General features: G+C 42.7%; 36 protein-coding genes and 1 tRNA gene (2 of these 37 only partly in view). 34 read left to right on the forward strand and 3 right to left on the reverse strand.

Annotated elements, in window-relative coordinates; translation table 11 throughout:
* The 18 genes from OQX62_RS12840 to OQX62_RS12925 all read left to right on the forward strand — a co-directional run.
* Positions 1-366, forward strand: partial view of a SusC/RagA family TonB-linked outer membrane protein gene (locus OQX62_RS12840; RefSeq protein ID WP_265831935.1) — the 3' end only. 2,886 nt of this gene lie to the left of the window's left edge; the window shows 366 of its 3,252 coding nt (coding positions 2,887-3,252); the start codon falls outside the window, past its left edge; the stop codon is at positions 364-366.
* Between the two features lie 12 nt (positions 367-378).
* Positions 379-2,208 (forward strand): RagB/SusD family nutrient uptake outer membrane protein, encoded by a 1,830-nt coding sequence (locus OQX62_RS12845; protein ID WP_265831936.1) that lies wholly within the window; start codon positions 379-381, stop codon positions 2,206-2,208.
* Positions 2,209-2,586: 378 nt separating this feature from the next.
* The gene (locus tag OQX62_RS12850; protein WP_265831937.1) at positions 2,587-4,242 is read left to right on the forward strand and encodes a pectate lyase family protein; all 1,656 of its coding nucleotides are present in this window, start codon (positions 2,587-2,589) and stop codon (positions 4,240-4,242) included.
* 1 nt (position 4,243) lies between these two features.
* Positions 4,244-5,875, forward strand: coding sequence for a polysaccharide lyase (locus OQX62_RS12855; RefSeq protein WP_265831938.1), 1,632 nt, complete (start codon positions 4,244-4,246; stop codon positions 5,873-5,875).
* A 68-nt stretch (positions 5,876-5,943) separates the two neighbouring features.
* Positions 5,944-9,108, forward strand: coding sequence for a DUF6298 domain-containing protein (locus tag OQX62_RS12860; protein WP_265831939.1), 3,165 nt, complete (start codon positions 5,944-5,946; stop codon positions 9,106-9,108).
* Positions 9,109-9,110: 2 nt separating this feature from the next.
* Positions 9,111-10,562 (forward strand): glycoside hydrolase family 140 protein, encoded by a 1,452-nt coding sequence (locus OQX62_RS12865; protein ID WP_265831940.1) that lies wholly within the window; start codon positions 9,111-9,113, stop codon positions 10,560-10,562.
* On the forward strand, positions 10,559-11,527 hold the full coding sequence (locus tag OQX62_RS12870) for a glycoside hydrolase family 43 protein (RefSeq protein ID WP_265831941.1): 969 nt from the start codon (positions 10,559-10,561) through the stop codon (positions 11,525-11,527). The genes OQX62_RS12865 and OQX62_RS12870 overlap by 4 nt, the downstream gene beginning before the upstream one ends.
* 48 nt (positions 11,528-11,575) lie before the next feature.
* Entirely contained in the window at positions 11,576-13,402 is a 1,827-nt protein-coding gene (locus OQX62_RS12875; RefSeq protein WP_265831942.1) for a six-hairpin glycosidase, read from the forward strand.
* A complete protein-coding gene (locus OQX62_RS12880; RefSeq protein WP_265831943.1) occupies positions 13,403-14,833 on the forward strand; it encodes a sialate O-acetylesterase in 1,431 nt (476 codons plus the stop codon).
* A complete protein-coding gene (locus OQX62_RS12885) occupies positions 14,833-17,664 on the forward strand; it encodes a glycoside hydrolase family 2 protein (RefSeq protein ID WP_265831944.1) in 2,832 nt (943 codons plus the stop codon). Before OQX62_RS12880 ends, OQX62_RS12885 begins: the two co-directional genes overlap by 1 nt.
* Positions 17,665-17,736: 72 nt before the next feature.
* Positions 17,737-20,436, forward strand: coding sequence for an alpha-L-rhamnosidase (locus tag OQX62_RS12890; protein ID WP_265831945.1), 2,700 nt, complete (start codon positions 17,737-17,739; stop codon positions 20,434-20,436).
* A 62-nt stretch (positions 20,437-20,498) separates the two neighbouring features.
* Positions 20,499-21,707 (forward strand): sialidase family protein, encoded by a 1,209-nt coding sequence (locus tag OQX62_RS12895; RefSeq protein ID WP_265831946.1) that lies wholly within the window; start codon positions 20,499-20,501, stop codon positions 21,705-21,707.
* Positions 21,691-23,172 carry an acetylxylan esterase gene (locus tag OQX62_RS12900; RefSeq protein ID WP_265831947.1) on the forward strand — a complete coding sequence of 494 codons (1,482 nt, stop codon included), beginning with the start codon at positions 21,691-21,693 and terminating at the stop codon, positions 23,170-23,172. The genes OQX62_RS12895 and OQX62_RS12900 overlap by 17 nt, the downstream gene beginning before the upstream one ends.
* A 1-nt stretch (position 23,173) precedes the next feature.
* Entirely contained in the window at positions 23,174-24,082 is a 909-nt protein-coding gene (locus OQX62_RS12905; protein WP_265831948.1) for a sugar phosphate isomerase/epimerase family protein, read from the forward strand.
* A 3-nt stretch (positions 24,083-24,085) separates the two neighbouring features.
* On the forward strand, positions 24,086-26,647 hold the full coding sequence (locus tag OQX62_RS12910; protein ID WP_265831949.1) for an L-rhamnose mutarotase: 2,562 nt from the start codon (positions 24,086-24,088) through the stop codon (positions 26,645-26,647).
* Between the two features lie 37 nt (positions 26,648-26,684).
* Positions 26,685-27,770, forward strand: a complete 1,086-nt coding sequence (locus tag OQX62_RS12915) for a Gfo/Idh/MocA family protein (RefSeq protein ID WP_265831950.1) — start codon at positions 26,685-26,687, stop codon at positions 27,768-27,770.
* Positions 27,771-27,772: 2 nt separating this feature from the next.
* Positions 27,773-29,362 carry a sodium:solute symporter family transporter gene (locus OQX62_RS12920; RefSeq protein ID WP_265831951.1) on the forward strand — a complete coding sequence of 530 codons (1,590 nt, stop codon included), beginning with the start codon at positions 27,773-27,775 and terminating at the stop codon, positions 29,360-29,362.
* 2 nt (positions 29,363-29,364) lie between these two features.
* On the forward strand, positions 29,365-31,545 hold the full coding sequence (locus OQX62_RS12925) for an alpha-L-rhamnosidase C-terminal domain-containing protein (RefSeq protein ID WP_265831952.1): 2,181 nt from the start codon (positions 29,365-29,367) through the stop codon (positions 31,543-31,545).
* Positions 31,546-31,602: 57 nt separating this feature from the next.
* Here OQX62_RS12925 and OQX62_RS12930 read toward each other — a convergent pair whose 3' ends face one another.
* Positions 31,603-32,385: an IclR family transcriptional regulator gene (locus OQX62_RS12930; protein WP_265831953.1), complete on the reverse strand. Its 783-nt coding sequence runs from the start codon at positions 32,383-32,385 to the stop codon at positions 31,603-31,605.
* Positions 32,386-32,671: 286 nt separating this feature from the next.
* Between OQX62_RS12930 and OQX62_RS12935 the strand changes: the two genes are divergently transcribed.
* The 16 genes from OQX62_RS12935 (at position 32,672) to OQX62_RS25170 (ending at position 56,697) form a co-directional block, all read left to right on the forward strand.
* A complete protein-coding gene (locus OQX62_RS12935) occupies positions 32,672-35,419 on the forward strand; it encodes a family 78 glycoside hydrolase catalytic domain (RefSeq protein ID WP_265831954.1) in 2,748 nt (915 codons plus the stop codon).
* A gap of 2 nt (positions 35,420-35,421) precedes the next feature.
* On the forward strand, positions 35,422-36,534 hold the full coding sequence (locus OQX62_RS12940) for a glycosylase (RefSeq protein ID WP_265831955.1): 1,113 nt from the start codon (positions 35,422-35,424) through the stop codon (positions 36,532-36,534).
* On the forward strand, positions 36,531-38,975 hold the full coding sequence (locus OQX62_RS12945; protein WP_265831956.1) for a sugar-binding domain-containing protein: 2,445 nt from the start codon (positions 36,531-36,533) through the stop codon (positions 38,973-38,975). The genes OQX62_RS12940 and OQX62_RS12945 overlap by 4 nt, the downstream gene beginning before the upstream one ends.
* Positions 38,976-38,987: 12 nt before the next feature.
* Positions 38,988-40,148, forward strand: a complete 1,161-nt coding sequence (locus tag OQX62_RS12950; protein ID WP_265831957.1) for an ABC transporter substrate-binding protein — start codon at positions 38,988-38,990, stop codon at positions 40,146-40,148.
* A complete protein-coding gene (locus OQX62_RS12955; protein WP_265831958.1) occupies positions 40,145-41,296 on the forward strand; it encodes a CaiB/BaiF CoA transferase family protein in 1,152 nt (383 codons plus the stop codon). Before OQX62_RS12950 ends, OQX62_RS12955 begins: the two co-directional genes overlap by 4 nt.
* A 3-nt stretch (positions 41,297-41,299) precedes the next feature.
* The gene (locus OQX62_RS12960; RefSeq protein ID WP_265831959.1) at positions 41,300-42,460 is read left to right on the forward strand and encodes a CaiB/BaiF CoA transferase family protein; all 1,161 of its coding nucleotides are present in this window, start codon (positions 41,300-41,302) and stop codon (positions 42,458-42,460) included.
* Positions 42,453-43,727 (forward strand): extracellular solute-binding protein, encoded by a 1,275-nt coding sequence (locus OQX62_RS12965; RefSeq protein ID WP_265831960.1) that lies wholly within the window; start codon positions 42,453-42,455, stop codon positions 43,725-43,727. Before OQX62_RS12960 ends, OQX62_RS12965 begins: the two co-directional genes overlap by 8 nt.
* Before the next feature lie 41 nt (positions 43,728-43,768).
* On the forward strand, positions 43,769-44,854 hold the full coding sequence (locus OQX62_RS12970) for a Gfo/Idh/MocA family protein (protein ID WP_265831961.1): 1,086 nt from the start codon (positions 43,769-43,771) through the stop codon (positions 44,852-44,854).
* Between the two features lie 13 nt (positions 44,855-44,867).
* Entirely contained in the window at positions 44,868-45,317 is a 450-nt protein-coding gene (locus OQX62_RS12975; RefSeq protein ID WP_265831962.1) for a MaoC family dehydratase, read from the forward strand.
* A gap of 75 nt (positions 45,318-45,392) precedes the next feature.
* Positions 45,393-46,754, forward strand: coding sequence for an L-fucose:H+ symporter permease (gene fucP, locus OQX62_RS12980; RefSeq protein ID WP_265831963.1), 1,362 nt, complete (start codon positions 45,393-45,395; stop codon positions 46,752-46,754).
* Between the two features lie 2 nt (positions 46,755-46,756).
* Complete coding sequence (locus tag OQX62_RS12985; protein WP_265831964.1) at positions 46,757-50,176, forward strand: glycosyl hydrolase; 3,420 nt, start codon at positions 46,757-46,759, stop codon at positions 50,174-50,176.
* A gap of 78 nt (positions 50,177-50,254) precedes the next feature.
* A complete protein-coding gene (locus tag OQX62_RS12990; RefSeq protein ID WP_265831965.1) occupies positions 50,255-52,279 on the forward strand; it encodes a glycoside hydrolase family 127 protein in 2,025 nt (674 codons plus the stop codon).
* Positions 52,280-52,282: 3 nt separating this feature from the next.
* The gene (locus OQX62_RS12995; protein ID WP_265831966.1) at positions 52,283-54,661 is read left to right on the forward strand and encodes a DUF5703 domain-containing protein; all 2,379 of its coding nucleotides are present in this window, start codon (positions 52,283-52,285) and stop codon (positions 54,659-54,661) included.
* 20 nt (positions 54,662-54,681) lie between these two features.
* Positions 54,682-55,470 (forward strand): SDR family oxidoreductase, encoded by a 789-nt coding sequence (locus tag OQX62_RS13000; RefSeq protein ID WP_265831967.1) that lies wholly within the window; start codon positions 54,682-54,684, stop codon positions 55,468-55,470.
* A gap of 36 nt (positions 55,471-55,506) precedes the next feature.
* A complete protein-coding gene (locus OQX62_RS13005; RefSeq protein WP_265831968.1) occupies positions 55,507-56,523 on the forward strand; it encodes a zinc-binding alcohol dehydrogenase family protein in 1,017 nt (338 codons plus the stop codon).
* A gap of 9 nt (positions 56,524-56,532) precedes the next feature.
* Positions 56,533-56,697, forward strand: a complete 165-nt coding sequence (locus tag OQX62_RS25170) for a DUF4143 domain-containing protein (protein WP_265831969.1) — start codon at positions 56,533-56,535, stop codon at positions 56,695-56,697.
* Between the two features lie 353 nt (positions 56,698-57,050).
* Here the strand turns inward: OQX62_RS25170 and OQX62_RS13015 are convergent.
* Positions 57,051-57,124 (reverse strand) — tRNA-Pro (locus OQX62_RS13015).
* A gap of 199 nt (positions 57,125-57,323) precedes the next feature.
* Positions 57,324-57,671, reverse strand: partial view of a GntR family transcriptional regulator gene (locus OQX62_RS13020; protein WP_265831970.1) — the end only. Its footprint extends 678 nt past the window's final position; the window shows 348 of its 1,026 coding nt (coding positions 679-1,026); its start codon lies off the right edge, out of view — the gene reads right to left on this strand; its stop codon occupies positions 57,324-57,326.

A 57,671-nucleotide genomic window follows, 5' to 3' on the forward strand; every position in this document is an offset into this window, starting at 1 on the left:
TTGAAACCAGCAGGTAATAGTCCGGGTACCTATAGTAACAGGGCAGCCTATTGGTCAGATCACTGGACACCGGCAAATACCGGCGCAGCTTATCCAAACCCTTATTTCTCCAGCATTTATGAAACAAGCGATTTCTGGCTGGTATCAGCAACCACATTCAACATCAGCAATGCCAACTTAAGTTATACAGTACCGGTTAAATGGACCGAGAAAGTGGGAATTGCAAGTTTAAGGTTATTTGCACAGGCAACAAACCCTGTTCAGTTTATCAATCCTTTCCCTGGGAAATACAGAGATTTTGGAACTCAGATCGGAAGTTATCCAACACTCAAAACATATTCTTTTGGTTTAAATGTTGGACTATAATAATTGGCTATCATGAAAAAATTAAATATACTATCCATAACAGCCTGCCTGATACCATTGATGTTCAGCAGCTGTAAAAAAGTTTTAGAAAAACAGGATCTGGGAAGCTTTACCGCAGATCAGGTTTATAATGATTCTACCACCACAAAATTAAGCGTAGACTATATATACAGTCAGAACCAGCCTGCCTGGTTTGGAAATACCGGTGGTTTGAGTGGCTCGGTGAATAGCTTAGCTGAAGAAGTTTATGGCGACAATGTCTTTGTAAAAGGAACTGCTACTATTGAATCTGTGACTGATATCGGTGCTACAAATACCAGTGGAAACTATTTTAAAATCCGTACTATTAACATGTTTATCCGCGATGTAAATGCGGGTACAATGGATCCGGCAGTCAAAAAAAGGTTTATTGCGCAGGCTTACTTTTGGAGAGCTTTCCGATATTTTGAACTGGCTAAATTGTATGGTGGAGTGCCTCTTGTACTTGTTCCGCTTGATGCCGTGGGAGAGGAAGCTAAACTAGCTGCTTTGCTGCCAAGAAGCAGCACATCAGAAACTTTTGCACAGATTGCAAGGGATCTGGATTCCTGCATCAAATATATACCAACTAAGTGGCCATCAAACAATGATTATGGTCGTATCACTAAGGGAGCTGCACAAGCCTACAAAGGCAGGATACTGCTTTATTTTGCCTCACCAGAATTCAATCCTACCAATATTATATCGAGGTGGCAAGATGCATATAAGGCGAACACAGAAGCTATAGCTACTTTATCTGCAAATGGTTTTGGCTTGTATGCAAAGTTTGATGCAAGTATGTGGACTACAGAAGGAAGTAATGGCGGTAGTACACCCAGAAATCCGGAAGCCGTTTTTGCAACACTTTACAATACCGGAACAACAGATATCGGTCAGAATAATAACAGCTACCCGAATTCAACTGTTCCTAAATATATCGGAAGTACCGGCGGTTCTAACCTGCCAACTTGGAATATGGCTTTAGCTTTTCCGATGAAGGATGGTAAAGATATTGGCACCTCTGGAAAATATACCTATAACCAGGCGACTTTCTATAAGGACCGTGATCCAAGGTTTGATCAGACCATCGCATATAATGGTGCCAGCTGGCCTTTGGCGGGTAATCCTAATTACCGGTTATGGACCTATTATTTTACAAGAAATAATGTACTGGCATCCACTGAAAGCGCAGTAACTTCCAGTGGATTGTACCTGCGCAAAGGGATTGATCCTTCATTAACCCTGGCAAACTTTCAAAATGCTGGTACAGACTGGATAGAGATCCGTTATGCAGAAGTATTGCTGAACCAGGCAGAATGTGCCGCAGAAATCGGAAATACTGGTCAGGGACAAGAAGCTTATGCAAATATCATCGCCATTAGAAAACGGGCCGGTATTGAAGCAGGTGCCGATGGATTGTATGGATTGCCTGTCGGACTTAATTCAACGCAGCTGGTTAGTGCCGTGCTGCGTGAGAGAAATATTGAGCTGGCTTATGAAGGTAAACGCTTCTGGGACCTTCGCCGTAGAAAATTACTAGAGTCTACACTGAATGGCAAAAGAAGATTGGGTGTAACCATTGCGTTGAAAAACACAGGTACAAATACAGATTACCTGCTGGCTACACGTGACGCTTCTGCGAATACAAACTTAGATGCTTTGTATACCACAAGCTTTACAGTAACCACCAAAGAGCTGGATACCTACAATATCACGTACCAGCCAGAAGTTTACTTTTTTGGAATACCAACAAACTCTTTAATAAACAACATCAATCTGCAGCAAAATAATACGTGGGGAGGTCCGTTTGATCCAACAAAATAGTTGGGCATGATCGCCATTCCCAGCAGCTTTTAATGTAATATTTTTGGTTTAAAAGAGGGGGCAAAATTTGCCTCCTTTTTTATTAAAGAAAGTATTATTTATATATGAATTATTTGGTAATTTGTAACACTGCTGTGATAATGCGTTTAGATTGTTACTGATATTTGGATTCATTGATAAGATCGTACAATACCTTGTCAAAATTATGCAGTAAAATGTGGCTTTTTGATTGCAAATTTGAAATATAGTATAATTCTAACCAAGAAATATAAACCAGGGAATACAAAAGAAATGAACAAAAATCTTGATAATTAAAGAGATTTGTTTTGAGCTTATTTGAGCGAAACCTTATTTTGTCTTCCTACCAAGAACATACACATGAACAGGAACATTTTCAATCTGCTCTTTTCTGCAGTATTAACACTCTCCACTACTTATTCGTTTGCGCAGTATCCTAAAATTCCGGAGGATGTTAAAAAAGCTTCTGATGAGATGATGAAAGAAACTGAACGTCAGTCAGAAATTGCCTGGGAAAAAGCCAAGGTGATTATTGCACAGGAATCAAGACAAGGGAAACCCTATATTCCATGGGCAGGCAGACCAACCGATTTGCCGCAGGCAGAGATTGCTGCTTTCCCTGGTGCAGAAGGTGGTGGTGCTTTCAGCTTTGGTGGTCGTGGTGGCAGGGTCATCGTAGTTAAGAATTTAAATGACAGCGGACCTGGTTCATTACGTGATGCCTGCGAACAGGGCGGGGCAAGAATCGTAGTTTTTAATGTGTCAGGAGTAATTCGCATAAAAACCCCATTGATCATCCGCGCGCCTTATATCACTATTGCGGGGCAAACTGCACCAGGTGATGGAGTTTGTGTAGCCGGCGAATCCGTTTGGCTGAATACCCACGATGTTGTAGTTCGTTTTATGCGTTTTCGTCGCGGTGAAACTTTTGTAGGCAGAAGAGATGATGCTATTGGCGGCAATCCTGTAGGAAATATCATGATTGACCACGTTTCTGCCAGCTGGGGATTAGATGAAAACATGTCGATGTACCGCCATATGTATAATGACAGTACCGGTAAAACTGAAGAGAAGCTGGCTACAGTAAATATTACTATACAAAACTCTATTTTTTCTGAGGCCTTAGATACCTGGAATCATGCGTTCGGAAGTACGCTTGGCGGGGAGAACTGTACGTTTATGAGAAATCTGTGGGCTGATAACGGGGCAAGAAACCCATCAATCGGCTGGAACGGTATCTTCAATTTTGCGAACAATGTAGTTTTTAACTGGAACAACAGATCTACAGATGGTGGAGATTATACCGCGTTATACAATATTGTCAATAATTATTACAAACCAGGTCCTGTAACCGACCTGAAAGAACCAATCAGTTACAGGATATTAAAACCCGAGTCTGGTCGCAGTAAACTTCCCTATGTGGTGTTTGGACGTGCCTATGTGGAAGGGAATATTATTGAAGGAAATGAAAGGGTGACTAAAAATAACTGGGACGGCGGTGTGCAGGTAGAAAATAAAAAAGGCGAGCTATTGACCTTTGAGCAGGCCTCCCCGTATTTTGCGGCGATGCGGGTGAATAAACCTTTCCCGATGGCTAAGATTACTATTTTACCAACATTAAAGGCGAAAGATTATGTGTTAGCCAATGCAGGGGCCACACTTCCTAAAAGGGATCCGGTAGATACAAGAATTGTGAAACAGGTGAAAACAGGTAAAATTGAATACATTGAAGGTGTGAAATTGCCTGAGAAAGATTTTGAACACCGCCGTTTACCTAAAGATTCTTACAAACTGGGTATCATTACAGATATCAGTCAGGTTGGTGGTTATCCTGAATATAAGGGAACGCCTTACAAAGATACTGATGACGACGGTATGCCCGATGCTTACGAATTAAAAAACGGATTGAATCCTAAGGATGCCAGTGATGCCGCAAAAATTGGCAAAAGTGGTTATTCAAACATAGAAGTTTACCTAAATAGTGTAGTTTCAACGGCTACTGTAAAGCCTGATTAATATGATAAAGTTCAGCTCGCTTTTAACGATAAGCACCGTTCTTGCACTAGTTAATGTGGCCCGTGCCCAGTATCCGGTTATTCCGCCAGAGATGGAAAAGAAAGCAGATGCTATCATGGAAAATATTACGGCGCTTTCAGAACAGCAGTTCTTAAAAGTAAAACCTGTGGTAGATGCGGAAGCTAAAAACGGGAAACCCTATATTCCATGGGCAGCAAAACCTTCTGATTTACCGCAGGCTAAACTTGCGGCTTTCCCTGGTGCAGAAGGTGGAGGTGCCTTCTCATTTGGTGGCAGAGGTGGTAAAGTCTTCGTGGTGAGTAGTTTGGCAGATGCTGGCAAGGGTACCTTACGTGAAGCTTGTGAACAGGGAGGTGCCAGAATCATTGTATTTAATGTTTCCGGGATTATCAGGTTAAAATCTCCGCTGATTATCCTTGCACCTTATGTCACTATCGCAGGACAAAGTGCGCCCGGTGATGGGGTTTGTGTCGCCGGAGAATCGGTATGGATCAATACACATGATGTGGTGATCAGGTACATGCGCTTCCGCAGAGGCGAAACTGATGTTACACGCCGCGATGATGCCATTGGTGGTAACCCGGTCGGAAATATCATCATTGATCACGTTTCTGCAAGCTGGGGACTGGATGAAAATATGTCTATTTACCGCCATGTTTATGATCCAAAAGATGGCTCTAAACCGGTTAAGCTGCCAACGGTTAATGTGACTATACAAAATTCAATCTTCTCTGAAGCTTTAGATACCTATAACCATGCGTTTGGCAGTACCATCGGGGGCTTAAACAGTACATTTATGCGCAATCTCTGGGCATCGAATATTAGCAGAAACCCTTCTGTAGGGATGTACGGCGATTTTGGTTTTGCTAATAATGTGATTTTTAACTGGTGGAACCGCAGTGCCGACGGAGGGGATAATGCTTCATTTTACAGCTTCATCAATAACTATTATAAACCTGGCCCGATCACCCCGTTGGATGCACCGATCTCTTACCGCATCCTGAAACCGGAATCGGGCAGGGATAAAAGATTTACCAGTGAATTTGGAAAGGCCTATGTGACGGGAAATATCGTTGAAGGGAATGAAAAGGTTACTAAAAACAACTGGGATGGTGGTGTGCAACCTGAAAGTAAAAGGGATTTGCAAAAACTGCTGGATTCTATACGGACAGATCGGCCGCTGCCAATGGCTAAAATATCGATCATTGATACGAAAAAAGCTTATGCGTATGTATTGGCAAATGCTGGTGCAAGTCTGCCAATCCGCGATGCGGTAGATACAAGAATTGTAAAACAGGTGCGTACCGGTAAGATTGAGCATGTGGCTGACGGCGTGTTGCCGGCGAAGCAGAGTTATGTGAAACGCCGCTTACCAGCAGATTCGTATAAGCAGGGGATCATTTCTGATATCGCACAGGTTGGTGGTTATCCGGAGTATAATGGAAAACCATATGTGGATACTGATAACGACGGTATTCCAGATGCCTGGGAATTAAAAAAAGGATTAAACCCTAGAGATGCCGCTGATGCTGCTAAAATTACAAAGAGCGGTTATGCGAATATCGAAGTGTATTTAAATAGTTTGGTGGATATTGGTCAAGTCAGGCCCTAATAAATTCCTATTATAATCACTGGAGTAAAAAGATAAATGTTGGATAAAATTTTAAATATTGATTGCGAATGTCAAAGCTGCTAGTGGTTTTACTCTTTATGACGGGTTCATTATCAGTATTTGCTCAAAAATCAAAAACTGTGGAGCCTCCTAAGCCTGTTTTTAAGGATAAAAACGGAAGGATGGCCTATACGCCAGATGCACAGGGTAATAGGGTGCCTGATTTTTCATTTGCTGGTTATATGGCAGGTGAAAGGGCTATTCCGATGGCAGCCGTTAAAGTATTGGTTCCGGTTAAGGCTGGTGATGCGACAGTAAGAATCCAGTCGGCAATAAACTATGTCAGTAGATTACCAATCGGAAAAGATGGATTACGAGGAGCTGTTTTGCTGTCAGCAGGTGTTCATGAAGTATCGGGAACCTTAACGATCCGGGCTTCGGGGGTGGTGCTTCGCGGGGCAGGAATGACTGATCAGGGCACGGTAATCCATGCCACCGGCTTAGACCGTATCGGTGTAATCAGGATACTTGGGAAAGCCAATCGCCTGGATGAAGCTCCCGTTACGATTACTGATCAATATGTTCCGGTAAATGCTACTCAAATTACGCTGTCCAATATAACGGGTTTTAAAACTGGAGACCCTATAAATATCCACCGGCCGTCTACAATGGAGTGGATTGAAGACATCCATACCGGACATTTTGGCGGTGGCATTACTTCTCTAGGCTGGAAAGCCGGACAGCGGGATGTGTACTGGGATAGAAAAATTACTGCAATCAATGGCCATGTAATTACACTGGATGCGCCCTTAACTACAGCGTTGGACGCCAAATACGGTGGCGCCACAGTAGCTAAATATAGTTGGGAAGGCAGAATTTCACAGTCGGGCGTAGAGCACATAAAATTAGTATCTGACTATCACAAAGAGAATACGAAAGATGAATACCACCGCTGGACGGCAATCTGTATGGAAAATGTGCAGGATGCCTGGGTTCGTCAGGTGGTATTTGAACATTTTGCAGGTTCAGCAGTGAATGTACTGGAAACAGCAAAAAGGATAACCGTTGAGGATTGCAAATCACTATCACCCGTATCTGAAATTGGCGGGGAAAGACGTCATACTTTCCTGACTACTGGTCAGCAGACTTTATTTCAACGATTGTATGCAGAATATGGCTATCATGATTTTGCAGTAGGCTTCTGTGCATCCGGACCGAATGTTTTTGTGCAGTGCCAGTCTTATTTGCCATTTAGTTTTAGTGGCACGATAGACAGTTGGGCCTCAGGAGTATTATTTGATATTGTCAACGTAGAGGGGCAGGCACTCAGTTTTATGAACAGGGGTCAGGATGGTCAGGGTGCAGGCTGGACGGCCGCCAATAGTATGTTTTGGCAATGTTCGGCGGCGAGAATTGATTGTTATCAGCCGCCAACGGCACAGAATTGGGCATTTGGAAACTGGGCACAATTTGCAGGAGATGGTTTCTGGGATCAGTCTAACGAACAAATTCAACCCAGGAGTTTGTATTATGCACAATTAAAAGACAGAATGGGTGAAAACGTTGACGCCAGAACATTCTTACTGCCGGTAGAAACTGAAGCCTCAAGCAGTCCCCCGGTAGCAGTGGCGCAAAAACTGACTAAACTGGCAATTGCTCCTGCCTTCACGCTGGCGGAATACATTGATCAGGCATCTGCAAGAAATCCTATACCCGGAACAATTGTAGCAGGTAATGCTACAACAAATATTAAATCAGCACTTGCTGGTGTGAAAAGCATTGATGAAATCGGTGCAGATCGAATTAAACAACCTCAATTAGCCGGAGCGATGTCTGTACAGAAGGGTATGCTTGTTCGTGGAACGGAACTCGTGCTGGGCGATCGTCAGGAGGTTCCCTGGTGGAATGGCAGTGCCCGTCCGTACGGGTTAAAAAACACTAAATTCCATATCACCCGTTTTGTGCCCGGTCGTGCCGGAAATGGGCTGACAGACGACCTGGATCAGATAACCACGATGATGCAGGAGGGCAAGCTGAATATTATAGACCATAACTACGGTCTTTGGTATGACAGGAGAAGAGACGATCATGAACGGATCCGCAGAATGGACGGGGAAGTGTGGGCACCTTTTTATGAGCTTCCTTTTGCGCGGAGCGGTCAGGATCAGGCATGGGACGGATTAAGTAAATATGATCTCACAAAATATAACCTTTGGTATTGGGACCGTTTAAAGCAATTTGCGGATCTGGCGGACCAAAAAGGGCTGGTGTTGATTCATCAGAATTATTTTCAGCATAATATCATTGAAGCGGGGGCGCATTATGCAGATTTTCCGTGGCGTACGGCAAATAATATCAATAACAGTGGATTTCCGGAACCTGTTCCTTACGCCGGTGATAAAAGGATTTTTATGGCTGAGCAGTTCTACGATATCAGCAATGCAGAGCGCAGGGCCATTCATCGTGCCTACATTAGGAAATGCCTGGAGAACTTTAACGGGAATACCGGCGTTATCCAGTTAATCGGTGCAGAATTTACTGGTCCGCTTCATTTTGTACAATTCTGGATTGATACCATTAAAGAATGGGAGAAGGAAACTGGCAAACATCCGATCATAGGTTTAAGTGTGACCAAAGATGTTCAGGATGCGATTTTAGCTGACCCTGAGCGGGCAGCTGTAATTGATATGATCGACATCAGGTATTGGCACTACCAGGCGAATGGCAGTGCTTATGCTCCGGAAGGTGGACAGAACCTGGCTCCAAGGCAGCACGCGAGGTTGCTTAAACCTAAGAAAACTTCTTTTGAAGAAGTGTATCGTGCAGTAGCTGAATACAGAACTCAGTATCCAGCTAAGGCGGTGATTTATTCAGGTGATAACTTTGATAGTTTCGGCTGGGCAATTTTTATGGCGGGTGGATCACTATCCAATATAGAAGGATTTAGTCCTGCAATATTAAGCCTGGCAGCGACCATGACTCCATTTTTACCAGAAGGAAAAGCTGCAGGACAGTACGGTCTTTCAGCAGAAGGAAAAGCTTATATCTTGTACAATGCTTCCGCTGAAGAGATAAAACTTGATCTGTCTGCAAAGCCCGGGAAATATCATCTAACCGTACTGGATCCCAAAAACGGAAAGGTCCTTCGGCAGGAAAAGATGACTGTCAAAGGAACAGTAGCGATGCAGAAAACAGGATCTGGTGACGAGGTAATATTAATCCAAAAACTTTAACTATGCGCTTGAATACATTTTATAGCTATTTATTGATCACTATTGCCAGCATCGCTTCTGGCTGCAATGCAGATAAGCCTGCTGACGATCAACATTCCGGTAAGCATGCCGTGGATGACAGCAAATCTGCTGCGCATCAAACGCTGGCTGTATCACCAGATAAAAGATTTTTAACAACCGCAGACGGTAAACCTTTCTTTTGGTTAGGTGATACCGCATGGCTGCTTTTTAGCAAACTTGGGAGGGAAGAAGCCGACAAATACCTGGAGGACCGCAAACAAAAAGGGTTCAATGTAATCCAGGTCATGTTACTGCACAGTGTTTCTTCAACCAATGTATACCAGGATTTATCTTTGGTCGGTGCCAATGTGGCTAAACCAGCATTGACTGCCGGAAATGACTTTAAAAACGACGAAGCATATGATTATTGGGACCATGTGGATTATATCATTGATAAAGCAGCGGAGAAAGGGCTATATATGGCATTGGTCCCGGTTTGGGGCTCCAACGTTAAAGACAAAAAAGTAAAGGCTCCTGATGCGAAACTGTATGCTGAGTTTTTAGCTAAAAGATACAGGGAACGCTGGAATATCATTTGGCTGGATGGTGGTGATATTAAAGGCTGTGACGGGATGGAGGTATGGACGACAATTGGTGAAACTTTACGGAAGAACGATCCGAACCATTTAATTACCTTTCATCCAAGGGGGAGAACGGCTTCTTCACAATGGTTTCATCAGGCTGCATGGAGCGATTTTAATATGATCCAGTCTGGTCACCGCCGCTATGATCAGGATACTTCTAAAAATGAAAAGCTGCATTATGGCGAAGATAACTGGCGTTATATTGAAGCTGATTACCAATTAAAACCTGTTAAACCCACAATTGATGGGGAACCTTCCTATGAGGGGATTCCTCAGGGATTGCATGATACCCTGCAGCCGAGATGGACAGCTGCCGATGTAAGAAGATATGGTTACTGGTCAGTTTTTGCCGGCGCATTTGGTTATACCTATGGTCATAACTCGGTGATGCAGTTCTATAAAAAAACAGATAAAAAGTTTTCTTATGGTCCGAAAGAGGAATGGACGACTGCCATCAACGCTTCGGGGGCTACCCAAATGAAATATCTTAAAGATTTAATGCTTTCACGATCATATTTTGACCGGGTGCCGGATCAGACCCTGATCGCGGGTAAAAATGGTCTTAAATATGAAAGATTAGTGGCGACAAGAGGGAAGGATTATGTGATGGTTTATACGTATACGGGGAGAACGATCAGCCTTAATATGGGTAAAATTGCTGGTGATCAGGTGAAAGCGTCCTGGTTTAATCCAAGAGACGGAAAAACAACCCTCATTGGTGAAGTGGACAATGCCGGGACACATCAATTTGATCCACCGGGTAAAGCTGCAAACGGAAATGACTGGGTTTTGCTATTGGATAAAATATGATGATGGTGGCATTTGGGAAAATATCGTTTATTCGTTTAGCCTTATTTGGGCTATTGATCGCTGTTTTTTGTTCCTGCAGCAAACAGGCCTATATTTTCACTTCATTTCATGAGCCGGCAACAGAAGGGTTGAGGTTGTTATACAGCGACGATGCCTATCACTGGAAGGATTTTAACAAAACCTTTTTAAAACCAGAAATGGGGACGCATAAAGTATTGCGTGACCCATCAATGGTGCAGGGACCAGATGGTTTATTTCATCTGGTATGGACCTGCAGCTGGAAGGGGGACAAAGGCTTTGGCTACGCCAGTTCTGCAGATTTGATTCATTGGTCGCCCCAAAAGTTCATCCCTGTGATGGAAAATGAACCATCTGCTGTTAATGTATGGGCGCCTGAGATTTTCTATGAAGATGAGACAAAGGAGTATATCATCATTTGGGCTTCTACCATTCCGTTCCGGTTTGCAAAAGGGATAGAGGAGGAAGATAATAACCATAGGATGTATTATGTGACAACGAAAGATTTTAACAGTTTCTCTGCAGCTAAGCTGTTCCTTGATCCTGGTTTTAGTGTGATTGATGCCGTGATCGTTAAGCGCAAAAGCAAAGATTATGTATTGGTTTTAAAAGATAACACCCGGCCTAACAGGAATTTGAAAGTCGCTTTTAGTGAAAGTGCTGTTGGTCCGTATGGTAAGGCTTCCGGAACTTTTAGTCCGAATTTAACCGAAGGGCCAACTGTGGTTAAAACGGGGAAAGATTGGCTGATCTATTTTGATGCCTATGGGCAAAAGACTTATTCAGCAATGAAAACCAGGGATTTTAAATCTTTTGCAGAGGTGACCAGTGAGGTTGCTATACCTGAAGGACATAAACACGGAACAATCATTAAAGTAAAGAAAAGTGTGGTTACGCAGCTGAAAAAGGAGAACAACATTGCAAATGCACAGCAAGACCGATTATAAGAAGAGCAAGATTGAAAAGGAATCACATGCCGTTCCAATAAAGAGAATATGAAATTGAAAATACTGAACATACTTTTATTTACTGCATTTGCTTCTTCATCAGTAAAAGCGCAGGATACAGTGCGTTATATTGGTAAAACGTTGGTTAATGCAGATTATCACCATGGTCAGCTTCAACCAGTGATGGGTGTGCACAGCATCCAGACTTTCAGAGCGAACAGGGAGCATCCGGAACTGGCAGAAAACTTTGGCTGGACTTACAACCATGCGCCCATGCTGGCTTACTGGAACAATAAATTTTATGTGGAATACCTGAGTGATAAAGTGGGCGAAAGTATCCCTCCGGGGCAAACCTTATTGCAATCTTCTCCCGATGGGTACAGCTGGACAAAACCAGATGTCATTTTTCCGGTTTACAGGATTCCGGATGGTACGACTAAAAAAGGAAGAAATGATGTAGCTAAAGATCTTGATGCCGTCATGCACCAGAGAATGGGCTTTTATGTTTCTGCTAAAAATGTATTCCTGGTACTGGGTTTCTATGCGATCAGTTTTGACGCAAAGGATGATCCCAACGATGGGAATGGAATTGGCAGGGCAGTCAGAGAGATTAAAGCAGATGGGAGTTATGGACCGATCTATTTTATCCATTACAACCCCGGCTATTCGGAGAAAAACACGAAATATCCACTGTATACAAATAGCAAAAACAAGGCTTTTGTAGCAGCCTGTAAAGAGTTGTTAGCCAATAAGCTGATGACCCAGCAATGGAATGAGGAAGCAGATCGTAAAGATCCACTCATCACGCTCCAAAAGCAGTATAAAGCATTTAGTTATTATCACTTACCCGATGGCAGAGTGGTTGGTTTATGGAAAAATGCACTGACAGCAATCAGCAATGACAACGGTAAAAGCTGGCCTGAAAACGCCAGTCGGGCACCCGGTTTTGTAAACAGCAATGCCAAGATTTGGGGACAACAAACCAGTGACGGAAATTATGCTACGGTCTACAATCCATCAGAATACCGCTGGCCATTGGCGATTTCATCCAGCAAAAATGGATTGGATTACACGAATCTCCTGCTGGTTAACGGAGAGGTGGCTCCAATGCGTTATGGCGGGAATTACAAGTCTTATGGTCCCCAGTACGTTCGTGGAATTGAAGAAGGCAATGGAAAACCTGCGGATAAAAAGTTATGGGTGACCTATAGCATGAATAAAGAAGATATCTGGGTTTCTTCGGTCCCTGTACCGTTAAACGCTATGACTTCAGCACCGGTGAATGATGATTTTAGTACAAGTCCGGCAAATAAAGCACTCGAATTTTGGAATATATACAGTCCGCTTTGGGCGACTGTAAAAGTAGAAGAAGGCAGTTTAGTATTGAAAGATAAAGATCCTTTTGATTATGCCAAGGCAGAACGGTTGTTTCCATCTTCCAAAAAAGTAATTGCTTCTTTTTCGGTTACACCAAAACAAAATGATTTCGGATTACTGGAGATAGAGCTTCAGGATGCAAAAGGGCTGGCTACAGTAAGGTTGACTTTTGATACTGCAGGCATGCTTAGTGCAAAAGCCGGGGCACGTTATAAGAACTTCATGAAGTATACTGCTGGTGAAACTTACGCGATCAAGTTGAAGCTGGATGCATTTACCCGGTTCTACACGGTTACGGTAAACGGAAAAGAGGTGTTAACCAGCCTGGCTTTCCAGCCCGTTGCGGAAGTGTCAAAAATTGTTTTTCGCACTGGCGATGTACGTACATTTCCGAATATTGATACCCCGGCAGATCAGACCTATGATTTGCAAAATGCCGGTGAATCAAAAAAAGAAGCAGTGTACTCCATAAAATATTTAAAAACAGAGGGATTTTAGATGAAAAGGCTAATCAGTTATTCGTGTTTCATTTTGTTGTTTTGCATGGCGATCTCTGCCAATGGCAAAGTCCTGCTGCCGCAGATTTTATCCAGTAATATGGTTTTGCAAAGAGATCAAACCGTCACTATCTGGGGTTTTGCCAATGCCGGCGAGCGGATTACCGTCAAATTTGCCGGTCAGACCCGCAAAGTTACCACCGGTGAGTCAGGAAACTGGAGCGTTGAATTAAAGCCCTTGAAAACCAGCTGGAAACCGCAAACGTTGACAGTCTCCGGAACAAATAAGATTGTCCTTACAAATATATTGGTAGGTGAAGTCTGGTTATGCTCCGGTCAGTCGAATATGGAGTACGCGATGCGCAAGCTGGTTAAAATTCCGAAGCCTAAGAATGAAAAGCTGGGTTTTCCATCTGATGAAGTGGCAAAGGCCAATAATGACCAGATCCGAATCTTTTTGGTGAATCGTAAAACACTGAATAAACCGGACTCTATACACAAAAGCTGGAGCGTAGCCCGCGATTCGGCCTTACGTGCATTTTCTGCCCCGGGTTATTTCTTTGCGAAAGAACTGCAGGAAAAGTTAGGCGTGCCGGTGGGAATGATCTCATCTGCAGTATCCGGAAGTGCTATCGAGCCATGGATTGCTGAAGGTGCTTTCCAGGCTGCGGATGAGTTCAGGAATCAAAAGGTGAGTAATGATCCCGGTAAGTTTTATCACACGATGATTGAGCCGCTGACAAAGTTCAAAATCCGTGGTTTTTTATGGTATCAGGGCGAGACCAACTGCTTTTTGAATGAAAGTCTCAGTTATGCGAATAAAATGAAAACCCTGATCGACAGCTGGCGCAAGGCCTGGAATAGTGGTGATCTACCTTTTTACTATGTGCAGATTGCCCCGTTCAATTATGCTAAAACAACTGGTAAAGTGATTTTAACGTCAGATACCGAACCTCAGTTCTGGGAAGCGCAGACACAGCTTTTGCGTTTGGCTAATACCGGCATGATATCCACTAACGACTTAACCGATACGAACGAGGATCTCCATCCAACTTATAAATGGGAGGTGGGCCGTCGACTGGCACTTGTGGCATTGGCTAAAACCTATCATCAAAAAATTGCCTGGTCGGGACCTCTTTACAAATCTGCCACTTTTTCATCTGGTCAGGCGATCCTGAATTTTGACCATTTAAATACCCAATCAGGATCAGTTTCCGGATTTACTATAGCTGGTAGGGATGGCAAATTTATACCCGCCGGTGCACACATTGATGGTGGCCATGTGATCGTATCGGCCTCCGCAATCAGCGATCCGGTAGCTGTGCGCTATAACTGGACAGAAAACCCGTCAGGTACTTTATTTAGTGAAGGTTTGCCCGCATTGCCATTCAGAACAGATAATCCATTAACGAATCAATTTAGGCCCAATTAATGAAACGTAGTTTTATACTTTTCTTGTGTCTGTTCCCGATATTTTTTGCTGCAACAGCGCAGCAAACAGAGAAACTGTACCTGAGTGGAACCGGCAATGACCATACGGTGAACTGGGACTTTTTTTGTACCGCAGGTGCAAATTCCGGTAAATGGACCACCATTCCTGTCCCCTCCAACTGGGAGTTGCAGGGCTTTGGAAAGTATGATTATGGTTTTGTTAAAGAAGTAAATAAAGGCAAGGAACAAGGCTTATACAAATACAGTTTTAAGGTGCCTGCGGATTGGAACAACCGTAAAATTAACCTGGTTTTTGAAGGGTCAATGACCGACACGGAGGTTAAAATTAATGGGCAGTCGGCCGGAGCAATCCATCAGGGATCGTTTTACGTCTTCAGATATGATATCTCTAAACTAGTAAAAACCGGATCTGATAACCTGCTTGAAGTAACTGTATCCAAACATTCAGCTAATCAAACTGTAAATGAAGCAGAACGCAAGGCAGATTTCTGGATATTTGGCGGTATTTTCAGACCTGTTTATTTAGAAGCCTTGCCCCTGATACACATAGACAGAGTGCAGATTGATGCCAAAGCAGATGGTGTTTTCTCTGCCAACCTTCAATTTGCGGGTGATGCCGACAAGGTCGAAGTTGAACTGCTAGCAAAAGATGGCAAACGATTAGGAAAAAAGTTCGGTACTGATCTGGTGAAAACAACAAGTAAAGCAACCGCCGGCAATCAATCCACGCTGAACACGCAGAGTTCCCTTAATCACCACGTTATATTAAATCATCAATTTGAAAATCCAGCATTATGGTCTTCAGAGTTTCCTAATCTGTATCAGGCCGTTTTCAGTTTATTCAAAAATGGGAAGGTTATACATCAGCTCTCAAAAAATATTGGCTTTCGAACAATCCTGGTAAAGGAGCGTGATGGAGTATATGTAAATGGCGTAAAGATCAAGTTTAAAGGGGTGAACCGTCATTCTTTTTATCCATCATCCGGCAGAACGACAAGTAAGAAAATAAGCATCGCTGACGTGGAGCTGATGAAGGAGATGAATATGAACGCCGTGAGGATGTCGCATTACCCTCCGGATGGCCACTTTCTTGATGTATGTGATTCACTCGGACTTTTCGTAATGGACGAACTGGCGGGTTGGCATGGTCATTACGATACACCCACAGGAACTAAGCTATTGAAAGAGATGATGCTGAATGATGAAAATCACCCTTCAATCGTTTTCTGGGCAAATGGCAATGAAGGTGGACATAACCGGGAACTGGATCATTTATTTGCGGAAGAAGATATTCAAAAACGCCCGTTAATACATCCCTGGGAGATTTTCGGCGGATTTGAAACTACGCATTACCGTGAGTTTAACTACGGTATTGGTAATTACGATCACGGACATCAGATTTTAATGCCGACAGAATTTTTACATGGTTTGTTCGATGGGGGACATGGTGCTGGTCTTGAAGACTATTGGAATGCAATGTGGAACAACCCGCTTTCTGCTGGCGGTTTCCTGTGGGATTTTGCTGATCAGGCGGTGGTACGTACCGATAAAAATGGCGAGCTGGACACGGATGGGAACCACGGTCCGGATGGTATTGTTGGTCCTTACCATGAGAAAGAAGGCAGTTTCTATACGATTAAAGAAGTATGGAGCCCTATTTTTGTGGAACGCACAGAAATGACGGCCGGTTTTGACGGATCATTTAAACTGGAAAACAGGTATGCATTTACCAATCTGAACCAATGCAGTTTTGAATGGAAGCTTAAAAACTTGAAATCCGCTACGGAAGAGCACACGTTTAAAGCTGGCAAAATTGAATCTCCTGATATCAAACCTTTCGAAAAGGGCAGGCTGAAGGTCAACTTACCATCGGACTGGAGAAGTTTTGATGCCTTGTATTTAACCGCTAAAGCTCCTGATGGAAAAGAATTGTTCACCTGGAGTTTTCCAATTACCCTGCCTAAAGATGATGCGGATCGGATTGTGGTTAAACAAGGTCCTTCAGCTGCTAAGATAAAAGAAACAGCCACGAACTATGAGGTTACCGCCAACGGGATTTCAATATCATTTAATAAAAATACGGGCTTACTCACTGAGGTCAAAAACGCTAAGGGAATTATACCTTTTGCAAATGGTCCGGTTTTACAGGAAGGTGAAAATAACTTTAAGGGCTTCAGTTATAAGCTGGAAGGACAAAATTTAGTGATCTCTTCTACATTCGATAAAAAGGAGAGTTTTAACACATTGGAATGGACTATCTACCCTTCCGGATGGATCAAAATGCAAGTTAAATACTTTCCGTCTGCCTACTTCACAACCTTCGTAGGATTGAACTTTTCATACCCGGAATCGGAAATCAAAAGTGTAAACTACAAGGGTAAAGGCCCATACCGGGTTTGGAAAAACAGGATGAAAGGGAACCAGTTCGGGATCTGGAATAAAGACTATAATAATTCAGCAACAGGAGAAGCACCCTGGGAATATCCGGAATTTAAGGGGTATTATGCTAACCTGTACTGGTGTGAGTTTATAGGTGCAGCGCAACGTTTTAAAGTGGTGACGGATCAGGAGGATATATTCTTAAGGTTATTCACTCCTAAGAAGTCTAAGGATACGGAGTATGACAATATCAGTCCGACTTTCCCCAATGGTGATATTTCTTTTATGAACGGTATTTCTGCGATTGGGACCAAAACCCAGAAACCAGAAACCACCGGGCCAATGGGAATGAAGCATGTGTATTACGATTATGATAAGACGCCAATGAGAGCTTTGGATATGACTTTGTATTTTGATTTTAGCGGACAATAAGGAATCTGATCCTCATTTCAGAAGATGATAGCAATGAATATAAAAATATACATATCAATTATAAGTATTTGTTTGCTGCCATTTGCAAAACTGGCAGCACAGGTGGCGTTACAAAATACCACCTGCGAAATGCTGTTTAATCCGCGGGGAATTGATGTTGTTCAACCCAGATTAAGCTGGGAAATAGTTTCCAAAGGGCATAACGTTAAACAACAGTCTTACCAGCTGCTTGTCGCTTCAACGCTGGATAAGTTAAATGCTAATGAAGGTGATTTATGGAACCCCGGCAAAGTAAACCTGCCACAATCTATTCATGTAAAATATGCCGGTGCAAAATTGAAAAGCCGCATGGCTACTTTTTGGAAAGTTAAAGTATGGACTACTGCTGGTGAAAGTGAATGGTCGGCACCAAATACGTTTACGATGGGCTTGCTGTATTATAAGGACTGGCCAAAAGGTTGGATAGGATTCGACCGTGCTTTTCCCTGGGATAATATGCTTACCGACTCAAGATTGTCGGCCCGATATTTCAGAAAAGAATTTCAAAGTACAAAAAAGATAAAGTCTGCAACGGCCTCCATTATTGGTTTGGGCTTGTATGAATTATATATCAATGGTAAAAAGGTTGGAGAAGATGTATTATCGCCGACTGCTACGGACTATACCAAAAATGTAAAATACAATACGCTGGATGTGACCAGTTATCTTCAGGAAGGCAGAAATACCGTAGGTGCAATTTTAGGTAATGGTCGTTTCTTCGCCATGCGACAGCACAATAAGCCTTATAAAGTTAAAACCTTTGGTTTCCCTAAAATGCTGTTGAATATTAATATTGTGTATACTGATGGCAGTACGGCTAATATCGATACAGATAACAGCTGGAAAGGAACTGCAGATGGCCCAATCCGTACCAACAATGAATATGACGGAGAGGAATACAATGCAGTCAAAGAAATGCCAGGCTGGAACAGGAATGGTTTTGATGATGCCAAATGGCTGAAGGCAGAGTTTGTACAGGAGCCTGGCGGTAATTATGAGGCGCAGATGAACGAAAATATCAGGGTGATGAACACCCTAAAACCCAATGCTGTCCTAAAGCGCTCTGGCGGAAGGTACATCATTGATATGGGCCAGAACATGGTGGGTTGGTTACAGATCAGGGTAAAGGGGCAAAAAGGGCAGCAGATCAAATTAAGGTTTGCAGAATCATTGCAGGATAACGGAGAGCTTTTTACGGCGAATCTGCGTGATGCAAAAGGCACTGATCTATATACATTAAAGGGTATAGGAACAGAAAGCTGGGAGCCCACCTTTGTTTATCGCGGCTTTAGATATGTAGAAATCAGCGGCTACAGTTACGCCCCGACGGTAAATGATTTTACAGGTAAAATGATTTACGACAATATGAAAACGGTTGGGACTTTTGAAAGTTCTAACCCTTTACTCAACCAAATCTTTAAAAATGCCTGGTGGGGAATAGCAGGCAATTACAAGGGTATTCCCCTAGATTGCCCGCAACGAAACGAACGCCAGCCCTGGTTGGGTGACCGGGGTACGGTCGCGCATGGAGAGAACTTTGTGTTCGACAATGGGAGGTTTTATGCGAAATGGCTGCAGGATATTCGTTATGCACAAAAGGAAGATGGAGCTATCCCTGATGTCGCCCCTGCATTCTGGCGTTACTACAGTGATAATATGACCTGGCCGGGCACGCTGTTATTGGTTTCAGAAATGCTTTACAATCAAACAGGTGACTCTTCTGCGATACGCGACAACTATCCGGCAATGAAAAAATGGCTTGCGTATATGCGGGACAGGTACATGAAAGATTACATCCTGACGAAAGACAGTTATGGCGACTGGTGTATGCCGCCAATAACTATTGAAGCAGGAAGAGGTAAAAGCGCTGATCAAAAATATCCTTCAGCACTGATATCTACAGCGTATTATTATCATTTTATGGAATTGATGATGGCATTTAGTAAAGTAAGCGGTCACGATAGTGATTATAAAGAATTTGAGACAATGTCCGGGCATATTAAAGATGCTTTCCACAAGAAGTTTTACAATGAGAAAGGCTATTATGCTTCCAATGCATTAACCGATAATATTATTCCGCTTTATTTCGGGATGGTGCCTGAAGCGCATGTCGAAGAGGTTTTCAGGAATATTGTTTACACCGTGGAGGTGACAAACAAAGGGCACCTAAGCAATGGCCTGGTGGGCGTACAATGGCTGATGCGCTGTTTAAATGATTATGGGCGACCCGATCTGGCTTATACCATTGCTACTCAGAAATCTTATCCCGGCTGGGGATATATGATCGATAACGGCGCAACAACTATTTGGGAATTATGGAATGGCAATACGGCCGATCCTAAAATGAATTCACAGAACCATGTAATGATGCTGGGCGATTTATTGATCTGGTATTATGAGAACCTTGCAGGTATTAAAGCTGCCAGTCCAGCTTTTGAGCAGATTAAAATGAAACCTGAGCTGATCGATGGATTGAACAGTATTCATGCAAGTTATCATTCGGTATACGGAGATATCAGAAGCAGTTATACCAGAACAGCAAAGCAGTTTAAATGGAATATCACTATCCCGGCAAATACAACGGCTGTGGTGTATGTGCCAGCGGAAAAAAAGGAAGAGGTGAAGGAATTGCTGGTTGGGCAGAAAGCGTTGAAATTTATAAAAATGGAAGAAAACCGGGCGGTCTATGAATTGGGCTCCGGGGATTATTCTTTTGAAGTGAGCCCTAAATAAGTGATCAATTTCATTGCAGTGGGCAATGATGAAAAATATTTTAATAACCGATATAAATCTATATGATGATGAACTTTTTAAAGCCAGTTTTATTGGGTATGCTGATGATGCACGCGGCAAGCTCTTTTAGCCAGAAGAATGGAGCCGCTGACAAGCTGACCTCTGCTCAGGCCTTAGCTTCTGCAGAGGTGAGTTCGTCGCTCGATAAATGGCAATCAGGAGTGGTGAAACAAGAATTTCTTTATGATAAAGCACCATTTCCATCTTGCCACTCGGCCACTCTTGCGGAAACTCCATTTGGATTAGTGGCTTCCTTTTTTGGAGGTACCAAAGAGCGTAATCCTGACGTAGAAATTTACATCAGCAGATATCTGAATGGAAAATGGCTGGCACCAGTTTCAGTGGCTAATGGTATTCAGCCTGATGGCAAAAGATTGCCCACCTGGAACCCTGTACTGTATCAGGTACCCGGAGGTGATTTGTTGTTGTTTTATAAGATTGGTCCTAAACCATCGGAATGGTGGGGTTTGATGAAGAGCTCTAAGGATGGCGGGTTGACCTGGTCTGAGGCCAAAAAACTGCCTGATGGTCATATCGGGCCAGTAAAAAATAAACCTGTTTTGCTCAGCAACGGGAACCTTTTTGCACCCTCCAGTAGAGAGGGTGATGGTTGGAAGATCCATTTTGAGGTGACTAAGGACAATGGTAAAACATGGAGGACTGTTGGTCCGCTTCCCGAAAATGGAATTAAAGCTATTCAGCCCAGTATTTTACAATACGGCAACGGTAAGCTACAGTTGCTTGCCAGAACAGCTAACAGGGCAATTGTTGAGTCCTGGTCGACCGATAATGGGGAAAGCTGGTCGCCCTTAACTAAAACATCCTTACCGAATAACAATTCCGGAACCGACGCGGTAAGCACGAAGAGCGGCTTACAAGTGTTGGTCTATAACCATGTATTACCTCCGGGCGACTTAGCTAAGGGGCCTCGTACGCCACTAAATGTTGCTGTTTCCAAAGACGGAAAAAGCTGGTCGGCCGCCCTGATTTTAGAAGATTCCCCGATTAGCCAGTATTCTTATCCGGCAGTAATCGAAACTGCTGATGGGATGCTGCATTTTATTTACACCTGGAGAAGGCAAAAGATCAGACACGTAGTCGTAGATCCTTCCAAACTGAAACTGAAAAAGATAAAAGATGGCCTTTGGCCAGCCTTAAAAGGTTATACAGCTCCCGTAATTAAAGAAAGCAAAAATGAAGAACCGAACTAGAATCACGCCTGTAAAATATTGGCTTCGGCTCGTTCGCAACCTGCATTTTAAGAGCAGAACTGTGCTGTTAGTCGCAGGACTGTGTGCTGCTTTAAACCTCCGCGCCCAAAGCCAAAATGCTAACAGTCAATATAACGCTGACAATCAATATAAAAAGCCTCTTGTGGAAGTGCTTAACGCTGTAGAAAGCCGCTTTCAGTTGAAGATTAAATTTACGGATGCGCAGGTAAAAGATAAGTGGGTGAATTATGCAGACTGGAGGTTTCGCGCTGATGCAGATGAAACCCTGGCTAATATTCTAAGCCCTTTAGACCTAAAAGTAAATAAAGAGAAACCCGGTCTGTACAAACTGAAAGCATACGAATACTATCGCTGGGAGGTAAAAGATGGATGGGCCTATCTGGATAGTTTAGCATTAAAGTATCACGATCAGGCCAGTTGGGAACAGCGGAAAGCGCAGATCAGACCTGAATTATACACAGCTTTATTTCTTGATCCATTACCTGCAATGCCTGCGTCAAAACCGATCATCACACCGAAAAGGGTAATGGATGGTTATACCGTTGAAAACATTGCTCTTGAGATTTTACCCGGCGTGTGGATTAATGGTTCGATCTATAAGCCCTTGAAGATTAAAGGGAAGTTGCCGGTAGTATTAAGTCCGGATGGCCATTGGGACAAACAACGTTACCGGGCAGATTGCCAGATCAGGTGTGCGATGATTGCGAAGATGGGTGCGATGGCTATCAGTTATGATTTGTTTGGCTGGGGGGAATCTCAGCTGCAGTTTAAATACGAAGATCACCGCAGAAGTTTGGCGCAAACCATTCAGACATTAGGTGGAATACGTATACTCGACTATGTTTCTTCTTTAAAAGAAACCGATACAAACCGCATTGGCATCAGCGGCGGTTCGGGAGGCGGAAGCCATACGATATTAATGGCAGCGATGGATGACCGCATTAAATTAAGCGCACCGGTGGTGGCCATGTCATCCTATTTTTATGGGGGCTGTCCCTGTGAGAGTGGCATGCCGATCCATCAGTGTGCGGGCGGAACAAATAATGTAGAGTTAGCTGCAATGGCTGCCCCAAATCCGCAATTAATTGTATCAGATGGCAGCGACTGGACTGCGCATACTCCGCAGCATGATTTTCCTTATCTACAAAAGCTGTATAGCTATTATGGAGAGAAAAGCAAGGTAGAGAATGTTCACCTGCCCAATGAAAAGCATGATTTTGGAATTAATAAACGTATTGCGCTGTATGATTTTCTGGTAAAATATTTCCATCTGAACGCAGCAGGCTTAAAAGATAAAACAGTTAAATACGACGAGCGTAAAGTAACCATTGAAAAAGAAAATGCACTCTATGTTTTTGGCGATAAGGGAGAGCGATTGCCGAAAAATGCAGTAATGGGATTTGGACAATTGGAAAGTTTATTCTATTCTAAAACGGGTAATTAATATGACTGAGGTAAATCAAAACAGAAGACGTTTTATCGGGCAATTTTCATTGCTGACAGGTGGTTTATTTCTTCCTGGTTCGTTGCTGCTGGCGGCAGGGAAGCAGCAACGTTATAAAGTAGCTGTGATCGATCTGATGATCCTGAAGCGCCAAAAACTCAGCGCTATTCCCCTGGCAAGAGAAATTGGTGCAGACGGTTTAGAATTGGATATGGGCGGTCTGGGCAACAGGGAAACTTTCGAGAGTAAACTGGCCGATCCGGCAATCAGAACACAGTTTTTGCACCAGGCAAAAGCATTAAACATTGAAATCTGTTCCCTGGCTATGACCGGTTTTTATGCGCAGTCTTTTGCCACCCGGCCAACTTATCAAAAGATGATACAGGATTGTTTGGATACGGCGAAAGCGATGAAAGTTAAGGTGGTTTTTCTTCCTTTGGGCATACAGGGAGATCTGGTTAAATATCCCGAATTAAGGGGCGCAATTGTAGAGCGGTTAAAGATAGCCGGTAAAATGGCTGCTCAAGCTGGTGTTGTCATTGGAATTGAAACCGCTTTAGACGCTACAGCTGAACTGCTTTTGCTTAATGATATAGGTTCTAAAGCGGTGAAAAGCTATTTCAATTTCTCGAACGCAATCAAGAATGGAAGGGACCTGCTTCAGGAACTCACTATATTAGGAAAGAAAAACATCATCCAGATTCACTGTACCAATGAAGATGGTGTTTGGCTGCAGAACGATCCTAAAATCAATTTAAAAGAGGTTAAGCGTACATTAGATGATATGGGCTGGAAAGGATGGCTGGTCGTGGAGCGATCCAGAGATGCAAAAATGCCGACAGCTGTAAAACAAAACTTTAGTGCAAATACGGCTTACCTGAAATCAGTTTTTCAAGTTTTTAATCCCTAGATCATGAACAGAATCAGCTATGCTTTTTTTATCATGCTGCTACTGTGGCTGGATACCGCTGCGATAACGCTACGCGTTTCCAAAGCTGGGACTGAAAGTATGCTTAAGAACAAACCAGTGGTCGATCTGTACGTTTCCACAACTGGCAATGACAGCAACAGCGGGGCAAAGGATAGACCAATGGCTTCTTTACACGCAGCTTTACGTAAAGCCAGGGAACTACGTCGTTTAAATAATCCTGATATCAAAAGCGGTATACGGATTATGATCAGCAAGGGATTGTATCGGCTGGACGAACCGATAATGATTCGTCCGGAGGATTCTGGTACCGCTGAGAGTCCGACGCAGGTAATTGCTGATGGCAAAGTAGTTTTTAGTGGAGGGATGAGGATCAGTGGCTGGAAAAGAGTGAAGGATCCCGTACCCGGTTTGCCTGAGAAAGCTAAAGGGAAGGTTTGGGTAACCGATATTCCTGATGTCGCTGGCGTTGACCTGCAATTCAGACAACTCTGGGTAAATGATCAAAAGGCCACGAATGCAAAATATTTTAATGGTGATCAAATGGGCAGGATTTTATCATGGAATGGGGCAAAAGAGACCTGTAAAATCCCCTTGCCTGCAAAGATCAACCTAAGCTATACAAAAGGGATGGAAATGCTGATCCACCAATGGTGGGCGATCGCCAATCTGCGTATAAAATCAATTCAAACCGCAATACAGGGGCTTGAGTTTTCTTTTATGCAGCCAGAAAGCCGCATCCAGTCTGAGCATCCCTGGCCTGCACCCTGGATTTCTGAAAAGACGGGTAACTCTGCATTTAACTTATCCAATTCCATTCAATTTTTAGATGAAGCAGGAGAGTGGTTTGAAGATTTGAGGGCGCACAAAATCTATTACTGGCCGAAGGCTACAGAAAATATGTCAACTGCCGAAGTCGTTGTACCAGTTTTAGAGAACCTGATAAAGGTGGAAGGTGACATTGATCATCCTGTATCATATCTTTCTTTTGAGGGTATATCTTTCCAGCACAGCTCCTGGCTCAGACCCTCCAAACAGGGTCATGTACCACATCAAACCGGAATGTACATGTTAGACGCCTACAAATTAAAAATACCCGGCACAGCCGATAAAAAAAGCCTGGAAAACCAGGCCTGGGTAGGCAGACCTGCATCCGGCCTGCAGCTAAATTACGTCAATCATATCAACTTTGCCTCCTGCAGCTTTGAACACTTCGCCTCAACTGGTCTGGATTATGGTAAAGGGACTCATGATAATGTAATTAAGGGAAGTTTATTTAAAGATATTGGTGGTTCGGCTATTGTAACGGGCACCTTTTCTGATGAAGCTACGGAAGTACATTTACCTTATCAACCCAAAGACGACCGTGAAGTTTCAGCCAATAATACGATCGATAATAACCTGATTACTAATGTCACCAATGAAGACTGGGGCACTGTTGGCATCGCAGCAGGTTATGTTAGAGGATTGAAAATTCTTCACAATGAAATCTCAGATGTTTCTTATTCGGGGATCAGTGTGGGCTGGGGCTGGACAAAAACCATTAATGTGATGAATAATAACGTTATCCTTGGCAATAAAATTCATCACTATGGTCAACATTTGTATGATGTGGCAGGGATTTATACGCTTTCCGCACAGCCAGGATCGTTGATTGCTGAAAATGAAATCGACAGTATTTACAAAGCGCCTTATGCGCATTTGCCTGACCATTGGTTTTATCTGTATACCGATGAAGGCTCTTCCGGTTTTACCGTCAGGGATAACTGGACACCGAATGAAAAGTATCTTCAAAATGCAAATGGCCCTGATAACTTATGGAAAGATAATGGTCCGGGTGTTTCTTCATCGATCAGGAATAAAGCTGGGTTAGCGCCAGAATTTCAATACCTGCTGAAGGAAAAGGCTAAACATTCAGCGAGAGGAATCAATACGGCAGCAGATAAAGCTGTAGTATTTGAGCTGATTTTTAACAAAGACAGTATCCCGGGTTCGGCTGTATGGACAACATTTGCAGAACAAAATAACCTTAAATCCTCTGCTATTTATAAATGGGGCAATCGCATGATGATTTATACTGCTGCTTTGAAAGTTGAAAGTCTTCAGCAGACCTTAAAACGGCTCAATCCCATCAGCATTAAACTGTATGAAGATCAGATTTATCAATTCAGCAGGAAAAAGAACTGCGGACTGGAACCCGTTGCTGAATGGGATAATATCATCTTATCAGCCAATCTGGTAAATGATCAGAAATTGCAGGCAGAATATCTTGATTACCATCAAACGCAGTTTGAAAAATGGCCGGAGTTATCTGAGGGATTCTGTAAGGCGGAGTTTCAGCAGTTAGTGATCTATAAAAACGAGCGACGGTTGGTGCTGATCATCAGCATACCTAAGGGTAAAAGCCTGGAGCAGCTGAATCCGAAAACCACAGCAAATAACCCGAGAGCAGATCAATGGAATGCCCTCATGAAGAAGTACCAGGAGGGGATTGAAGGAACTAAGCCTGATGAAGTTTGGGTGGAGTTTAAACCGTTAAATCGATAATTTTTTTCTAACACTATACAGCTTAAAATAGATAACCATGTTAAAATTAGGAATACTGGGATTAGGTGAGGGCAGGAGCACCATGTCTGCCGCATTATCAAGTGATCGATTTACACTTGTTCAGGTTTGCGATGCGAATCAACAGCTTTGTAAAGACCGCGCTTTGGAGTTTGGTTTTCAAAACTGGACAACCAGTTATGACGATATGCTACAGAATGATGAAATTGATGTCATCGCTATTTATACACCTGATCACCTCCATTTTGAGCATGTTAAACAAGCCCTGCTGCATGCTAAACATGTAGTTTGTACCAAACCTTTTATTGATGATTTATCAAATGCAAATGAATTGATCACATTGGCTGAACAATCGGGCAAAAGGGTATTTGTCGGTCAGAGTTCCCGCTTTTTTGAACCTGCAAAACGGCAGAGGAAAGATTTTGAGGAAGGATTGATCGGAGATTTAATCACTATCGAAAGTCATTATCATGCAGATCACCGCTGGTTCCTGGAAAAGGAATGGTCACTTAAGCAATCATTTAAATGGTTATATGGAGGATTAAGTCACCCGACAGATTTCATCCGCTGGTATTTGCCAGATATTGAGGAAGTAATGGGTTATGGAATGCTGAGCGCTAACGGACAAAGGGCAGGGTTGAAAAATCAGGATACCATGCATTTCATTTTCAAAGCCAGGGATGGAAGAATTGCTAGAGTAAGCGGCGCCTATACTGGTCCGACACAGCCTGCTGCACGCGACAGCGGAATGTCCTGCATTTTACGAGGAACGGAAGGGGCAAGTCAGGCTGATTACCATGAACTGCGCTATTCCGTGACCACCAGTACCGGGGAAGAGAAAATCATTACCTGGGGTGATGCAACCCTAAAACATTATTTCCGATTTGAAGGGCAAAGTCATCATGCCGGGGAATATCAGAATTACCTGGATTATTTTGCAGACAGTATCATGAACAATTTTACCGCTTATCCGGATTTAAAGGAAGGAATAGGAACGGTGGCTTTGCTGCAGGCCATGGATGAATCCTTAGAAACAGGTCTGCCGGTCAAAATTGACGGGATACTTAAGGATTATAACATCAGCAGAGCATCAATAGGACTTTAACCATGGGAAATATACTTGAACGTTTAACCACTTTAGATTACCTGATTGTAGCCGCTTATGTAGTTATTCTGGTTTTCATCGGCTATAAAGCGAGTTTTACAAAGGGCGCACAAAAAGATGAAAACCTTTTTCTGGCCAATAAATCTTTAGGCTGGGCCAGCATTGGATTTAATATGTGGGGGACCAATGTAGGGCCTTCCATGTTACTGGCTTTTGCGAGTATTGGTTATACGACTGGTATTGTGGCCGTAAACTTTGATTGGTATGCATTCATCTTTCTGTTTTTACTCGCCATCGTTTTTGCACCCAAATATTTAGCCGCGAAAGTAAGTACCATGCCCGAATTTATGGGCAACCGTTATGGTGATTCTACCCAGAATATCCTGGCCTGGTATGCTTTAGTTAAGATTCTGATCTCCTGGCTTTCGCTGGGTTTATTTGCCGGAGGGTTTCTGGTGAGGCAGATTTTAGGGATTCCTATGTGGCAATCTGTAACCGTATTAGTTGCTTTCGCCGGTCTGTTTACCTTTTTCGGCGGACTAAAAGCTATTGCAAAAGTCAATGTATTCCAGATGATCCTGTTAATCGCCGTGTCACTGTCATTAACCATTTTAGGTTTAAACAAAGTTGGTGGTATTTCATCGTTATACCATCAGACACCTTCACATTTCTGGAACCTGATTCAGCCAGCCAGTGATCCTAAATACCCATGGTATGCCATTTTGCTGGGTTACCCGGTTGCTGCGGTTGCTTTTTTCTGTACCGACCAAAGTATGGTGCAATCGGTTTTAGGCGCTAAGAATTTAAAACAGGGGCAGTTGGGGGTGAGCTTTATTGGCTGGCTAAAAATTCTTTCGCTGCCTTTATTTATCCTCACCGGTATACTGTGCGCAGCGCTTTTCCCGAATTTGAAAGATCCCAATGAGGCTTACATGACTATGGTGACCAATCTTTTTCCTCCGGGAATGAATGGTTTGGTGATCGTTGTACTCATTGCTGTTTTGGTGGGGACAATCGGTTCTTCTCTTAATTCCCTAAGCACGGTATTTACCATGGATGTTTACCTGAAGAAAATTAATCCCACAGCTACCAACAAGCAGATCATTAAAGTTGGAAGAATGGCTGTTATCGCGGGTTGTATCTTCGCCGTAATTGTGGTGCTTGCGATAGACAATATTAAAGGCTTAAACTTGTTTGACGTTTTTCAATCCGTTCTGGGCTTTATTGCACCGCCGCTTTCGGTCGTATTCTTACTGACTGTTTTCTGGAAGAGAACCACTAAAAGAGCGGTTAACTTTACGCTTTCAATTGGCTCTGTATTTAGTTTAGGTGTCGGGATCACCTATTTATGGATTCTGCCGCCAGATAAATTCCTGTTCTGGCCCCATTATTTAATTATATCCTTTTTGATTTTTATGGTTTTGCTTTTGCTGGCGGTCATCATCTCTGTCCGGGAGCGCTCACCTACAGTTTATGAGGTTAATCAGGCGCATCAGGCTAATATTGAGCAGCCCGACCGGACAGTATGGATTTCCTGGATCGTATTGGCCATGGTAATGCTTTCACTCTATCTATTTTTTAACGGACATTAAATATGAAACTTAGAATTTACCTATTTCTGGCAGTTGTTGTTAGTCTGTTTGGAGAGCAGGCTTATGCCCAAAAAGCTTCATGGATCTGGTACCCTGGTGATTTTGATATCTACATGAGCAATGTGATGCAAAACAGAAGAACCGAAAGGGGAGCATTTTTCCCCGTGTTCTGGAAAATGGATAGTCATTATGTATTGGTCGACTTTCATAAGGAGTTTGATCTGGCTGAGGCTGAGGAAGTAAAATTGTATGTAGAAGGGACTTATAACGTTAAAATTGACGGACAGGCAATTTCCGGTTTTCCTAAAACCATTAACATTCCTGCTGGCAAGCATAAATTGAGTTTGAAGGTATATAACCAGGCCCGGGTTCCGGCAATTTTTGTACAGGGGAAAACTGTGGTTTCTGATGATACATGGCGGAGTACTTTTGAGGATAAAGAATGGATAGATGCCAGCGGAAAGACATCCGACAAATCAGGTACTACCTTTGTGTCTGCCGGATCATGGAATTTTACAGATCCATTGGTAGTCCCTTCATCGTTTAAACTGCCGGTAACACCGCTATCAGCTGTTAAAACTGAAAAAGTAAAAAATGGCAGTTTACTGGATTTCGGAAAAGAAACCTTTGGTTTTATTAAAGTTCATGGCTTGAAGGGCAAAGGTAAAATGAACATCTATTATGGTGAGTCAAGAGAAGAAGCTTTATCAACCGATAAATGCGAAACACTGGATGAGCTTGATCTGGACCTGTCTGTTAAAAAAGATTCTGTTATGCCGCTGTCAAAAGCTTTCCGGTATGTAAATGCACAGTATGGAGGTTCCGTTACTGCTGATTCGATATCGATGTTATATGAATATGCGCCGGTGACAGAGCGGGGAAGTTTTACATCTTCCGATCAGGAGCTGAACAAAATTTATGATGTGGCTAAATATACTTTTCATTTAAACACCCGTGAGTTTTTTATTGATGGGATCAAACGCGACCGATGGGTTTGGTCTGGTGATGCCTATCAAAGTTATCTGATGAATTACTATTCGTTTTTTGATGCAGAAACGGTTAAAAGAACGCTTTGGGCGCAGCGGGGCAAAGATCCGGTAACGGCTCATATCAATACCATTATGGACTACTCTTTCTATTGGTTTTTGGGGATTTACGACTACTATAAATTCACTGGTGATAAAAAGTTTGTACAGGATATTTATCCTCGGATGCAGTCATTAATGACCTATATCAATGGAAGAAAGAATAAAGACGGCTTATTGGAATGGATGCCGGGCGACTGGATTTTTATCGATTGGGCAGATCAACTGAGCAAAGAAGGCGAAGTAAGTTTTGAACAGCTTTTATATGCGAGAAGTTTAGAAACGATGGCACTCTGTGCTCGACTGGCAGATGATCAAACAGGGGCAGCGCAATATGGCAAACAGGCAGGGGAACTGAAAAAAAAGCTATTTGATTTGTATTGGAATGAGCAGAAACAAGCCTTGGCGCACAGTAGGATTGATGGAAAAGCTACCGATAACGTCACTCGCTACGCCAATATGTTTGGCATCTTTTTCGATTATTTTAATGCCGATCAAAAGTCAGGTGTCAAAAAGAATGTGTTGTTAAATGACCGTATAGCAAAGATTACCACACCTTATATGCGCTTTTACGAGCTGGAAGCATTATGTGCCATGGGTGAGCAATCATACGTACTCAGAGAAATGAAAAACTACTGGGGCGGCATGTTAAAGCTTGGGGCAACTTCATTCTGGGAAGAATACAATCCTGATAAAAAAGGAGTAGAACATCTGGCCATGTATGGCAGGCCATTTGGCAAGAGCCTTTGTCACGCCTGGGGCGCAAGTCCCATTTACCTGCTTGGGAAATACTATTTAGGGGTTCAGCCCGGCACACCAGGTTATGAAACCTATACTGTTGAACCCAATCTGGGCGGATTGACATGGATGGAAGGTAAGGTACCAACTCAACAAGGTGATATTGAATTGTATTGCAGCAGGAAAGAAATTAAAATTAAATCGGCTGTAGGTATAGGAACCTTAAGGCTGAAAAGTAAATCTAAACCAGTGGTTTCCGGAGCGACGGTTAACCTGCTTAGCAAAGGCATTTATGAGATCACTATTCAAAAAGGAAAAGAATACCTCGTTAAATACAGCGCTGTAGCCAACCATAATTAAATTTAAAATAGCATTTTCAAACGCTGTGCTTATGATTAAAGAATAAGCGCAGCGTGATTAGATTTTAAATAAACCGATTCTTTTTTCTATTTTCTTCACACATTTAGTAGCTTCTTCCAGGATCTCTTCATTCGTAATGCTTTTATCATTATTCAAAGCGTTTAACATAGAAATTGTTAAACAGGCGATAATTCCATTATTGCTGTGTATACCTACGGGAACAGAGATATCAGTTACACCTGCGGCCAGATCACTGTCTTTGAGATAGACACCGTTTAACCTGATTTCTTCCAATGATGTGACAAACTCTTCCTGCCATTCTTTGGGGTGCTTTTTAAAGATCACATTTGCTTTCAGCGTTCTTTTGCGTTCCGCTTCATTCATGTACGCCAGTAACACTTTTCCCGATGCGGTTAATGGTAAAGGGAAGAGGTTACCTTCTTCAATGGAAAGGGCAATCGGACCAGGACTTTTTGCATGGATAATCACCATGACCTGGTTCATGTATAAAATACTCAAATGGCAGGATTGACGTACATTATTGGCCAGCTCTTCCAGGGGATACTGCGCAGCCTTACGTAATTCATCAATAGGAGAGTGGCGGTGAGAAAGGTAAAATAGTTTTAAAGACAAACGGTATTTACCAGAAACCTCATCCCTCAAAATATAACCGCGGCTTTCCAGGCTCATCAGCATCCTGTAAATCTCATTTGGCGTTTTTTCAATGCCAGTAGCAATTTCAGTCTGTGAAAGGGGAATAGACTGAGCAGATAAATACTCCAATATATCAAGCCCTTTGTCGAGCGCTGGTGCCTGATACTTTGATTCTTTCTCGTCCATATACTATGTTGGTTAGATTTAATTTTTGCCATTCAAACATACAAAATGCTTTTATATTTATTTGTGGCAAGCATTTAAATAAATATTGCATCAATATACATTTTCATATTTAAAAAAAATATTTATATTTGAATTAACGGCCGGTGTTTTACATATGCATTGGTCGGGATGGATTGAGGATAAAAAGCGGAATTATGCTTCCAGGATCAGCAAAATGAAAAACCAATTATAAACCGAATAATATACCGTCATGCGGTATAATAATTAGCTAAACGCCATGCGCTGTATGAGCAAATTTATTATCTTTTCTGGATTTTGGCTAATCAGCTTTGCGCTTAATGCAAAAATCAGGATTGTTGAACTTACTTGCGATTATAGAACTAATCCTATCGGTATTGGTCATCTTCAGCCTGTATTAAATTGGAAAATCAGTTCTTCACAGTACAATATTATTCAAACAGCTTATCAAATCCTTGTCGCCGATAATCTGCGGGATTTAAAACAGGATAAAGGAAATATCTGGGACTCAAAAAAAGTAAGCTCTTCAGCCTCTATTCAGCATGCTTATGCCGGACCACAATTAATATCCGGTAAGATCTATTATTGGAAAGTGAAGGTCTGGGACAATCAGCATACTACCGCCTGGAGCGCTATTGCTGACTGGCGGATGGGTTTACTTCATACTTCAGATTGGAAAGGGGCAAAATGGATTGCCTATGAGAAATTAGCAGATTCCAATATCAACGTACTTCCAACTGATGGTAAAAAGGATAAGTTTAATGCCAATAATATCCTGCCCATTTTTCGCAAAAGCTTTAAAGTGGATAAGCAGGTGAAAAACGCTGTAGCATACATCTCTGGCTTAGGTCAGTTTGAAATGCATATTAACGGACAGAAAACCGGGGATCACTTTTTATCTCCTGGCTGGACCAAATATGATAAAGAAGCTTTATACGTAGCTTTTGACGTAACCAGTCAGCTTAAAAAAGGGGAAAACGCAATTGGTGTGTTATTGGGGAATGGTTTTTATTATGTTCCACCGGTCAAAGGAAGGTATCGAAAACTAAAATCTGCTTTTGGCTATCCGAAGATGATCTGCCGGATACATATTACTTACGCCGATGGCAGCAGTACAGACGTTGTCAGTAATCCTTCCTGGAAAACTGCTCCTTCAGCGATTACCTTTTCCAGTATTTATGGCGGTGAGGATTATAATGCCAACCTGGAACAACAGGGATGGGACGAACCGGGTTTTAAGGATGACAAATGGAAATTGGCACTATCAGTTGACGGACCGGCATTAAAAGCACAGCGAGAGGAGCCTGTAAAGGTATTTGAGCATTTCTCTCCAAAGCAGGTGAATGCAGTTGCTGATGGCCAATGGGTGTATGATTTAGGCCAGAATGCTTCTGGTATCATCGAACTTAAAGTGTCGGGTAAAAAAGGAGATACGGTTCGCATCATACCGGCAGAATTACTAAAATCAGATGGCAGCGTGACACAAAAGAATATCGGCGGGCCTTCATATTTCACTTATATTTTGAAAGGAGGGGGAACGGAAACCTGGTCGCCGCGTTTTACCTATACCGGATTCCGCTATTTACAAGTTAAAGGTGCAGTTCCCTCAGGTAAAGCGCATACATCAGGTCAGCCGCTTATCACATCTTTAAAAGGGCTGCATATTCGCAATGCTGCGGCAAAGGTTGGAAGTTTTTCCAGTTCCAATACACTATTCAACAAAACTTACGATCTGATTGACTGGGCCATTAAAAGTAATATGGTCAGTGTTTTTACAGATTGTCCCCACCGGGAGAAGCTGGGCTGGTTAGAGGAGTTGCATTTAATGGGCAGTTCCGTAAGATACAACTACAACGCAGCACCATTATTCAAAAAAGCTTTGCAGGACATGAAAAACTCACAGCTGGAAAACGGGCTCATTCCTGAAATTGCTCCTGAATACGTTAAATTTGAATGGGGAGGGGATATGTTCCGCGATTCTCCTGAATGGGGAAGCAGCGGTATTTTAATGCCCTGGTATTTATATCAGTGGTATGGTGATCAACAAGCTATTACGGATAACTATGCGATGATGCAACGGTACATCGATTACCTGGGGACCAAAGCGCAGCACCATATTTTATCACAAGGCTTAGGAGACTGGTACGATCTGGGACCTCATCCTCCAGGGGTATCGCAGCTTACACCTATGGGTGTAACGGGAACCGCCATCTATTACTATGACCTGATTATTTTGAATAAGATGGCGACGCTTACAGGTAAAAAGGCAGATGCGCTAAAATACGCACAGCTTGCCAAAGCAGTCAGGGAGGCTTTTAACAAACAATTTTTCAATACACAAACCAAACAATACGCAACGGGGAGTCAGGCTGCCAATGCTATGGCGGTATATATGGGACTGGTCGAAGAAAAGGATAAGGCTGCGGTAATTGACAACCTTGTAAAAGATATAAGAGCACATCAAAATAGTCTGACTGCTGGCGATATCGGCTACCGTTATGTGCTGCGGGTGCTGGAAGATGCCGGCAGATCTGATGTGATTTTTGATATGAACAGCAGGTCTGATGTCCCGGGATATGGTATGCAGATAGAAAAGGGTGCTACGGCACTCACAGAATCCTGGGCTGCATTGCCGACGGTGTCAAACAATCATTTTATGTTAGGGCATTTAATGGAATGGTTTTATAGTGGTGTTGGCGGTATTGGTCAGCAGGATGATGGGATTGCATTCAGCAAAATCCGGATTTACCCTCAGGTTACTGGTGATCTTAGTTTCGCTAAAACCAGTTACAATTCACCATATGGTTTAATCGCTACAGACTGGAAAAAAACCGGGCAAAGTTTTGAAATGGAAATTGATATCCCGGCTAATACTACTGCCATCCTATATCTTCCGGCTGGAGTCAGCCATAAAATTGAGGAAGAATCAGGTGCAGAATTCCAAAAAATAGGTTATGCATCAGGCAGAGCCAAAATCGGCATTGGTTCAGGTCACTACAAATTTAAGGTTAACTGAGTATGAGAGGGATCGCTATAGTTTTAATCGGTGTTTTTACAGCATTTTCTGCGGTTGGTCAGGGTATTTCAAAACCGGTATCACCGAAGGTGATGGAGCAGATTTACCAGGAAGTGAAAACACCATTTAAATATGGATTGGTGATGGTTCCGGCAGACAATGACCATAAAATGGATTGTCCGACCATCTTTAAAGATGGAGATTACTGGTATATGACTTACTTGATCTATAGTGGCAGGGGTTACGAAACCTGGCTTTCAAGAAGTAAAGATTTGCTGAAATGGGAGAACCGGGGCAAACTATTGTCTTTTGCTGATGAAGGCAATTGGGACGATAACCAGAAAGCAGGTTACAATGCATTACAGGATACTGAATGGGGCGGAAAGTATCAATTGGGTAAATATGACGGCAAGTACTGGATGTCTTATTTCGGCGGTAAAGAGAAAGGTTATGAAACGGAACCCTTATCTATTGGTATTGCTTACAGCACTCAAAAACCCTCAGTTGTGCAGGAATGGACACGTTTATCTAAACCTGTTCTCACTTCTGCTGACGCAGATGTTAGCTGGTGGGATAACCGCAATAAACTATTTAAAAGTACCATTATTGAAGATAAACAAAAGCTTACCGGTCATCGCTTTGTAATGTATTATAATGCTGTTGGCGATTCGCTGGTCAATAATAAAAAGACAAGATGGTATGAAAGAATAGGAATGGCGGTTGCTGATGATATGCAACATTGGAAACGCTTTGGCAGAAATCCGGTAGTTCATCATCCGGTCGGGATTACTGGTGATGGGGTGATCCAAAAGATAAATGGAACCTGGGTGATGTTCTATTTCGGCGCGTTCTGGAAAGACAAACAAGGTGCCTTTAACCGCTTTGCAGCTTCTGATGATTTGATGAACTGGACGGACTGGCAAGGGGAAGACCTGATCCGCTCTTCCGAAAAGTATGATGAATTATATGCGCATAAATCTTTTGTGATTAAACACAAAGGCGTTGTTTACCATTTTTACTGTGCGGTGAATCAAAAAGACCAGCGCGGAATTGCAGTAGCCACTTCGAAAGATCTGGGGAAAAGCAAATTAACTTTTATAGGTACTGACAAATGATGAAGATAACCAGCAGATACAGATTCTTTAGTGCCTTAGTGTTTGTGCTGACACTGAGCATGACAGCTCTGGGGCAATCCAGAATAAGGGAGAGTTTTAACAAAGACTGGAAGTTTTTTGCAGGCGACTTAACGGAAGCTAAATCTCCTGCTTTTAATGACGGGAACTGGCGGAAATTAACTTTGCCCCATGACTGGAGTATAGAAGGCAAATTTGATGAGAAGAACCCGGCAAAGCCAGAAGGCGGTGGTTTGCCAACGGGAATTGGCTGGTACAGAAAATCATTCAACGCACCTGTTAACTTAAAAAACAGACTGGTTACAATAGAATTTGATGGGGTATACAAAAATGCTGAAGTATGGATCAATGGCCATTATTTAGGTAAAAGACCTTATGGTTATAGTTCATTTGCTTATGAAATTGGTTCTTTCCTCAAAGCAGGAAAGAATACAATTGCGGTCAAAGTGGATAATTCGGCCCAGCCGGATTCGCGCTGGTATTCAGGTTCCGGCATTTACAGAAATGTATGGTTAACCTCTACTGCTAAACTAGCTGTGGCCCATTGGGGTACTTTCGTAAATGCATCTGTGAAAATGGCTGGCAATACCCTGGACAGGGGTGACGAGGCATTGGTTAAGGTTAAAACCGATATTCAAAATCAAACCGGTAAGGTAAAAGCTGTCACTGTTCTTTATTCTGTGTATGATGCTTCAAATCAACTCGTTGGGCAAAGCAAATCTCCTCCTATTCAAATAGATACAGCGGGAATTGCACTGAAGGATAGCATCAGTTTTAAAAATCCAAGACTGTGGTCGACCACAAACCCCTATCAATATAAAGTCATCACGCAAATTTTGCAGTCCGATCAGGTGATTGATCAAACGGAAAACCTGTTTGGTGTCCGCCATATTCAATTTGATGCACAAACTGGTTTTTACCTTAATGGGATATCAACAAAGATCCTGGGCGTCTGTTTACACCATGATTTAGGCGCATTAGGTGCTGCGGTAAATACACGTGCAATAGAACGCCAGCTGGAAATTTTGAAAGCTATGGGCTGCAACGCTATCCGCACTGCGCACAATCCACCAGCACCAGAGTTTCTTGACTTATGTGATAAAATGGGTTTCCTGGTGATGGATGAGGCTTTTGATATGTGGAAGAAGAAGAAAAACCCGAAAGATTATCACCTGGATTTTCCGCTATGGCATAAAAGAGATCTGGAAGATATGCTAAAGCGAGACCGCAATCACCCATCTATCATCTTGTGGAGCATTGGTAACGAGATCCGTGAGCAGTTTGACAGCACCGGGGTGGCGATCACCAAAGAATTGGTGGGCATAGTTAAAAGTTTGGATGATAGCCGTCCGGTGATTTCTGCTTTAACAGAGACTGATCCCAAAAAGAATTTTATCTATCAGGCCAATGCCCTGGATATTTATGGTTTAAATTATAACCATAAGCGTTACAAAGATTTTCCGATAAATTATCCGGGTGTTAAGTTTCTGGCTACAGAAACCACCTCGGCTTTAGAGACCAGGGGTTTTTATGATACAGCTGATACGGTACGCCGATGGCCCAGAGATGGCAAGACCAAATTTACAGAAGGTAATGCAGCATGGTCGGCCTCATCTTATGATAATGTCTCTGCCTATTGGGGCTCTACTCATGAAGAAACCTGGAAAGAGGCAAAAAAATATGGCCATGTATCCGGAATATTTGTGTGGACTGGCTTCGATTACCTTGGAGAGCCTTTACCTTATCCATGGCCTGCCCGAAGTTCTTATTTCGGGATTGTGGATTTAGCTGGTTTCCCAAAGGATGCTTACTATATGTATCAAAGTGAGTGGACAGACAAGCCTGTGCTGCATCTGCTGCCGCATTGGAACTGGGAAAAAGGCAAATCTGTAGAGGTTTGGGCTTATTATAATCAGGCAGATGAAGTGGAATTGTATCTGAACGGGAAATCCTTAGGGAAGCGGTCTAAGGAAGGTGACGACCTGCACGTGTTGTGGAAGGTGAATTTTGAGCCAGGCACATTACGCGTAGTATCCAGGAAAGATGGCAGGGAAGTGCTGGTTAAAACTGTAAAAACGGCTAATGCACCCGTAAAAATTGAACTGATTGCCGATAGGGCCACGATCAAAGCAGATGGTAAAGATTTATCCTTTGTCACTGTAAGAATTTTAGATAAAGACGGAAATGTAGTGCCCGATGCAGATGACCTTGTCCAGTTTAACCTGACAGGTGCTGGTACAATCGCTGGTGTAGACAATGGATTTCAGGCAAGTTTAGAGCCATTTAAGGCGAATTACCGGAAAGCATTTCATGGTTTATGTCTGGCCATTATACAGGCGCAGGAAAAAGGTGGAACAATCAAGCTGACTGCAAGCGCCAAGGGGTTAAAAGCAGCAATGATAACAATAAATTCAGTTAAATAATTTTGTAGCATTTTGGAAAAACAAATTAGTTTAAGAGGGATAACCTGGAACCACAGTCGTGGTTTTTTACCGATGGTTGCTACAGCGCAGCGGTTTTCGGAGCTGCACCCTCATGTTCAGATCAGCTGGGAGAAAAGGAGTTTACAGCAATTCGCAGATTTTTCTATCCAGGAACTGGCAGAAAGATTTGATTTATTGGTGATAGATCATCCATGGGCTGGCTTTGCAGCAAAAACAAAGTCGATCATTCCGCTTGACAACTATCTGTCTGAGGCATATTTAACAGATCAGCAGTTGAACTCCGTGGGCGCATCTTATGAGAGTTATCACTATGACGGGCACTTGTGGGCACTGCCGATTGATGCTGCGACTCCTGTGGCGGCATCGCGACCAGATTTGCTGGCAGAAAAAGGTTTGCAATTGCCTGAATCTTTTGAAGATCTGATGGTTTTGGCCGATTCAGGTCTGGTTGCCTTTGCTGGTATTCCCATTGATGTTTTAATGAATTTTTATACCATTTGCTGCTCTTTAGGAGAAGATCCCTGCCAGAGCGATGACCAGGTTATTTCTACAGAGACAGGGGTAAAAGCTTTGTCGTTATATCGCATGCTTGCCAATAAAATAGACAAGGAAAACTTTAACAGAAACCCAATACAGGTGTATGAGGCGATGACACAAGCTGATGAAATTGCTTATTGTCCTTTTGCTTATGGCTATGCGAATTACTCCAGAAAGGGTTATGCCCGCAAACCACTGCATTTTCATGACATGATCTCGCTAAATGGTAAAACTAAGCTGCGCAGTACATTAGGCGGAACCGGTCTCGCTATTTCTTCCAAATGTGAAGAGCTCACAGTTGCAGCTGCATATGCAGAATATGTGGGTTCTCCGGCATGCCAGCAGACTTTGTTCTTTGAAAGCGGCGGACAGCCCGGACATTTATCTGCCTGGAAAAACGAAGAAGTAAACAGGCAGAGCCACCATTATTTCAGCAATACACTACCTGCATTAGAAAGAGCATTTCTTCGTCCCAGGTACCATGGTTCTATGTTTTTTCAGGACCATGCCGGTGATGTGGTGAGAGATTATTTAATGAACGGAGGTTCAGAACAACAGGTCTTGTCGGCCTTAAATGAATTATATCACAAATCTAAAACCCTGAAGATATCATGAACAGACCATTAGAAGGGCTTTTAGTTTTAGAGTTCTGCCAGTTTCTGGCCGGACCATCTGCTGGTTTGAAACTGGCAGATTTAGGGGCAAGGGTAATCAAGATAGAGCGTCCCGGAAGCGGAGATGCCTGCAGACAGCTATCCATCAAGAATATTTTTGTAGAAGAGGATAGCTTGCTGTTTCATACCATTAACCGCAATAAAGAATCGTATGCCGCCGATCTGAAAAACCCGGAAGATCTGGCTAAATTAAAACAGCTGATTGCAAAGGCAGATATCATGACCCACAATTTCAGACCTGGTGTAATGGAGAAGATAGGTTTGGATTATCAGTCCGTACAGTTAATAAATCCGCAGCTGATTTATGGCGTAGTGACCGGATATGGCAAAGAAGGCCCATGGGCCGGCAAGCCGGGTCAGGATTTATTGGTGCAGTCGGTTTCCGGACTTACCTATTTATCAGGCTCTGCCATTGACGGACCTGTACCTTTTGGTTTATCAGTTTCTGATATCATGTGTGGTAATCATTTGGCGCAGGGGGTGATGGCTGCATTAATCAAGCGCGCTAAAACCAATAAAGGGGTGTTGGTAGAAGTTAGCCTGCTGGAATCAGTTTTAGATGTGCAGTTTGAAGTGATCACCACTTATCTGAATGATGGTGGTAAATTGCCTAACCGAAGTCAGGCCAAAGGAAGTGCACATGCCTATCTGAGTGCTCCTTATGGAATGTATGAAACAGCAGACGGATACCTGGCTTTAGCTATGGGCAGTTTACCCGAGATCTGCCAGTTAATTGACTGTGATATCACCGATCTCTATACTGATACCCATTCCGCTTTCGAAAACCGTGATTTGTTAATTGAACGACTGGCAGAGACATTTAAAAAACAGCCTTCCCGCCTGTGGCTGGAGCGCTTAGAGCGACACGGTATCTGGTGTGCAGAAGTTTTGAATTACCAGTCTGCCACCGCCTTAAATAATTACGAATACCTGCAGATAGAACAACAGCTGGATTTGGGTAATGCTAAGCAGATCAGGACTACTGTAAGTCCTATTCGTTTAGATCATGAAAAGCTATTTGCTGCTAAAGCGGCTCCAAAATTAGGTTTTGATACCGCAGCTATTAATAATGAGTTTGATATAAATTAAGTTATGCGACCGCTTGAAGATTATTTAGTTATCGATTTTAGCCAGTTCCTTTCCGGGCCATCAGCAAGTTTGCGTTTAGCAGATTTTGGTGCCCGGGTGATCAAAATTGAGCGTTTAGGTGTTGGTGATATTTGCCGGACATTATACACGTCAGACTTAATTATGAATGGTGAATCATCCGTTTTTCATGCCATTAACAGGAATAAAGAAAGCCTGGAAGTGGATTTAAAAAATGAGGACGATAAAAAATTAGTACAGGAATTGCTGAAGAAAGCAGATGTGATGATCCATAATTTCCGTCCTGGAGTGATGGAGCGTTTAGGTTTTGATTACAACGCTGTAGCTGTCCTCAATCCGAAAATCATCTATGGAGAGATTTCAGGTTATGGCACTGGTGGCGACTGGAAAGGCAAACCGGGTCAGGATTTACTGCTGCAATCGGTAACCGGACTGACCTCCTTAACAGGAAATGAAGACAGTGGTCCGGTAGCGATGGGTTTATCTGTTGTAGATATGCTTGCCGGTGCGCATCTGGCACAGGGGATTTTAGCCTGTCTATACCGTAAAGTGGTAAAGAATGAAGGAGGATTTGTACAGGTCAGCATGATGGAATCTGCATACGATTTTCAGTTCGAAACGATCACCACCTTTATGAATGATGGTGGCTGTTTGCCCCAGCGATCTAAAAAGAACAATGCCAATGCTTATCTGGGGGCTCCTTATGGAATTTATCAGACAGAAAACGGATATTTATCCTTAGCAATGGGCTCCATTCCCGTATTGGGAAAACTACTGGGTTGTGCGGAGTTACTGGACTATACCGATGTGATGGAAGCTTATTCTAAACGTGATGAGATTAAAGCTATATTAGCTAAACACCTGCTGACTGGCAGTACAGCGCATTGGCTTTCTATTTTAGAACCGGCAGATATCTGGTGTGCAGACGTATTAAACTGGGATACACTGATGGCGCATGATGGATTTAAATCTTTAAACATGATCCAGGAAGTAGAGATGGCCGATGGTTATCAGTATCAAACCACCCGCTGCCCGATACGTATTGATGGAGAGTTGCTGACCTCTGCGAAGGGATCACCTAAATTAGGTCAGGATAATACTCAGATTAAAGAATTTATCAACCAAAATATAATTGCAGATGCCTAATACTACAGGAACCTTCAGAATAGCGGTAAGAAAATTTGCTCCCTTTGAATCTGCCATGCAGCAGTTCTGGGATAAATATTGTGCTCTTTCCGGTTGCACACTTCAACTGGAAATGGTTGTGATGGATTTGCACGAGTTGTACGATAGCACGATTTCCCGGGGCGGATTAGCCAATGGTGAGTTCGATATTGCCCATATCAATACGGATTGGGTCTACGAGGGGTATCTGGCAAATGCCTTTGAAGTATTAAATCCATATCTTGATCATCAGAAGCCTGATAATTTCCCGGAGGGATGGAGCAGTTCTTTACTGGGCTTACAGCAATTTGGCGCTGACATTGTGGGTTTGCCATTTCATGATGGGCCGGAATGTTTTATCTACAGAAAAGATCTCTTCGAGGATGCAACAGCGCAGGCAAACTATCTTGGCCTTTATGGAAAACCTTTAGCAGTCCCTAAAACCTGGGAAGATTTTCATCAGGTTGCAAAGTTTTTTAACCGGCCCCAGGACAATTTATACGGAAGTGTATTTGCCTGTTTCCCTGATGGACATAATACTGTATTTGATTTCTGTTTGCAGTTATGGACCAGGGGAGGAGTGCTCGAAGATCAGCATGGAAATATAAATATTAATACGCAGTCTGCTATAGACGGACTTGATTTTTACCGTCAGCTAGTTAACGATACAAACGCTGTTCATCCGCAATCCGGAACTTTTGATTCTGTAGCGGCAGGCATAGCCTTTTCTCAGGGCGAGGCCGCCATGATGATCAATTGGTTTGGTTTTGCAGCCATGTGCGAGGTCGGTACAGCTTCAAGAGTGAAGGGAAAAATAGGTGTAGGTCTTCTTCCTGCAGCAATTGGTCAGTCTTCCGCCTCTCTGAATGTCTACTGGCTCTACACGATAGCTAAAGGTAGCAGGCATCAGGCCCTTGCTTATGATTTTTTGCTGTTTGTGACCCAGGCTGCGCAAGACAAGGCACTCACTTTATCCGGGGGGATCGGTTGCAGGCTTTCTACCTGGAATGATCTGGAAATCAATGAGACTATCCCTTTTTATCATCAATTGAAATTATTACACGATGTGGCCTATAGTCTCCCTCAAAATAAAAACTGGGTAGCTGTTGCCGGTATAATTGACCAATTGGTTTTATCAGCCATAAATTCCGGAGAAAGTTCGGCGCTATTATTAGATAAGGCCCAAAAACAAATTAATGCGCTACAAAAGGTCATCAGCACAGCGCTTACAAATAGCCATGAATGTTGATAATGGCCTTAGCCGATAAAGAGAATGATATACTAAAAAATATGAGTATAGAAATCAAGTACAAACCAGAGTTACCAGAGACTAAACAGCCAATAATTATCATTGGAGCTGGCGGCATTGTTGCTGATGCGCATCTTCCTGCCTATAAAATCGCCGGTTTTGAGGTTTGGGGGATTGTTAACCGCACTAAAGAACGTGCACAAAAGTTAGCAGATCAATTTGGTATCCCTCATGTCTTTAGTTCCCTTGCAGAAGCTATAGCACAGTCGCCCGCCAATGTAGTGTACGACCTGACTATCATGCCTGAGCAATATATTGAAACGCTCCGGCAATTGCCTGTGGGAAGCGCGGTATTGATTCAAAAGCCAATGGGCGATAACTTTAAACAGGCAAAAGAGATATTATCCCTTTGCCAGGAGAAGAAATTTAAAGCTGCAATCAACTTCCAGTTACGTTTCGCTCCGTTTACTGCGGCGGCGAAATACCTGATCGATCAGGGTTTGATTGGTGAGTTGTACGATATGGAGGTACGTGTGACAATAAAAACACCTTGGGAGATATTTCCGCATGTGATCGTGCATCCGAGGCTGGAAATCCAGTACCACAGTATTCACTATGTGGATTTGATCCGTTCATTTTTAGGTAATCCAAAACGTGTTTTAGCCAAAACCTTAAAACATCCGGCCAAAAAACTGTCCTCCTCCCGTTCTACGATTTTGTTCGATTATGGCGATACGATGCATGCGGTGATCAATACGAACCACGACCATGATTTTGGGCCGGACCATCAGGAAAGTTATATTAAATGGGAAGGTACTACAGGGGCTATTAAAGCTAAAATGGGTTTATTGATGGATTATCCGCATGGGGTAGCTGATGTTTTTGAGTATTGTATCCCGGAGGAAGGTCAGTCCCCGGAATGGAAAAGGGTAGAGCTGGAGGGCTCCTGGTTTCCGGAAGCATTTATAGGAACCATGGCAAATCTGATGCGCTTCAACGAGGGGACCGATCAGCAATTGAAGACTAGCGTCGAAGATGTAATAAATACCATGGCAGTGGTAGAAAGTGCTTATCAATCAAGTGATGGTGCTGAAATGAAGATAGAATATTCTGGTAAAGGCCACTAAAAATAAATTAAACATGTATTTCAAATCAACATTTTTTGAAGAATATCAACTGGAAGAAAAAAGAGTAACGCTGGGGCGGACGATTACAGAAACTGATTTTGTAGTTCATGCAGGGCATACAGGAGATTTCTTTCCGCACCATATGGATGCAGCATGGTGTGCAACGCAACCATTTAAACAGCGGATTGCCCATGGAACTATGGTATTTAGTATAGGCATAGGTCTGACGGCATCGGAAATTAATCCTGAGGCGATGTCTAAGGGTTACGACAAACTGCGTTTCGTAAAACCTGTTTTTATAGGTGATACGATACATTCAGAAGTTACCATTTCTGCTCAATCTGAATCCAGGCGGCCAGAATATGGGGCTATAACCGAACATGTGGAAATCATCAACCAGCATGGTGAAGTAGTATTGGTCTGCGATCATTTACTCGTTGTCAAAAGAAAGCCGGCTTTCTGATCAAGATGAAGCGCGCAGATACAAAAACGATGAAACGATCATAAGCTTACAAGTAGCAAAGAAAAACCAAATATAATGAACCACAATACACAACCAGATATCCTTGTTGAAGGAAGTAATTTATCAGGAAGAAAGAATTTACTGCCCTTTATTCTGGTGGTCAGCTTATTTTTCCTTTGGGGAATGGCACATAACCTGGATTCTATATTAATTCCACATTTGAAAAAAGCCTGCAATCTCAACAACAGGCAATCAACCTTAATCGATACCGCTGTATTTTTTGCCTATTTCCTGATGGCTATACCTGCCGGTGTGATCTTAAAAAGATGGGGTTATAAAGCAACCATGATCTGTGGATTATTAGCCTTCGCATTTGGGGCATTCCTGTTTGTTCCTGCAGCAAATAACCTATCCTATACTACCTTTTTAATCGCGTTATTTATCATTGGCTGCGGCTTAACGCTGCTGGAAACCTCTGCAAATCCTTATGCTGCGGTATTGGGAGATCCGAACAAAGCAACAAGCAGGTTAAACCTTGCAGCTTCATTTAATGGGTTGGCGGCAATGGTGGCTCCATTAATTGGTGGTTTGTTTATTCTATCTGGCAAATCCCATACTCAGGCAGAATTAGCATCCATGACCGGGGTTAACCGCAACACTTATTTCCTGGAAGAAGCTGCTTCGGTTAAAACACCCTATATCATTCTGGGTATCGTGTTAGTAGTTATTGCTATTGTATTCTATTTTGTCCATTTGCCAGAAATCAAGACCAGGAGTATTGACGGTGAAGCCAAAGGCAGTTTCTTTGGTGCATTGCGCCATAAACATTTACGATGGGCGGTTATTGCCCAATTCTTTTATGTGGGTACACAAGTATGTGTAACCAGCTTTTTCATCAGAATGGCACAACAGGGCGGCGGCTTTGATGAAAAAACTGCAGCATCTTATTTAGTGCTTTATGGTTTTCTTTTCACTGCCGGACGATTTGCGGGTACAGCATTGCTGCAATTTATTTCATCGCATAAACTTTTGTCTATTTATGCGGTGATCTGTGTGCTGTTATGTCTGGTAGCTATATTGGGGCAAGGTTCATATGTAGTATATGCCTTAGGAGCGATAGGTTTTTTTATGTCAATTATGTTCCCTACCATTTTTGCCCTGGGTATTGAGGGGATTGGAGAGGATACCAAACCAGGTTCGTCATGGCTGATTATGTCCATTGCAGGCGGCGCTATTTTACCATTTGGGATGGGAAGTTTAATTGATGCTTATGGCGATGATATTCAGATTGGCTATAGCATTCCATTAGTATGTTTTTTAATCATTCTCTATTTCGGTTTAAAGGGTTATCAAATTGCTGGAGTAAGAAATAATGAAACTGGTGGCGAAAAAGGGATTCAAACCGCTGAGATAAAGGGAAATCAAATAGCAGGTTAAAAATGAAAAAATTAACAGACCTCCGGTTTCTATTTCCAGTCTTATGGCTAAGCTTTTGCCTGCCCTTAATTTCGTTGGCACAGCAAAATGATGATGCGAAACCGTGGGTTTTGTGGTATTGGGTTAAAGCTGGAGTTTCCAAACCTGGAATCACCGCTGATCTGGAAGCAATGAAGGCAAATGGTATTGGGGGGGCTTATCTCGTAACGATACAGGGGGCTGATCCGACACCCTTATACAGTCCAGCTGCAGTTCAGCTTACACCAGAATGGTGGCAAATGGTAAAGTTTGCGATGAGCGAGGCTAAAAGGCTGGACCTGAAAATGGGCATGCATATCAGTGATGGTTTTGCATTGGCAGGAGGGCCCTGGATTAGCCCGGAACTATCTATGCAAAAGGTGGTTTGGTCTGGTGTAAATGTCACTGGAGATACAGGTAAGATTGTTTTACCTCAGCCGGAATCCAAAGAAAATTATTACAGGGATATAGCTGTATATGCTTATCCTTCGGCAGTTGGAAGCGGACTTTCTACAAGAACAATACAACCTAAAATTACGGCCAGCAATGGTGCTGATGCAACAGGGCTAGTCAAAGATGGCAATAAACAAAGTTTTGGTTCCAATGAACCTTGTTATATACAGTATGAATTTGAGCAGCCTTTTACCTGCCGTTCCATCACCATAAAAACAGGAGGGAATAATTACCAGGCGCAGCGATTGGCTGTAGAGGTGAGCAATGATGGTAAAACCTTTCATTCCATCGGCCGGCTTGAACCACCGAGACATGGATGGCAGGATACCGATGAAGATGTAACACATAGCATTAAAACCACTACCGCTAAATTCTACAGGTTTGTGTATGATAAAAAAGGTTCGGAGCCGGGTGCTGAAGATCTGGATGCTGCAAAATGGAAACCTTCGTTAAAATTATTGAACCTCGAACTGTTTGCTGAGGCAAGGATTAACCAGTTTGAAGGAAAAAACGGTTCTGTATGGAGGGTCAGCCATAGAAGTACTTCCGCGGAAATTCCAAAGGAGCTCTGCATTCCTTTATCTCAGCTGATCAATATTACGGACCGGTTGAAAGCTGATGGATCCTTAAATTGGACACAGCCCCCTGGTAACTGGACCGTTCTCAGGGTTGGACATACGTCTACGGGACATACCAATGCGACCGGCGGTGGTGGTAAAGGTTTGGAGAGCGACAAATTCAATCCTGAAGCAACCAGACTTCAGATTAAAAACTGGTATGGAGCAGCTTTAAAACATGCCGGACCGGAACTCGCGAAAAAAGTATTGAGCGTTTTCTATGTGGATAGCTGGGAATGTGGCAGCCAGAACTGGTCGCCAGTTTTCAGAGCAGAATTTCTAAAACGTCGTGGTTATGATATTACCAAGTACCTGCCAATCATGACTGGTTTGCCAGTGGAGAATGTAGCTGTCTCTGAGAATTTTCTTTATGATGTAAGAAAAACCATTTCGGAACTGATTGCAGACAATTTTTACAAAACACTGGCAGGTTTTGCGAAGGAAAAAGGACTTCGGTTTACCGCTGAAAGTGTAGCACCAACTATGATGAGCGATGGCTTACTGCATTACAAAACAGTTGATATGCCGATGGGTGAATTCTGGTTAAATAGTCCGACCCATGATAAACCAAATGATATGCTTGATGCAGTTTCTGCAGCGCATATTTATGGTAAAAATATTGTCCAGGCAGAGGCTTTCACGACGGTGAGGATGGATTGGAACGAGCATCCGGGTAATATGAGAACACTGCTGGACCGGAATTATGCTTTGGGTGTAAATAAATTGGTATACCATGTGTTTACACACAATCCCTGGGTAGACAGAAAGCCCGGAATGACCTTAGACGGCGTCGGTCTTTATTTCCAGCGTGATCAAACCTGGTGGAAGCTGGGAAAAGCCTGGGTAGATTATGCCGCACGCAGTCAGCATTTATTACAGCAAGGTAAACCAGTAACAGCTATTGCAGTTTTTACAGGAGAAGAATTGCCGAGGCGCTCTGTACTACCCAACCGCCTTGTACAAACTTTACCGGGCATCTTCGGGAAGGATGTGGTATCCGCTGAAAAAATACGATTGGCTAATGCGGGAGAACCACTAAGGCAAATACCTTCTGGCGTAACACATGCTGCGAACATGGCTGATCCGGAAAACTGGGTGAACCCATTAAGGGGATATGCCTATGATTCTTTTAATCCCGATGTGCTCAGTACGGCAACAGTTAAAAACGGCAATGTGGTTTTTAGCAGCGGGGCTAGCTACAAAGTATTGGTGTTTACTGGGAAACTGAGCTTAAACCCAAACTATCAGTACATCAGTTTTGAAACCGTTAAAAAGCTGTATGAGTTAATTAAACAGGGAGCGAAGGTCATTGTAGCGGAAAAACCGCTTTACCAGTCCGGCATCAGACAAACTGATGCCACAGCATTCAATAAGATCGTAGCGGAGATTTGGGGCGGGCATTTCAGTTCTAAAATTAAACATTCGGAAAGCATTATTTTTAAAAAACTAGGTTTGGGATTGGTTTATAAAGCACCATTTTATGGAGATGATTTCAGTGAACTTGGCGTAGAAAGGGATTTAACAGTGACAGAACAAACCTCCGGTACTCCATCATATGCAAAGTACGTTGCTTTTCTCCATAGAAAATCAGCAGATCAGGACATCTATTTTATTTCTAATCAGCTGGACAAAGTTCGTGAACTGAGTTTTACTTTTAACATCATCAATAAGATACCTGTAGTCTACGATGCTGTATCTAATGATACAATAAAGGTAAATAACTGGAGCTTTGTTAATGGCAAAACAGCTTTAACCCTGAAGCTGGAAGCTAATCAATCGTTCTTTATCTTATTTAAGCAGCCAGCAAAAGCGTCAGCGTCAGGCACCGGAAATAATTGGCTGGGCTATAAAACGATTCAGGATATATCTGCAGACTGGCAGGCTAAATTCGATCCGGTTGATGGCGGACCAGTAGAGCCTGTAATTTATCATCAACTGCAGGATTGGACTAAAAGTGCTGATACGCTGGTTAAATACTATTCCGGTACTGCCATTTATACAAAAAAAATCATTTTCAATGGAGACACGGATTCTAAATTATGGATCAATGCAGGTGATTTTTCTAACATTGCCGGCGTAAAAGTCAACGGATTGGATTGCGGTACCATCTGGACTGCACCACACCGCGTAGAGATCAGCAAAGCTATCAGAAAAGGTGAAAATCTGATTACCATTGAAATTGCCAATACCTGGGGCAACCGTTTAATCGGAGATAGTAAATTGCCTCCGGAAAAGAGAATAACCAATACTACTGCACCTTTCCGCTTAGCAGGAAAACCTTTATATCCCGCCGGGTTAGTCGGGCCGGTTACTATTCAAACAGAGGAAAAATAAGATATGAAACCAGCACGATTTACAAATTATAATGACATGATCAGATCATGATCGCTTCATCACTAAAAAAATAAACAAATGAAAAGATATGCCTGTAGCTTAGTTATTGTTGTACTGATCTTTCATTCCGTATTGAATGCGCAGGAAAAAGCTTTAGTGAATACTTCCAATTCAGCTTACAGCAAACTTCAAAGTGTTAACATGGGGGATGTAACCTGGACTAAAGGCTTTTGGGCAGACCGCTTTAAAGTGTCCACGGAAACGATGGTACCCAATATGTGGGCGATCTATAACGATCCCAACATCAGTCATGCTTTTAAAAACTTTGAAATAGCTGCCGGGCTGGACACCGGGTCACATTCGGGACCTTCTTTCCATGATGGAGATTATTACAAAACGCTGGAAGCGATGGCCAGTCTTTATGCTTCTACCCGGAACCCAAAACTGCTTCCAATGATGGATAAAGCCATCACTGTGATTGGAAAATCGCAAAGGGCTGATGGTTATATCTATACTAAAGCAATGATTGAACAGCGGAAAACTGGAGCCAATAATCAATTTCAGGACCGGTTAAGCTTTGAAGCCTATAATATTGGCCACCTGATGACGGCAGGCTGTATTCATTATCGGGCAACAGGTCAGACCACGCTGTTAGACATCGCAAAAAAGGCCGGAAACTACCTCTATAATTTCTATAAAACTGCATCCCCGACATTGGCCAGAAATGCCATCTGTCCTTCTCACTATATGGGAGTGATAGAAATGTACCGGACCACAAAAGATCCGCGCTACCTGGAACTCGCTAAACACCTGATCGCCATCAAGGGAAAAATAGATGATGGAACGGACGATAATCAGGACAGGATTCCATTTTTACAGCAAAAAAAGGCAACTGGTCATGCCGTTCGGGCCAGTTACCTGTATGCAGGTGTGGCGGATTTGTATGCAGAAACCGGAAACGACTCCTTATTGACCTCATTAAATTTAATGTGGGATGATGTAACACAGCATAAAATGTATGTCACAGGGGGATTAGGGTCGCTATACGATGGCACTTCACCCGACGGTACGTCCTATAACCCAATAGAAGTGCAAAAGATTCACCAGGCATTTGGCCGTGATTATCAATTACCAAATTTTACCGCCCATAATGAAACTTGTGCAAATATTGGGAATGTGCTCTGGAACTGGCGCATGCTCCAAATCACCAGTGACGCTAAATATGCCGATGTGATGGAACTGGCACTTTTTAATAGTGTTTTATCTGGTATCAGTCTGGATGGTAAAAACTTCTTGTATACCAATCCATTGGCTCAATCAGATCATTTACCCTTTAAACAGCGCTGGTCAAAAGATCGTGTGCCCTATATTGCTTTATCCAATTGCTGCCCGCCGAATATTGTACGTACCATTGCCGAAGTTAATAATTATTTATATAGCGTATCGGAGAAGGGCTTGTACTTTAATTTATACGGAGGAAATGAATTGCACACAAAATTAGCCGATGGTTCCGGGATCAGGTTGAAGCAGGACACCAATTATCCCTGGGAGGGCAATATAAAGATCACTGTTCAGGAAACAGGGACTAAACCTTATGGAATGTTCTTCCGTATCCCCGGTTGGGCTGAACACGCTAAAATCAGTCTGAATGGAAAAGTGCTGGCCATAGCCAACACAGCTGGTTCCTACACAGCCCTCAACAGGAGCTGGAAAGCCGGCGATGTGATTGAACTGGTATTACCGATGGAAGCACAACTGATTGAATCTAACCCTTTGGTGGAAGAGAACAGAAACCAGGTGGCTGTACAAAGAGGGCCGGTTGTATACTGCCTGGAGTCAACAGATTTCGAAGGTAAGAATATCTTTGATGCGGTAATCCCATCATCAATTGTGTTTAAAGTCACACCAGCTACAATCGGTGATGTTCAGGTAATGAGCCTGGAAGGGGAAGCAAGGTTGATTGAAGAAACAAATTGGCGCAATAAATTGTACCATCCCATCGCTAAACATAATCAGCTGACCCCCATAAAACTGGTTCCATATTTTTCATGGGGAAACAGAGGGCATTCAGAGATGTCAGTTTGGTTACCTTTAAGTAGATAAAACATGGAAAAATCAGTCGCCAGCACCAGATATTTTATCCAAAAAAAATTAAGATTATGTTTTGGTTTAAGGTTATGTTTTGGTCTTTTACTATGTACCTGTTTTTATATCCCTGTGTTTTCTCAGCAAAAAGAGCTGTTAAATAACAATGTAACATGGGTTACACAAAGCAGAAATTCATCAGAATCGATGCCCGTTGGCGGTGGCGATATTGGTGTGAATGTCTGGGTTGAAGCAGGACAGGTATATCTGTATGTATCACGAAGCGGAACATTTGACGAGAACAACACCTTACTGAAACTGGGCAGGGTAAAACTCTCCTTATCACCAAATCCATTCGCAGGGAAGACCTTTAAACAAGAACTGGTTTTAAAAGACGGGTACGTTTTGATTTCCGGGAAAGATGGTCAGCTGAATGCACAGATAAAAGTTTGGGTAGACGTTTTTAAGCCCGTTGTAAATATAGCAATCGAGGCTAATCAAAAAGTGCTTACAGCAGCAAGTTATGAGAGCTGGCGTTTTGAAGACAGGATGACCAAAGGGAAAGAAAATAACCAGAATTCTTATAAATGGGCACCTCAGGGAATTGTAAAAACTACAAAAGATGAGATTGATTTCCGTGGGAATCAAATTGAATTTAGTCATCAAAATGCTGCAGAAACAGTATTTGATGTGGCTGTGAGGCAACAGGGTTTAGCGAACTATCAATCAAAATTATATAACCCTCTAAAAGGATTAAAATTTGGGGGAAGCATGCAGGGTAAAAGTATGGTTGCATCAGGAACTTATTCAGGCAAGTATCTAAGTACAGCATTCAAAGGCTGGACGTTAAAGAGCCGGAAGCCGGTTAATGAGCAGCAAATCAGTATTGCATTGTACAATACAGCGGATAAAGACAACAGTTTTACTGACCATCAAAACCATCCTGTAAAATCAGTTGAGGAGTTCGGCATTCAGCAATACAACCCGGGGAAATCCTTTGCCGCTACCAAAAAGTGGTGGAATGATTACTGGAACAGCAGTTTCATTTACATCAATTCGGCAGATGCTATAGCAAATCAGGTGGCTAAAAACTACCAGCTGTTCCGTTATATGCTGGGCTGTAATGCTTATGGCAGCTGGCCTACAAAGTTTAACGGTGGACTTTTCACGTTTGATCCGCAGTTGACAGACACGGCACTGAACTATACGCCCGACTTCAGAAACTGGGGTGGTGGTACACATACGGCACAAAATCAAAGACTGGTCTACTGGTCAATGTTAAAAAGCGGTGATTTCGAGATGATGAAACCTCAGTTCGACTTTTATGCTAAGCTGTTAAAAAATGCAGAAATACGTACCGAAGCCGCCTGGGGTCACAAAGGTGCAAGTTTTACAGAGCAGATAGAGAATTTTGGATTGCCTAATCCCGCAGAGTACGGATGGAAAAGACCTGCAGGATATGATAAGGGTATGGAATATAATGCCTGGTTAGAATATGAATGGGATACGATCTTAGAGTTCTGTATGATGATTTTGGAAACTGAGCGTTACAATAACCAGGATATCCAGGTTTATCTGCCCTTAATTGAGAGTAGCCTCAGCTTCTTTAAAGAGCATTATGTTTATTTAGCAAAACAAAGAGGTGCAAAAAGTTTGGATGCGAACGGCCATTTGGTTTTATACCCGGGTTCAGGTGCAGAAACTTATAAGATGGCTTATAATTCTACTTCAACCATTGCCGGTCTGAAGACGGTCTTGCAGCGCTTACTGGAATTAAGACTGGCTACTGCCGCACAAAAGGAAAACTGGCAGGCCATGTTAAACACCATCCCACCGATCAGTTTTCGTGAATTTAACGGCAAAACAACCATTTCACCTGCCAGGATCTGGGAGAGAATCAACAATACAGAGAGCCCGCAATTATATCCCGTTTTCCCATGGGGAATTTACGGGGTAGGGAAAGCCGGTTTAGATACGGCCAGAAACACTTATCAACACGATACAGATGTGCTGAAATTCAGCAGTCATGTTGGTTGGAAACAGGATAATATTTTCGCTGCCAGATTGGGGTTAACTGATGAGGCAGCAAGGTTAACCAAGTTGAAACTGAAGGATTCGGGCAGAAGGTTTCCGGCTTTTTGGGGTCCGGGATTTGACTGGACACCAGATCATAACTGGGGAGGCGCTGGAATGATTGGTCTGCAGGAAATGCTGATGGCTTGTGATGGTAAAAAGATACTGCTATTTCCCGCATGGCCGAAGGATTGGGATGTACATTTTAAACTGCATGCCCCCTATCAAACTACGGTAGAAGGCACATTGAAAAACGGAAAACTTGCAGAACTGAAAGTGTTTCCGGGAAAACGAAAAGCCGACATCATCAATATGATCAATAATTAAGGTAACAAAGATAGATAAACATGGATTTACAGTTAAAAGATAAGGTCATTGTGATCACAGGAGCTGCCAAAGGTATTGGTAGAGGCATTGCAGAAGTTTTTGCCAGGGAACAAGCAATAGCTGTTATAGTAGGAAGAAAAGCAGCAGATAATCAGGAAGTTGTGGATGCAATCGTCGCTAATGGCGGTCAGGCCGCCCAGTTTGTAGCAGAATTAGCTAACCCGGATGATTGCGAAACCGTAGTGAAAGCAATCGTTGCGAAGTTTGGAAGAATAAATGGCCTTGTTAACAATGCGGGCGTAAATGATGGCGTAAGTCTGGAAAGCGGAAACTATAAAGACTTTATGGCTTCACTGCATAAAAATGTAGTCCACTATTATTTGATGGCCCATTATGCTTTGCCGGAATTGATCAGGAGCAAAGGTTCAATCGTAAACATCACTTCCAAAACTGCAGAAACAGGACAGGGCAACACCTCTGCATATGCAGCAGCTAATGGAGGCAGAAATGCATTGACAAGGGAGTGGGCTGTAGAATTGTTGAAATATGGCATCCGTGTAAATGCGGTAGTGGTTGCCGAATGCTGGACACCAGCTTACGAAACCTGGATTGCAACGCTGGAGAATGCCGACGAAAAACTGAAAGAGATTTCTGCCAAAATCCCTTTAGAAAATAGAATGACCACCGCAACAGAAATTGCCAACATGGCTGTTTTCCTGATGTCTGACGTGTCTAGTCATACTACAGGGCAGATTATCCATGTAGACGGCGGATATGTGCATTTAGACAGGGCATTGGCAAATGCCTAGTAATTTAAATTCTTCACAATATATAACAAGTAAACCATGAAAACCTTAACCTGCACCACTCCCGGAACTTTCGAGTATTCAACTACCACCAGGCCTCAATTGCAGAAAGACCAAGCCATTATCAGGATCAAACGTATTGGTATTTGCGGTACAGATTTACACGCTTTTGAAGGTACACAGCCTTTTTTCAATTATCCACGGGTTTTAGGACACGAGCTGTCAGGAGAGTTGGTAGCAGTAGATGGAAACAGCGATTTTAAAGTAGGCGAGAAGGTCACTTTTATCCCATATTTTAATTGTGGTGAATGTATAGCCTGCCGGATGAACAAGCCAAACTGCTGTGTGAAGATGCAGGTTTGCGGGGTTCATGTGGATGGAGGGATGTGTGAATATCTTTCGGTGCCCTCAAGAACGCTCTTACATGGAGAAGATTTAAGCTATGATGAACTGGCATTGGTGGAGCCTTTGGCCATTGGTGCACATGGTGTTCGCAGAGCGGATATACAAGCGGGGGAATTTGTATTGGTCATCGGCGCCGGACCAATTGGTTTGGGCACTATGGAATTTGCCAGGATAGCAGGAGCGAGGGTGATCGCCTTAGATATCAACGAAGACAGGCTGGCATTTTGTAAAGAGAAATTAGGTGTTGATTATGCAGTTAACGCGCTATCGTCTGACGTTACGCAGCAACTCAGTGAGATTACTGGCGGAGATATGCCAACGGTAGTTATTGACGCTACAGGAAATCAGAAAGCGATTAACAATGCCATCAATTACATGGCCCATGGGGCCAGGTTTGTTTTGATTGGCCTTCAGAAAGGAGATTTGATTTTCAATCATCCGGAGTTTCATAAAAGAGAATCAACATTGATGAGCAGCAGAAATGCAACTATTGAAGATTTCGAACATGTGATCAGATCTATGAAAGCAGGTTTGGTGAGTCCGGCAAATTACATTACTCACCGGGTAACCTTTGAAAATGTAAAGGAAGAGTTTGAAACATGGCTCGACCCGGGAAATAGAGTGATCAAAGCAATGATAGAGCTGGATTAACTATTTTTTATGATCAGGCAATTGCCGGCATGGTATATCAATGTAGGAAAATGTGTGGTCAAAGCGCCTAAGGTATATATTAGAGATAGGGGATTACTGCATCAGTTAAACCGCATTAAGAGTAGTACTGAACTTCCATTGAATCTGATTGTAGGTGCTTCCTGGGAGGGCTAAGTTATTGAGCAGATTTATCAATTGAAGCCCCGCCATCTGGATATTTATTATTACCGTACACAGCATGGAGACGAATGTGATGTTATATTGGTAGATGGACTTAAACCTGTAGCTGCCATTGAAATTAAATACGCTAAGGCTCCTTCACTTTCCAATGGGTTTTATTATGTACTGGATGATTTGCAGATAAGTAAGCTTTTGTAAGCACACCAGATGAAAAGCGATATGTCCTGGATGATAAGACAAAGATTTGCGGCTTACAGTTTTTCTTGATAAATATTTTAAATGGCTTGTAATGCTCAAAAGGTTATTAAATAAAAAAAGAGATCATTTGATCTCTTTTTTTATTTAAGTCGGGGTGGCAGGATTCGAACCTACGACCTCCTGCTCCCAAAGCAGGCGCGATACCGGGCTACGCTACACCCCGAACTTGACCAACGATGGCGATTATGAATAATCTATCTCGTTGTTGGGATTGCAAAAGTACAACAATTATTAATACATGCAAATTTATTTTACTCTATTCTATTTTTTTATCTGATCAAACAAAGGTGGGAGCAGGCAACACGCTGATTTTATGTGAGTTATTTTAATGCCTTTTTTGAAAAAAAATATAATATAGATAATCAAAGAGAATTTCTTAAGGTTACACTGAATGGAATAGCGAGATGTGTGGTCACGTTTGACAGGATAAATTCTGCTGTTTTTTCTCCCATCATCTTAAAATCTGTTGAAATAGTGGTAATGCCATCGAGTATGATCTTTTTCAAAGGTGTTTCATTATAGGAAATCACTCCAATATCTTTTCCTACATTTAAGTTTTGTTTCACCACTTTCTCAATCAGGGTGACCAGATCATCTTCCATCAGGGTGATATACACGATACCGCTTGCTATTTTTTCAGTAGCAATACAATTGATCACCTGATGACTGTAGGCATACTTCCTGCAGAAATTAGCGAAACCGCAAAGGAT

It is taken from the genome of Pedobacter sp. MR2016-24, assembly GCF_026239655.1.
Taxonomy (GTDB): domain Bacteria; phylum Bacteroidota; class Bacteroidia; order Sphingobacteriales; family Sphingobacteriaceae; genus Pedobacter.

Bases quoted from the DNA above. Each gene is read 5' to 3' on its own strand.
- OQX62_RS12845 (WP_265831936.1), top strand. From the start codon at position 379: ATGAAAAAATTAAATATACTATCCATAACAGCCTGCCTGATACCATTG.
- OQX62_RS12850 (WP_265831937.1), top strand. From the start codon at position 2,587: ATGAACAGGAACATTTTCAATCTGCTCTTTTCTGCAGTATTAACACTC.
- OQX62_RS12855 (WP_265831938.1), top strand. From the start codon at position 4,244: ATGATAAAGTTCAGCTCGCTTTTAACGATAAGCACCGTTCTTGCACTA.
- OQX62_RS12860 (WP_265831939.1), top strand. From the start codon at position 5,944: ATGTCAAAGCTGCTAGTGGTTTTACTCTTTATGACGGGTTCATTATCA.
- OQX62_RS12865 (WP_265831940.1), top strand. From the start codon at position 9,111: ATGCGCTTGAATACATTTTATAGCTATTTATTGATCACTATTGCCAGC.
- OQX62_RS12870 (WP_265831941.1), top strand. From the start codon at position 10,559: ATGATGATGGTGGCATTTGGGAAAATATCGTTTATTCGTTTAGCCTTA.
- OQX62_RS12875 (WP_265831942.1), top strand. From the start codon at position 11,576: ATGAAATTGAAAATACTGAACATACTTTTATTTACTGCATTTGCTTCT.
- OQX62_RS12880 (WP_265831943.1), top strand. From the start codon at position 13,403: ATGAAAAGGCTAATCAGTTATTCGTGTTTCATTTTGTTGTTTTGCATG.
- OQX62_RS12885 (WP_265831944.1), top strand. From the start codon at position 14,833: ATGAAACGTAGTTTTATACTTTTCTTGTGTCTGTTCCCGATATTTTTT.
- OQX62_RS12895 (WP_265831946.1), top strand. From the start codon at position 20,499: ATGATGATGAACTTTTTAAAGCCAGTTTTATTGGGTATGCTGATGATG.
- OQX62_RS12900 (WP_265831947.1), top strand. From the start codon at position 21,691: ATGAAGAACCGAACTAGAATCACGCCTGTAAAATATTGGCTTCGGCTC.
- OQX62_RS12905 (WP_265831948.1), top strand. From the start codon at position 23,174: ATGACTGAGGTAAATCAAAACAGAAGACGTTTTATCGGGCAATTTTCA.
- OQX62_RS12910 (WP_265831949.1), top strand. From the start codon at position 24,086: ATGAACAGAATCAGCTATGCTTTTTTTATCATGCTGCTACTGTGGCTG.
- OQX62_RS12915 (WP_265831950.1), top strand. From the start codon at position 26,685: ATGTTAAAATTAGGAATACTGGGATTAGGTGAGGGCAGGAGCACCATG.
- OQX62_RS12920 (WP_265831951.1), top strand. From the start codon at position 27,773: ATGGGAAATATACTTGAACGTTTAACCACTTTAGATTACCTGATTGTA.
- OQX62_RS12925 (WP_265831952.1), top strand. From the start codon at position 29,365: ATGAAACTTAGAATTTACCTATTTCTGGCAGTTGTTGTTAGTCTGTTT.
- OQX62_RS12930 (WP_265831953.1), bottom strand. From the start codon at position 32,385: ATGGACGAGAAAGAATCAAAGTATCAGGCACCAGCGCTCGACAAAGGG.
- OQX62_RS12935 (WP_265831954.1), top strand. From the start codon at position 32,672: ATGAGCAAATTTATTATCTTTTCTGGATTTTGGCTAATCAGCTTTGCG.
- OQX62_RS12940 (WP_265831955.1), top strand. From the start codon at position 35,422: ATGAGAGGGATCGCTATAGTTTTAATCGGTGTTTTTACAGCATTTTCT.
- OQX62_RS12945 (WP_265831956.1), top strand. From the start codon at position 36,531: ATGATGAAGATAACCAGCAGATACAGATTCTTTAGTGCCTTAGTGTTT.
- OQX62_RS12955 (WP_265831958.1), top strand. From the start codon at position 40,145: ATGAACAGACCATTAGAAGGGCTTTTAGTTTTAGAGTTCTGCCAGTTT.
- OQX62_RS12960 (WP_265831959.1), top strand. From the start codon at position 41,300: ATGCGACCGCTTGAAGATTATTTAGTTATCGATTTTAGCCAGTTCCTT.
- OQX62_RS12965 (WP_265831960.1), top strand. From the start codon at position 42,453: ATGCCTAATACTACAGGAACCTTCAGAATAGCGGTAAGAAAATTTGCT.
- OQX62_RS12970 (WP_265831961.1), top strand. From the start codon at position 43,769: ATGAGTATAGAAATCAAGTACAAACCAGAGTTACCAGAGACTAAACAG.
- OQX62_RS12975 (WP_265831962.1), top strand. From the start codon at position 44,868: ATGTATTTCAAATCAACATTTTTTGAAGAATATCAACTGGAAGAAAAA.
- fucP (WP_265831963.1), top strand. From the start codon at position 45,393: ATGAACCACAATACACAACCAGATATCCTTGTTGAAGGAAGTAATTTA.
- OQX62_RS12985 (WP_265831964.1), top strand. From the start codon at position 46,757: ATGAAAAAATTAACAGACCTCCGGTTTCTATTTCCAGTCTTATGGCTA.
- OQX62_RS12990 (WP_265831965.1), top strand. From the start codon at position 50,255: ATGAAAAGATATGCCTGTAGCTTAGTTATTGTTGTACTGATCTTTCAT.
- OQX62_RS12995 (WP_265831966.1), top strand. From the start codon at position 52,283: ATGGAAAAATCAGTCGCCAGCACCAGATATTTTATCCAAAAAAAATTA.
- OQX62_RS13000 (WP_265831967.1), top strand. From the start codon at position 54,682: ATGGATTTACAGTTAAAAGATAAGGTCATTGTGATCACAGGAGCTGCC.
- OQX62_RS13005 (WP_265831968.1), top strand. From the start codon at position 55,507: ATGAAAACCTTAACCTGCACCACTCCCGGAACTTTCGAGTATTCAACT.
- OQX62_RS25170 (WP_265831969.1), top strand. From the start codon at position 56,533: ATGATCAGGCAATTGCCGGCATGGTATATCAATGTAGGAAAATGTGTG.